This is a genomic window from Alistipes sp. CAG:29, from assembly GCF_000435435.1.
Lineage (GTDB): Bacteria > Bacteroidota > Bacteroidia > Bacteroidales > Rikenellaceae > Alistipes > Alistipes onderdonkii.
In genome coordinates this window covers 66,246-123,916 of the sequence record NZ_FR893459.1, presented here as the reverse complement: position 1 = coordinate 123,916, position 57,671 = coordinate 66,246, and the positions used below count along the sequence as shown (strand labels likewise).

The following is a 57,671-nucleotide window of genomic DNA, read 5'->3' as shown; positions in this document are numbered from 1 at the left end:
ATCACCGACGCCCGCAGCCGCGAGGGACGCTATTACCTCGGTTCGATGGTCGCCTATTTCCCGGCCGACAATCCCCGCTATACGGTGCTGACGACCATCGAAACCCGGGCGCAACCGGGCAAAGCCTACTACGGCGGGCCGCTGGCGGGCCCCGTGGTCAAACGGATGGTCGATTACATTTACAACCGCAACCGCGACTGGTACGGCCGCGTGGAACGGCACGGCGGCCGCTGCTACCCGGGGCACGTCAAGGGCGGCGACATCGCCCAGATCCGCCGCGTGGCCGACAAGTTCTCGCCCCGCGCCTCGTTCGACCAGCGTACGGGCTGGGGGCGCGCCCGGGTCGACAGCCTCTCGAACGTAATCATCACGAGCCTCCCGCCCGAAACAGGAACGATGCCCGACGTGCGCGGCATGGGGCTCAAGGATGCACTGTTCGTACTCGAAAGTCGCGGGCTGAAAGTCCGTTTTTCGGGCGCGGGCGCCGTAACACAGCAAAGTATCCCCGCCGGAGCCCGCATCACGCCTGGCTCGACGGTCGGCATAACACTGAAATAAGATGAAAACACTGAAAGACCTACTCAAAGATACGCCCGTCACGGCGCTGCACGGCGACGGTTCCACGACGGTGGCCGCCCTGGCCTACGATTCGCGGGCCGTGACGCGGAGCGACTGTTTTTTCGCCACCCGCGGCACGCAGTCCGACGGGCACGACTTCATCCCCGACGCCGTCGCAAAAGGCGCCTCGGCCGTCGTCTGCGAGCAGTTGCCTGCAGAGACGGCCGACGGGGTGGCCTACGTCGTCGTCCCCGACGCCGCGGGAGCGCTGGCCGACATGGCCGCAGCCTTCTACGGCCATCCGAGCCGCGAACTGAAACTCGTGGGCATCACCGGCACCAACGGCAAGACCACGACCGCGACATTGCTCTACGACCTGGTGCGGGCACTGGGCTACAAGGCCGGGCTGATCTCGACGGTCGTCTACAAGGTCGGCGAACGCATCGTCGAGGCAACCCATACCACGCCCGACCCCGTGCGGCTGAACGCCATGATGCGCGAGATGGCCGACGAAGGGTGCGAATACTGCTTCATGGAGTGTTCGTCGCATGCCATCGTGCAGCAACGCACGCGGGGACTGCATTTCGCGGGCGGCATCTTCTCGAACATCACCCACGACCACCTCGACTACCACAAGACCTTCGCCGAATACATCCGCGCCAAAAAACTCTTCTTCGACTCCCTCGCCAAGGATGCCTTCGCCCTGACGAACGCCGACGACAAGAACGGCCGCGTCATGGTGCAAAACACCGCAGCCGGGGTACACACCTATTCGCTGCGCACGATGGCCGATTTCCGCTGCAAGATCGTCGAGATGCACGTCGACGGCATGCTGCTGCGCATCGACGGGCAGGAAGTATGGGTTGGGCTCGTAGGACGCTTCAACGCCTATAACCTGCTGGCCGTCTACGGCGCCGCGGTGCTGCTGGGACTCGACCGCGCCGAAGTGCTGCGCGCGATGAGCATGCTCCATGCCGTGAGCGGGCGCTTCGAATTCGTGCGGGCGGAGAATGGAACCACGGCCATCGTCGACTATGCGCATACGCCCGACGCACTGGAAAACGTCATCCAGACCATCCAGGAGATCCGCACCCCGGCGCAACAATTGATCGTCGTCTGCGGCTGCGGCGGCGACCGCGACCGCACCAAACGGCCCGAGATGGCGCAGATCGCGGTGAAATACGCCGATACGGCCATCTTCACCTCGGACAACCCGCGCCACGAGTCGCCCGGGGCGATCCTCGACGAGATGGCCGCCGGCCTCGACCCCGGCGCCCGGTTCCTGCGCATCGTCGACCGTGCCGAGGCCATCCGCACCGCCGCAATGCTCTCCCGGCCGGGCGACATCCTGCTCATCGCGGGCAAAGGGCACGAAACCTATCAGATCATCGGCGACGTAAAACACCACTTCGACGACAAGGAGGAGGTCGGCAAGGCCTTCGGCACACTCAGAAACTAAAAACCCGACATACGACATGTTCTATCACATTTTCAAGTATTTAGGCGAATATTACGACATCCCGGGCTCGGGTATGTTCCAGTATATTTCGTTCCGCGCGGCGGCGGCCATCATCCTCGCGCTGCTGATCGTCATCATCTTCGGCCGCAAGATCATCGACTTCCTGCGCCGCAAGCAGATCGGCGAGGACATCCGCGACCTCGGGCTCGAGGGACAGCTCCAGAAACGCGGCACCCCCACGATGGGCGGCGTCATCATCCTGCTGGCGATCCTCGTCCCGATCCTGCTCTTCGGACGGCTCGACAACATTTACATCCAGCTGATGATCGTCTCGACCGTCTGGCTGGGGCTGATCGGCGGGCTGGACGACTACATCAAGGTCTTCCGCCACAACAAGGAGGGGCTCAAGGGCCGCTTCAAGATCGTGGGCCAGGTCGGGCTGGGCATCATCGTCGGCACGACGATGTGGCTTTCGCCCCAGATCATCGTCCGCGAGAAGGTCACGCAGCCCGTGCAGACCGTCTATCTGAACCCCGACGGATCGGTGATCGAAAGCGTGCAGCGGAACGTCGTCCTGAGCTCGGAAAGCACCAAGACCACCAAAACCACCATCCCCTTCGTCAAGAACAACGAATTCGACTACGGATGGCTCACGGGCGAGGACAGCGCCACGACCTGGCTGCTCTACGTGCTGGTAGCGATCTTCGTCGTCACGGCCGTCTCGAACGGCGCCAACCTCACCGACGGCCTCGACGGGCTGGCCACGGGCGTCTCCGTCCCGATCGTGGCCGTACTCGGCGTGCTGGCTTACCTCTCGGGACATATCGTCTACGCCGACTACCTCAACATCATGTATATCCCCGACAGCGGAGAGCTGGTCGTCTTCGCGGCGGCCTTCGCGGGCGCGCTGGTCGGCTTCCTGTGGTACAACTCCTTCCCGGCGCAGATCTTCATGGGGGACACCGGCTCCCTGTCGATCGGCGGCATCATCGCCGTCTTCGCCCTCTGCATCCGCAAGGAACTGCTGCTGCCGCTGCTGTGCGGCGTGTTCCTGGTCGAGAGTTTCTCGGTGATGATGCAGGTCGGCTACTTCAAATACACCAAACGCAAATACGGCGAAGGGCAGCGCCTGTTGCTGATGGCCCCCGTACACCATCATTTCCAGAAAAAAGGGCAGTTCGAAACCAAGATCGTGCTCCGCTTCTGGATCATCTCGCTGCTGCTGGCCGCCATCACCCTGGTAACGTTAAAGATCCGGTAATCATGAAAAAGATAGCAGTCCTGGGCGGAGGCATCAGCGGTTACGGCTCCGCGATCCTCGCCAAAAAGAAAGAGTTCGACGTATTCCTCTCCGATATGGGGAAGATCGCCGACCGCTACAAAGCCAAGCTCGACGAGTGGCAGGTTCCCTACGAGGAAGGCGGCCACACCGAGGAACGCATCCTTGCGGCACACGAGGTCGTCAAGTCGCCAGGGATCCCCGAAACGGCCCCCATAGTGCGGAAAATCCGTGCGGCAGGCATTCCCGTCATTTCGGAAATGGAGTTCGCGGGCCGTTACCTGGGCCGGTCGAAATGCATCTGCATCACCGGCTCGAACGGCAAAACCACCACCACGTCGCTCATCTACAAGATCATGCGCGACGCCGGGATGAACGCCGCCCTGGGCGGCAACATCGGCGAGAGTTTCGCCTACTCCGTGGCCACGGGCAACTACGACTGGTACGTGCTGGAGCTCAGCTCTTTCCAGTTGGACGGCATGTATAAATTCCGCGCCCATATCGGCGTGCTGATGAACATCACGCCCGACCACCTCGACCGCTACGGACACTGTTTCCAAAACTACGTCGATTCGAAGATGCGCATCACGCAGAACCAGAACTCGCGCGATTATTTCGTCTATTCGGGCGACGACGAGGTGATCTGGCAGCAGCTTCCCAGGTACGACCTGCGCATGAAGCAACTTCCCTTCGCCGCAAAGAATGCCGTGGCGAGCGGTGCCGGCGACGCCTTCCTCTGCGACGGCAAATTCACGGCGGCCGTCGGGAAGGCCTCGGTCGAGATCGACACGGCCAAGATGCAGCTCAAAGGGCTGCACAATGCCTATAACGCCATGGCCGCGGCTCTTGCGACCCTTGCGGCAGGCGTCGCGCCGGCCTCGATCCGCCGCTCGATCTACGGCTTCGCCCCCGTCTGCCACCGCCTCGAACCCGTCCGGGAAGCCAACGGCGTACTGTGGATCAACGATTCCAAGGCCACCAATGTCGACTCGGTATACTATGCGCTCGAAAGCATGACACGCCCCGTGGTATGGATCGCCGGGGGCACGGACAAAGGCAACGACTACGAACCGCTGAAGGCTTTCGCCCGTGCGAAGGTACATACGCTCGTCTGCATGGGCGCGGACAACACCAAGCTGATCGAAGAGTTCACGGGTGTGGTGCCCGAAGTGGTCTCCACCGGCTCGCTCGACGCCGCGATGGAGGCCGCCAAAGCCGCCGCACAGCCCGGTGACGCAGTGCTGCTCTCGCCCGCCTGCGCGAGTTTCGACCTCTTCAAAAACTACGAAAACCGCGGCGAGCTGTTCAAGGCGTGGGTAAACGAAAAGGCATAGCACGATGAAGCTCGGCGAACGGAAATACACGCAGGACGAAGGGCCGACGCAGGAGCCCTGGACGGAAGCGCCCGGAAAATCCCCCCGCGCAGCGGACGGGAAGACCGGGGCGCAGGACGCGCCCCGACGCCGCGGCGTGCGCGGCACCGATACCGGGGAGAGCGCCTGCGAAACCCCCGAAGCCCCCGAAAAACACAAGTTCCGGCTCTTTACCGGCGACCGCGTCCTGTGGATCATCGTCGCGGCGCTGGCGGTGATTTCCGTGCTGGTGGTCTACTCGTCGACGGCCAAGATGGCCTACGACGCCCACACGGCGCGTACCACATCCCATTTCCTGCGCCAGCAACTCATCATCCTCGTCGTCAGCCTCATCATCATGGTCGCCGTGCAGAAGATCAACTGCCGGATTTACAACCTGTTCTCCCGCCCCGTCTATTTCCTTTCGGTAGCACTCACCGTCGCCGTCTATTTCATCGGCGCCACGACCAACGGCGCCGCCCGCTGGATACCCCTCGGGCCGTTCCAGGTCCAGCCCTCCGAGGCGCTGAAGGTCGCCACGGTACTGTTCCTGGCCCGGCAACTGGCCGGACGGCAGTCGAAGATCGACAAAATACGCATCGTCCCGTCGCTCAAATTCTGGACGTGGCGTTCGTCGCGCGAACAGCGCCGCATCTGGCGCGAGGGGACATGGCCGATCCTGATGCCCGTCGTGGTCTCGTGCGCGGTGATCTTCCCGGCCCACACCTCCTCGGCCGTACTGGTTTTCATGGCCTCGTGGGTCATGATGCTCATCGGGCGCGTCCGGCTGGGCGAACTGGTGAAACTCATCGGGCTGGCCTGCATCGGCATCGTCTTCATCATGACCCTCAACCTGGGGCGCAGCGAGACTGCCGAAGGGCGCGTCTCGACATGGATCCATCTCTGGACACGCTCGCAGACCGAAAAACCGATCGAGCACCTCACCGACACCGAGCGGTCGATGATCGCCATTCACAACGGCGGGGTCTTCGGCGAAGGCGCCGGACAGAGCGCCATGCGCGTCGAGATGATCCATCCCGAAAGCGACTATGCCTACGCCTTCTTCGTCGAGGAATACGGCATCGTACTGGCACTGGCCTTGCTGATGCTCTACCTGTGGATATTCTTCCGGGGCATCGAGATATTCCGCCGCTGCGGGACGGCATTCCCGGGGCTGCTGGTACTGGGGCTCGCCCTGCTGATAACCTGCCAGGCGCTGCTGCATATCATGGTGACCGTCAACCTGATCCCCGAAACGGGACAGACGCTGCCGCTGATCTCGCGCGGCGGCTCGTCGACCATCTTCACCACCATCGCGCTGGGCATGATCCTCAGCGTCAGCCGCCAGAACGACGAACAGTCGCACGATACGCCCCGCAGCGAATCCATTTACGAAAAATAACACGGCCATGGACGACATAAGACTCGACAAATACCTTTGGGCGGTGCGGGTGTTCAAAACCCGCAGCGACGCCGCGGATGCCATCCGCAACAACAAAGTCACGGTAAACGGCTCCGCCGCCAAACCCTCGCGCGAAGTGAAGGTCGGCGACGTGATCGCCGTGCGCAAGATGCAGGTGACCTACTCCTACCGGGTGCTCGACTTCGTGTCGAGCCGCCAGCCGGCCAAGAACGTCCCCCTGTACTGCCTCAACATCACCCCGCAGGAGGAGCTGGACAAGCTCAGCAGCCCGCGCGAAACTATCTTCGTCTTCCGCGACCGCGGTACGGGGCGCCCGACCAAAAAGGAGCGCCGCGAACTGGACGGGCTGATGGACGGAATCTACTACGACGGGGACGAGTAGGCCAGTATGTCCTGCGCCTCCCCATACGAACTCCCGACCTTCGCGGCGGCGTCCGCAGCAGCCTCGTTCTCGGGGCCTTGCGTAGGCACGAAGCCCCGAACCGTCCGGTCGGAATTACGCCTTCGCTACGCCCATGGCACGGGGCGTGATTTCTGCGGCGGAACTGACGAACACTTGAGAATCCCTGCGGGAGATAAAACGCCAAAACGGACGGATCATCATGCAAGCACGATTTCCGTCCGTTTTTTATTTCGAGCCCATCGGCTCTTTTTCAACCGTTTATTTACTTCTTGTTGAAGAAATTCATCGTCCGTTCCAACCCGATCGTCGTGAACGAAAGGATCGCGTCGCCGAACACCTTGAGCCGCTCGGGCAGCGCCTTGCGCTCCTCGTCCGACCACTCCCCCAGCACATAGTCGACCTGGTGGCCCCTGGGGAAATCCCCGCCCACGCCGAAGCGCATCCGGGCGTAGTCCTCCGTTCCCAGCAGCTCGGCGATATTCTTCAGCCCGTTGTGCCCCCCGGCACTCCCCCGGGGACGCATACGCAGCGTGCCGAACGGCAGCGCAATGTCGTCCGAAACCACCAGCAGGTTTTCCGGGGCGATCTTCTCAGCCTCCATCCAGTAACGGACGGCTTTGCCCGAAAGGTTCATGTAGGTCGAGGGTTTCAGCAGGATCAGCGTACGCCCCTTATGCTTCAACTCGGCCACATCGCCGTAACGCGCCGTCGTAAAAACAGCGTTGGACGCCTCGGCGAGGGCGTCCAACACTTTGAATCCGATGTTGTGCCGGGTTCCGGCATATTCGGCGCCGATATTTCCCAACCCAACAATAAGGTATTTCATACGCTACCGATTAGGCTTGTGCCGCCGCACCGCGCGATGCACGGGTCACGCGCACTGCGCAGACGGCCGTCGAAGCCGGAGTGACGAATTTCAGGTTCTCGAATGCAAGGTCGCCTACGAAGATGGTCTTGCCGACACCCAGTTCGGTTACGTCCACGACCAGTTCGTCGGGCAGGTTCTCGACCAGCGCGCTCACGACGAGCTTACGGGCCGACAGCGTCAGCTTACCGCCGACCTTCACACCTTCGGCGTTACCCGTCAGGCGTACCGGAATGGCGATGGATACGGGTTTACCCTCGGCAATGCGGTAGAAATCGAGGTGGAGGATCTGCTCGCGGACGGGGTGGAACTGCGCCTCACGCAGCACGGCCTGCTCTTTCTTGCCGTCGAAATCGAACTCGACGATGTAAGAGTTGGGGGTGTAGATCAGGGCCTTGATCTCGCGGGGGTCTACCGAGAAGGAAACCGACTCGCCGTTGCCCGACAGTACGCAGGGTACCATGCCCTCGCGGCGTACGGCCTTGGCCGCTTTCTTGCCGTACTCATCACGCTTAACGGCCTTTACAGAGATAGTTTTCATAATACGTTTGTTTTTTAATGTGTTACCACCGGCGGTTCTCAGCCCGGCCACGCAAGCCGCGCCCCAATTCCGCCTGTTTCGGATCGCAAAGATAAGGTAAAATATTAAGAATCAAAAATCAACCGTAAAAAATTCGTTTCCGGGCAAAAAAAATTTCGGTTTGGGATTTAACTTTTGCAACTTTAACGCGTCTTACAGACAAACCCTCATGGAAGAGACCCGCGACATACCCGCAGAAGAACTCTCGGCGCTACGCAATCCCGCCACCCGGCGCGGGGCGTTCGACCGTCTGGTCGGGGCATACCTGCGGCCGCTTTACTGGCACGCACGACGGCTGGTCGTCGTCCACGAGGATGCCGAAGACGTGGTACAGGAAACCTTCATCCGCGCCTACGACAAGATCGGCACCTTCCGGGGCGGAACCGGGGAACTGGGGGCATGGCTCTATCGCATCGCCACAAATACGGCACTGACGATGCTGCGGCGGCGCAGGCCGGGGCTCTTCTCCTCGCTCGACGACGTGAGCCGCATCCTGGCAAGCCGCGTGGCGGAGGAGTGCGGCGAGGATGCCGACCGGACGCTGGTACGTTTCCAGCAGGCGATCCTGGAGCTGCCGCTCAAGCAACGGCTGGTTTTCAACCTCCGCTACTACGACCAAATGCCCTACGGACAGATCGCCCGCGTGCTGGGGCAGCGCGAAGAGACGCTCAAGGTCAATTACCACCATGCGGTACAGAAACTGAAAGAGAAACTAACACGGGAATTATGAACCACGAATTCGGAAATATCGGCAGGCGGCTGCCTTACGGCCTGCCAGAGCATCGCCTCGAAGCGCTGCACGAACGTATCCTCCGCAATACGGCGGCACGGCCCGCACCCGCTGCCCGTACCCGCCGGCTTTACCTGGCGGCGGGGATAGGTGTCGCGGCAGCCCTCCTGGCAACGGGCATCCTCCTCTCCGGACACCTCGGCCACCGCGCCGAGGCCCCGCTGCCGGACATCGAGCAGATGCTCGCCACGGCCCCGACCGAAACCCTGCAACAGGCTGCGGCGGAGAACTACGACGACATACTCTACAACCAGCAACTTTAAAACTCCATGCGCTATGAAACAACTCCTCACTTTTCTTTGCGCGCTCCTCTTCGCCCTCGCAGGCAAGGCCGCGCCCGCCGGTGACGAACTGAAGCAGCTTCTGGCCGAAGCCCGGGCTATCGTCAACACGGCCGGCAACGCGGCCGACCGGGAGGTTTCCCGTGCCTTGTCCGAAGCGCACCGCGCCGTAAACGCCACTGACCGCCAGATCGACCGTGCCATGGCCGAGGCCCGCAGGGCCGTCGGCGCCTCCGACCGCGAGATCGACCGCGCCGTCGCCGAAGCACGCGCCGCCATCGACGCCGCCGAAACGGCCGCCGTCGCCAACCAGTCGATCGAAGAGCTGAACAAGGCCGCCCGCGAGCAGGTCGTGCGCGAACTGGGGCTTACCTCGCGCCAGCGCAAGGAGTACGAACCGCTCTACAAAGCCTACCGCGAGGCGCTCGACAAGGCCGTCAACACCCCGGCGGCGGGAACGGACGAGGCCGCTCAACGGCAGGGACTCAAAACCAAGCTCTCGAACATCGCCGCCACGGCGCAGGTCAAACGCGACTACGTGGACAAATTCGCCGCTGTGCTCACTGCCGAGCAGATCCGCCGCCTCTACAACACGGAGGGCGAAATCGGCACCAACATCAAACGTGCCGCCGTCGACCGCCGCCGCAACCAGAACACGCGGCTGAAAGGCAGCGGGCGCATGGTGACGCAGGACTGGGGCAAGGCGGGCGACTACACGGGCATTTCGGCCGCGGCGTTCTTCGACGTCACGGTCAGCCCCACGGCCCGAACCATCAGCGTGACGGCCGACGACAATGTGATCGACTACCTGGTGCTCGAGCGCGACGGCGGGACGCTGAAATTCCGTGTCAACGCCAACAATACGGAGAACATTTCGGTCTCGGTCGTCGTTCCCGCGTCGGCCACCCTGCGCCAGATATCGGCCGGCTCCTACGGCAAGGTGACCTGCAAGCTGCCGCTGAAAGGGCCCTCGGTCGCGGTTTCCGTTTCGAGCTACGGATCGGTCATCGCCGACATCGACACCCCGGGTACCGCCCAGCTCAGCGTGTCGAGCTACGGCAAATTCTCGGGCTCGGTACGCTGCAACGACTGCGAGCTGCGGGTTTCGAGCTACGGGTCGGCACAGGCGCCCGTCGACTGCCGCAACAACTGCGACGTCACGGTCGGGAGCTACGCCAAGTTCTCGAACGACATCAAAGCTTCCGTCCTGACGCTCAAGATCAGCAGCGGCGCCAGTGTCAGCAGTACGCTGATCTCGGATGCACTGACGCTGAGCGTCGACAGCTACGCCAAGTTCTCCGGCGCAGTGACGGTGAACAGCCGGCAGGCGAAACTGACCGTCAGCAGCGGCGGCTCGTTCAGCGGCACGTTCAGCGGGAATTCGCTCGAGGCGGAAGTCGGCAGTTACGGCAAGATCAACCTGAAAGGGTCGGCACAGGTCGCCAGCGCCGCGGTCAGGGTATCGTCCGGCGGTGAGTTCAGCGCCCCCGAGCTGCGGGTCGCCGACTACGACCTGACCGTATCGAACTATGCCAAGGCCGACGTGTGGTGCTCGGGCACCCTGCGGATAAACGCCTCGACAGCCGCCCGGATAACGTACGACGGCCCTTGCAGGGTCGAATCGCTCACCGACAACATACGGCGCAGAAAGTAAATACAAACACCATAAGCGTATTTACGGGAAAGGGACGGAATCCGGTGCGGATCCGTCCCTTTCGGGTTTGCAGCAGTGCATTGCGCTATTCGATGCCGCGGATATGCTTCTCCCATTTCCAGGCTGCCGCGAGCGTCTCGTCGAGCGAGCGCTCGGCCCGCCAGCCCAGTTCGTTGTTGGCATACGACGGATCGGCCCAGATGGCCACGATGTCGCCCGCACGGCGGCCGACGATCTTATAGTTGAGTTTGAGGCGGTTGACCTGCTCGAACCGGTGCACCAGCTCCAGCACCGAAACCCCGCGCCCCGTGCCGATGTTGAATACCTCGTACCGGGCCTTGTTCCTGTCCTCGATCATGCGCCGGATCGCCGCCACATGCGCCTTCGCCAGATCTACCACGTCGATATAGTCGCGGATGTTCGAGCCGTCGGGCGTCGGGTAGTCGTCCCCGAACACCGACAGGCATTCGCGGATGCCTGCGGCGGTCTGCGTAATGTAGGGCACCAGGTTCTGCGGCACGCCGCGCGGCAGCTCGCCGATCAGCGCCGACGGGTGCGCCCCGATCGGGTTGAAATAACGCAGCGCAATGCCTTTCAGCCCCTCGTAGGCGGCCAGCGAGTCGCGCAGGATATCCTCGCACATCTGCTTCGTGTTGCCGTAGGGCGACGTGGCGGGCTTGCGGGGCGTCTGCTCCGTGACGGGCAGCACGTCGGCCTCGCCGTAGACGGTGCACGACGACGAGAAGACGATGTTCTGCCGCCCGTACTCGCGCATCAGGCCGATGACGTTCATGAACGACATGAGGTTGTTGCGGTAATATTCCAACGGTTTGCTCACCGATTCGCCCACGGCCTTCGACGCTGCGAAGTGGATTACCGAATCGAAGTCGTATTTTTCGAACACCCTGGCAAAGGCGTCGCGGTCGCAGCAGTCGGCTTTTTCGAACGGGACGTCGACGCCCGTGATCCTGCGCACACCCTCGACTGCATCAATGTCGCTGTTCGAGAGATTGTCGACGATCACCACGTCGTACCCCGCACTGATCAATTCCACGGCGGTATGCGAACCGATATAACCGGCGCCGCCGCTGACCAAAACACACGATTTTTTCATAAGTTGACGGTTTTTATTCGAACTACAAATATATCAAAAAAATACGCTCGTCCGCCAATTAGCCCCGAAAACCTCGGCCGCCGCCGGAAAATCCTTTCCCGGAGGGCTTCCGGCCTGTCCCGCGGCCGCGGCCGGGACATGCGGCGGGACGCCGAACCCGGGGATCGTCCGAAGGCCAGCCGGGGGCGGGGGAAAGTCCGTCCCGGCCACGGAGCTAACAAATTGTAACCGCGACATGGAAAAAAGCACGGGAGCAGTGGCTATTTTCAAAAATTAATCGTATATTTGCTAACAGATTGACACCTCACACACCGGAAATTCATCAAAACATTAACGGATATGTACGGAAAAATCAAAGAACACCTGCAGCAAGAACTTGCTGAAATCAAGGCTGCAGGGCTCTACAAGAGCGAACGGGTCATTACTTCGCCGCAACGTGCGGAGATCGAAGTTGCAGGTCGTAAGGTGCTAAACTTCTGCGCCAACAACTACCTCGGGCTTTCGGACAACCCGCGCCTGATCGAGGCGGCGAAAAAAGCCATGGACAGCCGCGGCTACGGCATGTCGTCGGTGCGCTTCATCTGCGGCTGCCAGGACATCCACAAGGAGCTCGAAAAGGCCATTGCCGACTATTTCGGCACGGAGGACACGATTCTCTACGCCGCCTGTTTCGATGCCAACGGGGGTGTCTTCGAACCGCTCTTCGGCGAGCAGGACGCCATCATCTCCGACGCCCTGAACCACGCCTCGATCATCGACGGCGTGCGTCTCTGCAAAGCCGTACGTTACCGTTACGCCAATGCCGACATGGCCGACCTGGAGGAGTGTCTCAAGAAGGCGCAGGCACAGCGTTTCCGCATCATCTGCACCGACGGCGTATTCTCGATGGACGGCAATGCCGCCCCGCTCGACAAAATATGCGCCCTGGCCGAGAAATACGACGCTCTGGTCATGGTCGACGAGTGCCACTCGGCAGGCGTGCTGGGCAAAACCGGCCGCGGCATCACGGAACTCTACGACCGGCGCGGCCAGGTCGACATCCTGACCGGCACGCTGGGCAAGGCCTTCGGCGGTGCCGTAGGCGGCTTCACCACCGGCCGCAGGGAGATCATCGACATGCTGCGCCAGCGTTCGCGCCCCTACCTCTTCTCCAACTCGCTGCCCCCCGCTGTCGTAGGTGCCGGGATCGAGATGTTCCGGATGCTCGCCGAGAGCAATGAACTGCACGACCTGCTGGTCGCCAACGTCGAGCACTTCCGCGAGGGGATGATGGCCGCAGGCTTCGACATCAAACCCACCCAGTCGGCCATCTGCGCCGTGATGCTCTACGACGCCAAGCTGTCGCAGGACTTCGCCGCCAGGCTGCAGGACGAGGGCGTATTCGTCACGGGATTCTACTATCCCGTCGTGCCGAAAGGCCAGGCCCGCATCCGCGTACAGGTATCGGCAGGCCATACCACCGACCAGCTGGATCGTTGCATCGCAGCCTTCACCAAGGTCGGCAAAGAATTGAATGTCATTAAATAACCAATCCTCATATGCCTAAGACCTCATTAGACGCAATCGACCGCAAGATCCTCAAATACCTGATCAAGAATGCGCGCATGCCTTTTCTCGAGATCGCCCGCGAATGCGGTATTTCGGGTGCTGCGATCCACCAGCGCATCCGCAAGCTCGACGATTCGGGCGTGATCCTGGGCAGCCGCCTGATCGTAGACCCCAAGATGATGGGCTTCGACGTCTGCGCCCACATCAGCATCACGCTCAAAGACCCGCAGCTGCTCAAGCAGACCGTGGAACAGCTCAAGGAGATCCCCGAAATCGTGGAGGCACATTTCATCACCGGATCGGGCAACATCCTCGTGAAACTCTACTGCGTGGACAACGAGCACCTCATGCGTACGATTTTCGACGGTATCCTGCGTATCCAGGGCGTCGCCTCGACCGAGACGCAGATCTCGTTGCAGGAGGCGTTCCAGCGCCAGGTGAACATCGACTTTATCGAGGAGTAGTCCGCACGACGCCCCTTTCGCAAAGGCGGAGGCCGGGAATCCCGGCTTCCGCCTTTGTGTCCGTACATGCCGGGGCACAGGCCGCTGTTCCCCCGGCCCCGGCGGCACAAAGAAAGTACCCCGCCCATACAGGCGGGGTACCCGGCAAACAATCGTTTAACTGATGATTATCCCGGAAGCTTACTTAGAGGTAGCCGAAGCTTCCGATGCGGAGGAGGAGTTGCCCTCACTTGTGCTTGTACTCTCAACCTTGTTCTCCTCCTTGGCTGATTCTCCGGCAGTCGAATCAGTCTTATCCGCATCGCCGGACTCCGATTTCTCCTGTCCATCGGTAGCCGGGGACTCAGTTGCGGGAGCCGCAGCTTCGGTCGCCGCGGAGGCGTCCTTCTTCTCGGGTTGCTGTGCGCATGCGAATGCGCTCCCAGCCATCAGCATCAAAGCTGCCATCGTTACAATTGTCTTTTTCATAGCTCTTAATGATTTAAGGTTCCACTTCATTTCTTCAGGTTCGTAATTTGTCCCGTCGACCTTTCTGACTTTGGAAAGTCCAAGAGGCGTGCCATGCGGACAGAAAACGGAAAACCGCTGAATTACAGCGGTTAACAAAACGTGCCACAATCGGCGGTATGTGGAAAAGTGTGGAATCGCGCCACAGGTATGTGGAAAAATTCCACACGCAGGCGCATTACTCGATCCCGTAGAGGTGCAATTTGTTGTAAAGGGTCTTGCGGTCGATGCCGAGCAGTTTGGCGGCCTGCGACTTATTCCCCCCGGCCAGGGCCAGGGCACGGCGTATCTGCTCCTCCTCGCCGGCCGGGTTGCGCAGCGGCACCGCGGCCGCACCGGAAACCCCGGCGATCTCGGCCGGCAGTTCGCGGCAGGAGATATAATCGCCCCGGCAGAGCAGCGTCGCCGACATCACCGTGTTTTTCATCTGCCGCAGGTTTCCCGGCCAGTCGTAACGCACCATGGCCGCAGCGGCTTCGCCGTCGAACCCGACGATATGCTTGTCCAGCTGGCGGTTGGCCTGGTCGAGGAAAAAATCGGCATACAGCATGATATCCTCGCGCATTTGCCTCACTTCGGGCATACGGAGCGTAAATTCGTTGATCCGGTGGTAGAGGTCGGCCCGGAACGTCCCGCGCGCGATCGCCGCTTCGAGGTCTTCGTTGGTCGCAGCGACCAGCCGGATGTCGACCGCAACTTCACGGTTACTGCCCACGGGACGGATGCGGCGCTCCTGCAAGGCCCGCAACAACTGCACCTGGGTTTCATAAGTAAGGTTCCCCACCTCGTCCAGAAAGAGCGTGCCGCCGCTGGCCGCTTCGAAGGCGCCCGTCTTATCGCCGACAGCCCCCGTGAACGACCCCTTGACATGGCCGAAAAACTCCGAAGCAGCCAGGTCGCGCGGAATGGCGCCGCAATCGACCGCTACGAACGGCTTTCCGGCACGCTTGCTCTGGCGGTGGATCAGCTGCGCCACATGCTCCTTGCCCGTGCCGCTGGCACCGTTCACCAATACCGACATGTTCGTCGGCGCGACGAGCCGCACATATTCGTAGAGCTGCCGCGCGGCATCGCTCTGCCCCTCGATATAGTTGGGCATATCCCCGCCCGCAGCCCGGGAAGTCTCCGGCGCCTTTTCCGGCGTTACCGGGGGGACATCGCCTACGGGCGCCGGGGCATCAAGCGCCTCGCGGATCTTTTTCAGCAATTCGTCGGGATTGACGGGCTTGGCGACGTAGTCGCGGGCGCCGAGTTTCATGCAGCGCACGGCGTTCTGGATCTCGGCATAGCTCGTCATCACGATCACGGGCACTTCGATCCGCTGCCCCGACATCCACTGCAAAAGGGCGATTCCGTCCTCGTCGGGCAACCGCATATCGCTCAGCACGAGCGAGTAGCCTCCTTCCGCAAGAGCCGTCCGGGCTGCCGCCGCACTGGCTGCGGTCTGTGTCCCGAACCCTTTTTTCGAGAGCCAGGTCTTGAGCATCAGGCCGAAGGTGATGTCGTCGTCTACGATCAGAATCCGTTCCATATTCACGACAAAGATACCTTTTTTTGCGCTTCCGCGATAATCGCGCGGATATTTTCTGCCGCCGTGCGTACCTCCCGGCCTAACGTGTCGGTCAGGGGGCCTTCCCAGTTTTCCGCCGTCCGCAGCGCCGCCGCCACCTGCACGGCCCCGAGCATCGTGAAGATCGGCGCCATCTTGTGCGCCACGGCTTTCAGTGCCGCCGCATCGCCGTCGTCCAACGCCCGCTCCAGCAGGGCACAGTTGGTCGCGCCCTGCTCCGCGAAGGATTCCAGAATTCCCCGTGCCGCCGCCGTGTCGTCACCCGCATAGGCAGTCAGGGCGCTGAAATCCACTCCGTCCGCCTGTTCCGCCCCGGCCGCGGAAACCCCGCCCCCGGCGGGCGGCACCGCGGCATCCGCGCCGCAGACGGTGTTCAGCACGGCAACCAGTTCATTCGCCGTAAACGGCTTGCGCAGGCATCCCGCGAACCCGCGTGCCGAGAAATCCCCGGCATCCATCTCCCCGCGCGCCGAAACGGCCACCACGGGAATTGCAGAGTCGACCCCGCGCACCGCGGCCAATACGCTAAACCCGTCAGCCGACGGCATCTGTATATCGGTAAAAACAGCGTCGAACACCCCTTCGGCCACCAGTTTGGCGGCATATTCGGGATACTGGCAGCACTCGGCAGCCACCCCGGCCTGGCGGCACATCCCGGCAGTCATCTCCAGTTGCAGCGGGTCGTCGTCGATCAGCAGTACCTTCAAGTCCGGGCGGGCGGCCGTGCGGGCAGGCTGCTGCGGGCCGTCGGGTTTCTTCCCGCTGCTGCGGCCTACCGGTACCGAGACGATGAACTTACTGCCCTCGCCCAGGCGGCTTTCGAGCGAAATGCTGCCGCCGAGCAGTTTTACCAGACGGTCGACGATCGAAAGCCCCAGCCCGAACCCGTCGACGCCCTGCGCCGAACGCAGGCGCACGAACTCCTGGAAAATGCGTTCTTTCTCCTCGCGGCCGATGCCCCGCCCGGTGTCGCGCACGGAGAATACCAGCCGTCCGTCCACGACGTCGGCCCGGATCGTCACACTGCCCTCGTCCGTAAATTTCAGCGCATTGGATATCAGGTTGTCTGCAATCTGGCGGATCCGGAAAGGATCGCCCGTCACCTCGTCCCCGGCCCCCGGCCCGGCTTCGAGCACAAGGGCGATGCCCTTTGCATCGGCCATGGCCGCAAACCCCTCGCGGATCGTCTCGAACAGTTGTGCCGGGCAGAACGCCACGTTGTCGACGTCGACCTTGTTGATATCGAGCCGGTAGAAGTCCAGCAGGCTGTTGACCAGCGCCAGCAGGTGCTCCGACGACTCCTTCATATTGTGCAGGTAAAGTCCCTCGCGTTTGCCCGTGGTGAGGCGCGAAAGCAGGTCGATATACCCCATCACCGATCCCAGCGGCGCCTTGATGTCGTGCGTGATGGCCAGCATCAGCTTCTCACGCGCTGCCAGCAGCGCCTCGTTGTCGCGGTTGGCCCGCTCGAGCGCCCTCCGGTAGCGGGTGCTGCGGTTGATATCACGCAGCAGGATACCCACGAACAGCAGCATCAGCACGACGGCGACGATGGCGATACCGCCCAGCACGTACGACGACCGGCGGCGGATAGCCTCCGTCTGGTCGATCTTGCCCAGCAGGAACGCCGTATCCTCGGCTTCGAAATCCATGATGAGGCGGTAGATCTTCGTATTCACCAGTTCGTTGCTGTAGCGGAGGCGCATCCCTTCATCCCACGCCCGGTCGTAAATGCCGATGCGGTCGCTGGTCACCCGATCCTGCAACGTCCTGAGGACGATGGCGATCGTATCCTTCACGGCCGTCGCGGGGAGCGAATCGACGACCCGCTCACGGTGAGAGATCACGATGCTCGAATCCTCTTTGGGAGGACTGAACAGGTCGGCGAAACGGCGGAAGAAATTGCGCTTGCGCCGCGGCACCGCCACGGACAGCGTATCCTGCACCACCGTACGCACCGACACGCTGTCGCGCAAAACCGCCACGCTGTCCACACTGTCCGCCGGGCCGATCAGCTCGCGGATATTCTTGTCCAGCAGACTGGCCGTAGCCGCCGAACGGATCGTCCGCCGCAGGTTCATCGTCCGCCGTTCCTTGTCGCCCAACAGCCTCACGATGCTGTCCAGGCGCATCGTCTGGAGCGAATCCTGCTCCCCGGTCAGGATGCGCAACGAGTCGATATAGCCGCGCACGGTGCGCAATTCGCGTTTGTACCGCGCCTCGTAAGACTTGTATCCGGCGATCATCAGCTGGCCGTAACTCTCGGCCTGGTAGAGGTGGTAGAGGGTTTGTCCCACGACATTGCGCTTGGTGTGCAGCAGCGAATAACTGCCGTCGGAGGTCGAAAAACGCACCACCGCACGGTAAACATACCCGACTGAAAGGACGCAGACGGCAATCAGGATGACATAGCCCGCGACGATCTTGGTTTTGACGAATTTCGACTCTTTCATACCCCCAAAGATAGTAAAAACCGGGAAAATCCCGGCACCTGCCGATTTCGCTCCCGCACGCCCGGGCGGCACGGTGCGGCCGCCCATCCGCTCCGCGACGTCCCGCGCACAACACCGATCCCGGACAAGCCGCTCCCGCATAAGGCCGGACAGTCCGGATCCATAAAAACAAAACCGGGCCGCACGACATCGTACGGCCCGGTCATTCCACGTTTCGCGGTGCGGACTAATACTTATACCGCATCCACTTGTAAAGTTCCTTGAACGTCGGCTTTTTACCGTACATGAAGATACCCACACGGTAGATCTTCGCCGCAAACCACACCATCGCCGTGAACGAGGCGTAGAGGATCACCAGCGAGAGTATTATCTCCCACAGGGGAATGCCGTAAGGGATACGCGCCATCATCACCACGGGCGACGTGAAGGGGATCATCGAGAACCAGAAGGCCATCTGCGAGTTGGGATCGTTCACGACCGATATCATCACCAGCAGGGCGAGGATGATCGGGATCGTGATCGGTGTCTGCAACTGCTGCGCGTCCTGGATGCTGTCCACGGCCGATCCCACCGCGGCGAACATCGCCGAGTAGAACAGGTAACCGCCGAAGACGAACAGCAGCAGGTAGGCGAAGATGCGGAGGATAAAGCCGAAGTCCGTAATGGCCGCTATCACCTGCAACATCTCCGGGTTCACGTCGATCGCAGCCGCTGCGCCGGGAACCCCCTGTTGCATGGCCTGCACGCCCTCCATCATTTCGGGCGGCATCATCTGCGCCACCGCAAGCGCCCCTACGACGCACAGCGCGCCCCAGATCAGCACCTGCACGACGGCAACCGACGCCACGCCGAGTATCTTGCCCAGCATCAGGTCGAAGGGCCTCACCGACGAAACCATCACCTCCAGCACGCGGCTGTTCTTCTCCTCGATCACAGACTGCATGACCATCGCACCACAGACGGCATGACCATCGAACCGTAGAGCAGCAGGAACATGTAGAGGATCATGCCCAGCACGAAGCCCGTCCCCGTGGCTACCACCGACGATTTGGCGTGCGCCTCCTCTTCCTGCGACTCGTCGTTGCGGAAAGTCTGCATACCGACGCGGGTCTTCACCTCCTGAAGTATCTGCGACAGGTTTTCGATGTTATACGATTTGAGTTTCTCGGCCTCTATGATATCCTCGATCTGCCCCGTGATGTTGCTTTCGACCGACAGCGACGACGACGAATTGGCATACAGTTTCACGTTGTTGGGGTTGGTGAGGATGTCCGAACCGATGTAGAGCACGCCGAACTTGTCGGTCAATTCCTTACGCGCGGCCTCGGTCGAAAGGTCGGTGGGCTCGAATATCAGCTCCTTGCCGCTTTGCAGCCTGGGGGCTATCAGCCCGCTCTCGTCGATCACGGCGATATGTTTCTCGTCGCCGCCCGAATACTTCATGATGAGCATCGGGGCGAACATCAGGCCGACCATCAGCAGCGGCATCAGCAGCGTGGTGATGATGAAGGATTTTTTACGGACGCGCTCGTTGAATTCGCGTCCTATGATGATACCTACTTGTGACATGGTTTTACTTGTTTTTATGAGTTTTGTTCCCGAAGAGATTGATTAGCTGCGCCGCGACGAGCAGCCCCACGCAGATGTAGGCCCGCGGCGCAACCCGCTCCCCGGCACAGACGTCGTAAAAGAGGATGCCCAGTGCCGCGACGACGAAGACGGAGCTGACGATCTTGCTGTTCATGGCCGGCTAAAGGTTCCCGCTGACGGCGCGGATGAATATGTCGTTCATCGACGGGATGATCTCCTGGAACGAGCGCAGCTCGACGGCGTCGTTCACGGCGGCGATCACTGCGCGCACCTCCTCGTCGCGCCCGACATGGAGTTTGAGCGTAGCGTATACCGACTTGTCCTGCGAACCTTCGAGTATCTCGCAGCGGCCTTCGACGGCACGGCGCAGCGCCGCCTCATCGCCCCGGTAGGCCACTTCGAAGATGTTTGCCCCGTGCCTGCGGCGTATGTCGTCGACACACCCCGAGAGGATGTTGCGCGACTTGTTGATCAGCGTGATGTGGTCGCAGATCTCCTCCACGGACGACATGTTGTGCGTCGAGAAGATGATCGTGGAGCCCTTGTCGCGCAGGGCGAGGATCTCCTCCTTCAGGAGGTTGGCATTGATCGGGTCGAAGCCCGAGAAAGGCTCGTCGAAGATCAGCAGTTCGGGTTCATGCAGCACCGTGACGATGAACTGCACCTTCTGGGCCATACCCTTCGAGAGCTCCTCGATCTTCTTGTCCCACCAGTCCTGGATACCGAACTTCACGAACCACTGCTTGAGCCGCACGACGGCTTCGCGGCGCGAAAGCCCTTTCAGGCGTGCGAAGAAAACGGCCTGTTCGCCGACCTTCATCTTCTTGTAAAGGCCGCGTTCCTCGGGCAGGTAACCGATACGGTAAACATCCGCAGGCGTGATCTCGCGGTCACCGAACAACACGCGGCCGCTGTCGGGCGCCGTGATGCGGTTGATGATGCGGATCAGCGTCGTCTTGCCGGCCCCGTTGGGGCCGAGCAACCCGTAAACCGAACCTCGGGGGATTGCGAGCGATACGTCGTCGAGGGCCTTGTGCCCGGCGTATTGCTTGGTGACATGTTCTACTGTGAGTAAATCCATGGTCGCTGAGAGTTATTTTTAAGGTTTGTTCGGCGACAAATATAACAACAATTTTTGAATATCAAAAAATATTTATCGTTTTTCGATATACTCGACATTACAACCCGCCCGGCAGGCAAACAAAAAGGCGGCCGGGATCACCCGGCCGCCGGCATATCGATCGGAACGGAACCCGCCTACCAGATAACCACGCGTTCCTCCTCCGGCATGAACATCTCCCCGTCGGTCATACTGAACGCATCGTAGAAATCCTGCAGATTACGCAGCGTGGCGTTCACACGCCATTTGCCCAGCGAGTGTACGTCGAGCTTCGTAAGACGTGCGATCTCCTCGTCGCGGATATTCTGCGCCCACAGCGTAGCGTAAGCCAGGTAGAACCGCTGGTCGGCGGTGAATCCGTCGATCGGCGCGGGCTCGGTGCCGTTCAGCGAGTTACGGAACGCCGTATGGGAAACGCGCAGGCCGCCCTGGTCGGCGATGTTCTCGCCCAGGCTGAGGGAGCCGTTGGCCATAATCGCAGGCTGGCCGTCCTTGGCGGGCAGCACCTCGATCGCGTCGAACTGCTTTACGAGGATGTCGGTCTTGGCCTTGAACGCAGCAGCGTCCTCCTCCGTCCACCAGTTGTTCATGTTGCCGTCCTTGTCGAAGTTGCGGCCCTGGTCGTCGAACCCGTGGGTCATCTCGTGGCCGATCACCACGCCGATGGCACCGTAGTTCACGGCGTCGTCAGCCTCGGGGTTGTAGAACGGCGGCTGGAGGATGGCTGCCGGGAAGCAGATCTCGTTGGTCGTCGGGTTGTAGTAGGCGTTCACCGTCTGGGGCGACATGTGCCACTCGTCCTTATCGACAGGCTTGCCGAGCTTCGAAATATTGTCGGCCGTATACCAGAGGCTGGCATTCACGATGTTCTCGAAATAGCTCTTCGAGGGGTCGATCGCCAGCGTCGAATAGTCCTTCCACTTGTCCGGGTAACCGATCTTCACCGTGAAGGCCACCAGTTTTTCCTGAGCCTTGGCCTTCGTGGCGTCCGACATCCAGTCCAGCGCCGCGATATGCTGCCCGAGCGCCGTCTGCAGGTTCTTCACCAGCCCGAGCATACGCTCCTTGTCCTTTGCGGGGAAATATTTGGCGACATACATCTCGCCCACAGCCTCGGAAAGGATGCCGTTGGGCACCGACATGGCTCGCTTCCAGCGTGGTTTCATCTCCTGCTGGCCGGCCATCGCCTTGCCGTAGAAATCGAACGATGCCTGCTGGAAATCGTCGCTCAGGTACGACGCGGCATCGTCCAGGTACTGCGCCGCGAGGTAGTAACGGATATCCTCCAGCGGAGCGTTCTTCATCAGGTCGTTGGCGTTGGCGATCGACGATTTCGTCGTCACGATGATCGTGTCGAAGTCGCCGATGCCCATGGCTTTATAGTAAGCGGGCCAGTCTATGGCATCGTAGGTCTTCTCGAACTCGGCCTTCGCCGTGGGGTTGTACTGTGCCGGTATGTCGCGCAGCTCGGTGTTCGACCACGACTTCTCGGCCAGTTTCGTCTCGATGTTCATCACACCGGCCACGGCTTTCTCGATGTCGGCCTCAGGAATGCCTGCAAGACGGAAAAGCTTGCCCAGATACTCCTTGTAGGCCGTCCGGATATTCTCGTTCTCGGGGTCGAGGTAGTAATCGCGGTCGCCCATCGTGAGGCCCGACTGCGAGATATAAAGGGCATTGATATCGCTGTTCATCAAGTCAGCCTGCACACCCACGGAAAAGAAGGGGTTGGCGATCGCCGTGTGGAGTCCGGCAATGGCACCGGTCAGCTGTGCACGGTCGCCGATAGCGAGGATCTCCCCGACGGCGTCCTTCACCGGAGCTGCGCCCTCGGCGTTCAGGCGTACCGAATCGAGCCCCATCTTATAGAGGTCGGAGATCTTCTGCTCGATGCTGCCGGGCTCGGCCTTCATCTTGGTCATCTCCGAGAAAAGCTCGTTGATACGCTTCTCGTTGTTGTCACGCAGGATATCGAACGAACCGTAGCGCGAATATTCCGGTTTGAGGGGGTTGTTTTTCTGCCAGCCGCCCGTGGCGTACTCGTAGAAGTCGGCGTTCGGGGCTACCGAAAGGTCGAAGTTGGCCAGGTCGATGGCCGGGGTTTTGGATGTATTCTGACAACTTGCCATACAAGCTATTGTTGCAGCGAAAAGAATGATTTTTTTCATTGTGTTCGGGTTTTTTAGTGACGACAGGGGTGTCCGACCATGCCGGAACACCCCTTGTCTTTATTTCGGATCTGGATCGGAATGTCGGCTTATTTGCGGATCGCCGCCACACCCGGAAGCACCTTGCCTTCCATGTATTCGAGCAGGGCGCCGCCGCCGGTCGAAACATACGAAACCTTGTCCGCCAGGCCGAACTTGTTGATGCACGCCACCGAATCGCCGCCGCCGATGAGCGAGTAGGCACCCTTCGAGGTAGCCTCGGCGATAGCCTCGGCCACGGCGCGCGAACCGGTTGCGAACTTGTCAATCTCGAACACGCCCACGGGGCCGTTCCAGAGGATCGTCTTGCACTTGAGGATCTCCTCGCGGAACACCTTCTTGCCTTCCTCGGCGATGTCGACGCCTTCCCAGCCGTCGGGAATATTGTTGGCGGGAGCCACATCGGTGTTGGCATCGGCCGAGAATGCGTCGGCGATCAGCGCGTCGGGCGACATCACGACCTTCACACCCTTCTGCTTGGCTTTGGCCAGGATATCGAGTGCCGTCTGGAACTGGTCGGGCTCACAAATCGAATTGCCGACCTTACCGCCCTCCGCAGCCGCGAAGGTATAGGTCATACCGCCGCCCAGGATGAGGACGTCCACCTTCTCCAGGAGATTCTCGATGACGGTGATCTTGGTCGAGACCTTCGAACCGCCCAGGATGGCGCAGAACGGGCGCTGCGGGTTGAGCATGATGCCGTCGATGGCCTTCAGCTCGTTCTCCATCACATAGCCGAACATCTTGTCGTTGGGGAAATAATCGGCGATCAGCGCCGTCGAAGCGTGTGCGCGGTGCGCCGTACCGAACGCATCGTTGATGTAGCAATCGGCATACGAAGCGAGCCGCTTGACGAACTCTTTCTGCGGGCCCTCTTTCAATGCCTTCTTGGCAGCCTTCTTCTCCTCGTCGGTAGCGTCTTCGGCCAGGCCGCGGGGCTTGCCCTCCTCCTCGGCATAGAAACGCAGGTTTTCGAGCAGCATCACCTCGCCGGGCTTGAGGTTTGCAGCCATCTCGGCGGCCTTCTCGCCCATGCAGTCGCCGGCAAACATCACCTTCACGCCCAGGCGTTTCTCGATGGCGGGGACGATCTGCTCCAGCGAGAACTTGGGATCGGGATTCTTCTTGGGACGCCCCAGGTGCGACATCAGGATGACCGAGCCGCCCTTTTCGAGCACCTTCTTGATGGTGGGGATCGCCGCACGGATGCGGGTATCGTCCGTTACCTCGCCCTTCTCGTTGAGGGGCACGTTGAAATCCACGCGGATGATCGCGCGCTTGCCTTTGAAATCGTAATTGTCGATTGCGAACATAGCTCTTTGATTTTGAATTATTTTGTTGAATTGATCTTTCAAATACGCATTACCGGGGCAAATTTATGAAAATAATTTAAAAAAGTGTTATTCCGATAACAGAAAAAATAATGCGCCCGGCGCCACGGCACGCTAATAGAACGTCCCCTTGGGCGCGAAGATCGCGTACCCGAAATTGAACGTCAGGTACATGTTCTTCCAGTTGCGCAGGTCGTATTTGGTCAGGGCCAGGCTGACCGGGCCGATCGGCGTATGGTAGACCAGCGATGCCTCGGCGATATAGTGCCAGCGCTTATCTTCCACCGGGCCCGACACCCCGGGCCCGAAACTGCGTTTCTCGCGGAACATGGCGTAGAAACCCGTGCGCAGGAAGAAGTTGTGCATCAGGTCGAAGGTGGGCATGATACCGCCCGCCGCGAACCGCCTGCCACGGAAGTCGGGCATGTAAATCATCTGCGCGTGAGGCACCGGCTCGTAAGCCGGCATCGACATCACCGTGGCCCCCTCGGTCGTGAACTCGGGATGGTTCGTGATCACGCCGTCGACGTTCAGCCCCAGCGAAAACCAGCTGCAGCCCGGCATGTCGAAATACTTGTCCCACGTAAGCCGTGCCCCGAACCACTGGCGGGGCGTCCGCGACAGGAACTTTTTCGCATCGAACGGCTCGTATTTATCGCGTCCCGTGACGAAGATGCCCGACAGTTTCAGGTCGGAACCCCGGCGGGGATAGAGGAACTTGTCGAGCGTATTACGCGCCAGCTCGGCCTTGATCCCGAAGAACGAATAGCGCGAATGGTCGGTATCGTCGGCGAAAAGCTCGTCGGAATCGTACCGGTAATTGACATGCCCGCCGTTGGCGCGGATCAGGAAGACGCCGCGGTGGGCGAGGGGCATTCCGGCGGCCACCGAGAAGAAACTTTCGCTGTTCTTGACCTGCCACGTGTTGTCGATTTTGGTGATGTTGCCGAATGAACCGTGGCGGAAATTCCGCACGGCGAAATTGTAGGAGTAATCCAGGAACACGGGTTTCCACATGTAGAAATCCGTGCGCCCTCCGATCGTACCCCACGTATAGATCGGCCCGAGGTAGAGGTCGGCGCCCAACTGCTGCCCCACACGGCCGATCGTCTGGTAATTGACGCCGATGTAGGCCTGGTTGAAGGCCGTCGAGGAGACGTTGCCGCCGATCGTGATCTTGAAGTTGGGTTTGGTATGGAACTTTGCCCGGAACGAATAGCGCTCCGTCACGGTGTCGTATGTCACGTGCGGGAAATCCATCGTGAAATCGCCGTCCGCAAGCACCGCGTAGAGGTTGTCGCGCAATTCGGAAAAACCCATCGGGCGCTGGCGCCCGGGGGTTCGGCGGTCTACCTTCACGAAGTCGCGGATATAGGCCTCGGGCGCCGAGGAGAGCCCTTCGAGCTTATAGTCGTTGAAGACCAGCGGCGGGCATTTGGCGCGGAACTCCTCGCGCCGCTCGGCATAGCGCCGGGGTGACCAGCGTTCGGAAACCCGCTCCAGGATCTGCGGCATGACGGCCATCGCATCTTCATAACCGGCATCCATCACGGCCACGGCGCTGTCGAAATCGAGCATGTTGACATCCACGGCACGGCGAACCGTGACGCTGCGCCCTTTGGGCAGGTCGTAATCCGTATCGTGCATCGCCAGCATGAAAGCCTGGTCGAGGATGTTGATGTCCTCGCCCGGCGGGGTATTGCCCGCCGTGCAGATACTGCCCACGATCAGGTCGGGACGGAACCCCACGTCGAGCGGACGCCACGGGAAGTTGTCGTAAATACCGCCGTCGTAGAGCAGCATCGAATCGACTTTCATCGGTTTGAACACCAGCGGGATGGACATCGACGAGCGCACGGCTTCGCACAGGTCGCCGTTGCGCATCACCACCGGCTCGCGGGCGTTCATATCGCTCGACACGCAGAGGAAAGGCACCATCAGACGGTCGAAGTCGCCGCCGGCAGCCGCCGAGGCCGGCGCGAACAGCTCCGTAAGCGCCATCTCGATCGGCGTCGAAGAAATCAGGTTCGTCACACGGAAACGCTTGCCCGAATTACCCAGGTTCAGGCGCACGCTGATAAACGACGGGTTGTGGCCGATCTGCTGGTAGTAGGGGGTATAGCGGGGGTCGATACGCCCCGACACCCACTCCTTGACCACGCCCGAAGCGACAATCTCCCGCATCTGGGCAGGGGAGTAGCCCGCGGCATACATGGCCGCGATGATCGAGCCCATCGAGGTGCCCGCCACGTAATCGATCGGCACGCCGTTCTCCTCGAGGGCTTCGAGCACGCCTATATGGTAGAGTCCCTTTGCGCCGCCGCCGCTCATCACGACGCCCACCGAGCGGGGACGTGCAGTCCCGTCGTCGGGGTTCTGCGCCCCGGCAGCCGTCGCAGCGAGCAACAGCACCGAGATAAATGAGAGGGTTTTACGCAACATATCTCAATTTTTTTATAACTTTGCACGTTATATATACCGTAATAAGACGGGTAAAAATACGGAAAAAAGCGTAAACAATCAAAATATGACCGACAAAATCAATGAACTTCTCCGACGTGTCGAAGAGTTCAAACCGAAGGCAGCGGCCGAGATCGAGGAGTTCCGCATCAAAGTGCTCGGCAAGAAGGGCGAACTGAACGCCCTGATGGAAGAGTTCAAGACGGTGGCCCCGGAGCTCAAGCGCGAAATGGGGCAGCAGCTCAACAAGCTCAAGGCCACCGCCCTCGACCGCATAAACGCCCTGCGCGAGCAACTGCAGGACGCGATCTCCGCCGACGGCGCCGCGACCGAAGACATGACCCGCCCCGGTTCGGCCGAGCAGTTGGGGTCGCGCCACCCGATCTCGATCGTCAAGAACCAGATCGTCGAGGTGTTCTCGCGGCTGGGCTACACCGTCGCCGACGGCCCCGAAATCGAGGATGACTGGCATGTCTTCTCGGCGCTCAATTTCCCGCCCGAACATCCGGCACGCGACATGCAGGACACGTTCTTCATCGAAAAGGATCCCGACATCCTGCTGCGCACGCATACCTCGTCGATCCAGGTACGCACCATGGAGCACCAGAAACCGCCCATCCGTGTCATCTGCCCCGGCCGCGTGTTCCGCAACGAAGCCATTTCGTACCGCGCGCACTGCATCTTCCACCAGATCGAGGGCCTCTACATCGACGAAGGGGTGTCGTTCGCCGACATGAAACAGTCGCTGCTCTACTTCGCCAAGGAGGTCTTCGGCGAGCAGGCCGTCATCCGCATGCGCCCGTCGTATTTCCCCTTTACCGAACCTTCGGCCGAGGTCGACGTATCGTGCAACCTCTGCGGGGGCAAGGGCTGCCCGGTGTGCAAGGGTACCGGCTGGCTCGAAATCATGGGCTGCGGCATGGTAGACCCCAACGTACTCCAGGCAAACGGCATAGACCCCGAAAAATACTCGGGCTTCGCCTTCGGCATGGGTATTGAACGCATCGCAATGCTCAAATACGGCGTGAAAGACCTGCGCCTCTATTTCGAGAACGACGTGCGTTTCCTCCACCAGTTCGACACGGCACTCTAAAACCACCGGGCCCATGAAACGTCTGACAGCGATCACGGTACTCTGCGTGCTCTTCCTTTCGGCATTCGCCGCCGGGAAAGGCCCCGCCGGCGCGCCCGGCTATCCCGATTCGCTGCGCAGCGTATGGCTGTATACGGAAGGCATCAAACAGAATGCCATTGCCCGTGACACCGTCCGGGCGCGGGAATTCTTCGTCGAGGCCATCCGCAACGACTCGACCTTCGCACCGGCCTATTACGAAATGGCCGCCAACGGCATGTATTCCACGCCCGACGAGGCGGTGGATCTGGCACGCACGGCCTTCCGGCTCGACACCGCCAACAAGTGGTACCACCAGTTCCTCGGGCAGGCACTCATCTATGCCCGCCGTTACGACGAGGCGCTGGCCGTCTACCGCCGCCTGCGCAACGACGAGCCGCAGAACCCCGACAACTACCGGATTCTGGCCGCCCTCTACGAGCAGGCGCAGCAGCCCTTCTCGGCCATCGCCACGCTCGACTCGGCCGAAGTGCGCTTCGGCCGCATCCCGGTGCTGAGCACCATGAAACGGCAGCTGCTGGTCGCTACGCGCCAGATGGACAAGGCCGTCGAAGAGGCCGAGGCCATGATCGAAGCGGTGCCTTACGAGGCCGAACACCACGTCGTGCTGGCCGACCTCTACGGCATTCTGGGCAAGGATTCGCTGGCCAAGGCCGAATACGACCGGGCATTGCAGATCGACTCGACCGACGTGGGGACGCTCATGTCGCTGGCCGATTTCTACAACGGCCGACACGATTACCGGGCGGTGCTGGACGTTACGCAGCGGCTTTTCGAGTCGGACAAGATGCCGCTCGACACGAAGATCAAGCGTTTCGGGATCTTCACCTCCGACATGCGTTTCTACCGCGAATATTACCCCCAGCTCAATACGCTGGCCTCGACGCTTGCCGTCCGCTACCCGCAGGACAGGCGCGTCGTGGAACTTTATGCCAAACACCTGATCGCCTCGGGCGAGCTGGAACAGGCGCTGGCGCTCTACAAGCTCCACCTCGACGACCAGCCGCCCGTCGAGGAGTATTTCCGTTCGGTGATCGACATCGAGAGCTATCTTCAGCATCCCGATTCGGTGAACCGCTATATCGGGCGCGCCCTGGAGCTCTTTCCCGGGCAGGTCGATTTCCACCTCTCGAAAGGGCATACGCTGAATTATTCCAAACAATACCCCCAGGCGATCAAAGCCTACAAACAATCGCTGGGCTATGCCCGGACAGATTCGCTGCGCAGCGTGATCTGGGGATTTATCGGCGACACCTGGCACCAGAAAGCCACCGCCGGCGAACAGGACATCGACGACGATTTCGCCCGGGCTGTCCGAAAAGGTTCGTTCCGGGCGGATATGAAGCAGTGCTACAAAGCCTACGACCACAGCCTGCGCTACGATCCGGATAACGCCATGGTACTCAACAACTACGCCTATTTCCTCTCGCTCGAAGGGCGTGAACTCGAAAAGGCGCTCACGATGTCGAGCCGCGCCATCGCCCTCACGGACAACAACCCCACATACCTGGACACCCATGCCTGGGTGCTCTTCAAGCTGGGACGCACGGCCGAGGCCAAGAAGGTGATGCAGCAGGCCATCGCCCTCGACGGGCAGGAGAGTGCGGCGCTGCTGGTTCATTACGGGGATATCCTGCATGCCATGGGCGAACAGTTCATGGCCGAAATATACTGGCGCAAGGGACTCGAAAAGGGCTACGACGCCGACCAGATCACCCGCCGCATGGAACAGGGCAAAGCCGAAAAAGAGTGACCGTGATGAAGCCCGCCCGCATACTGACCCTCCTTTTCCTGTTCGCCGCCTTTACCGCTGCGGCGCAGGGGGGCCGCGATGCCATCGAAGAGCAGAAACGGGTCATCGCCGCCCTGGAAAAGAGGATTGCCGACGAGGAACGCGCGATCTCGAAGATACAGGAAGGCCGCGCCGCCACCGAGGAACGGGTTCGCCGCCTGGCGCGCCAGCTCGACTCCCGCAACCAACTGCTCGAAGAGACCGAGAAGCAGGCGCGCCTGCTTCGCAAGGAGATATCCCGTACGGACAGCGTCGCCGGCGATCTCAGCTCGGCCCTGGAGCGCAACCGCACGCAGTATGCCGAGATGGTACGCGAGGCCTACCGCAACTATAAGCACAACAACTACCTGACCTACATTTTTTCGTCGCGCGACTTCACCGACGTCGCGAAAAAGATCACCAACCTGCGTGAAGTGGCTTCGATGCGCGAACGCAAACTGCACGACATCGCCGCACTTTCGGAACAGGTCGCCCACGAGAAGGCGCAGCTCGACCGCCGCAAACGCTCGTTGGACTCGGTGACGCAGAACCTCACCGCCCAGAAACAGAAGCTCCAGCGCGATTCGCGCAACGCCCGGGCCAATATTCGCCAGATGTCGCAAAAGGAGAAACAGGCCCTGCAACGCAAACTGTCGCAGGAACAGCAGCTCGACGTGGCCATCAGCGAGCTGCGCAAACTCACCAAAGGCAATACCGAGGGTGCGTCGTTCTCGACCAAGACCACGGGGCTGAGGCTTCCCGTCACGGCCGGTTCCGTAAAACGCTACAAGGAAAACATGGCCGAGATCTCCGGCCCCAAGGGTGCGCACGTCATTTCGATCTACGACGGAAAGGTCGTCGAAATCAAGCGCAACCGCATCACGAACAAATACGACGTTTTCGTGGCTCACGGCGAATATATAACCTCCTATGCCAACATGGGGTCGATATGCGTTGAAAAGGGCCAGAAAGTGGCAAGAAACGAACAGTTGGGCACCATCGGCTCGTCGGTCAACATCATGACGATGGAAACCGAGTACAAACTGGTATTCGGCATCTACCCGCCGAACCCCGGCGAGAAGCTCCGCGCCGAAAACTGTTTCAAACGGTAAACCCCGGCGATAAACACCGAACCGGGAACCCTTCCGAACGATAAACACCGACAATAAATACCGGATCGGGAATCCTTCCGAACGGTAACCCCGGACACGCCACGCCGAAAAACCGTTTCGGGCGAAGGATAAATCCCATCAAATATTTTTGGCAACGGCGGGCAGAAATCCCGCTCTAAACCTGGCCAGCTCTCCCGTCGACCTTTTCCGGATCAAAAAAACCTTTTCCGCAGCCCTGTATCTGGCCAGAACGGAATACAACAGCGGGATCCCGCAAAAACAGGATCCCGCTTACCAATTATTCCGGAAAGTCGTCAGACCTCCGGCGAATCGAGGATAATCACCGGGTCGCCTATGTTGGCGGGGATTTCGACCCAAAACCAGTTCAGGTCGCCCGGTTTATCGGCCGCATCCACGCCCACGACATAGTAGAAGAGCTTGTCCCCGGCCTTGAACCCGGCGCCGTTGTTATTGAACTTGTGCCCGGCCGTGTCCATATAAACGCCCGGCACACCGTCCTCGTAATCCATCAGGATATAACCGATCAGCGTCTTTTCGTCATCATACCCGTCGCCGATGACATTCACCGTCTCGGTACTCGAATAAAAATGCGCACACTTGACATTGGCTTTGTTGGCGACACGCAACGTCCCCTTTCCGCCGACCGTCTCGTAAGAAAACTCGACATCGACCCACGGCGACGTCACGACGACCGGTTCGTCGGCTGTCGTCGTCGAAGCCTTTGCCGGATCCGAATCGGTATATCCGGGGGCGTCTCCGGCCAGCGCAACGACTTCGAGCGTATATTCCGTAGCGGGTTTTAGCCCCGAAAAAGAGACTTCCACGGCATCATACGAAGCGATCTCAGCCACGACGACCTCCTGTCCTCCTTCAGTCGTCAGCAGTTTATAACCGAAAGCCGCAGCATGCTCCACGGCCGTCCACGAGGCCGCGAACGACGTGGGTTTGACGTCCTTGAAGACAATCCCGGGCGAAGCGAGTTTCACAGGCTGCGGATCGGGTTCGGATCCTTTGTCGTCATCACATCCCGAAAACAACGCCACGGCAAAAAAAGCCGCAAGCGCGGTAAGCATTTTGAAGATTTTCATTTTGAGAGATTTTTGGGTTAATACTTCGTGACGAGGCAAATATAACGGTTTTTCCGTATCGTTATTCGCCCCGATATATCAATAAGAAATTGTATATCAGAACAATATGAAACAAAAAACCAGGACATGGCGGCAATGTATCCCCGGGTCGGAAATAAAAGTTACGATCCGTAACTAAAACCGCTCCCTTTCTGAAAAAATATTTTTTTTAATTTTCCGGAATTTCCCTGCGGGGAAGGCAGATGCAGCTTCGGAATGCCACCCGGACACGGACAACGAGAAAAAGCCCGCCGGGACGTTTTCATCTGTATTATTTTTGTACTTTTGCAAAGATTTACAGACTGATTACGGCCTCGGGCCGTCCTTCAAACATGGCAATACGATACTATAACGAAGATTGTACCTTCCGGCTGCCGCAGAAACGCCTGACGGCGGCATGGCTGCGCGAAGTGGCCGAAGCGGAAGGGTATACGCTGGGCGATGTGAGCTACATTTTTTGCTCGGCGCAACGGCTCCTGGAGATGAACCGCCAGTGGCTCGGGCACGACTATTTCACCGACGTCATTACGTTCGATTACAGCGACCGCAAAGGCGAACGCATCGTTTCGGGCGACATTTTCATCGACGTCGAGACCGTAGCCGACAATGCCCGGCAATACGGCTGCACGACGCTCCAGGAAATGCGCAGGGTCGTCGTACACGGCGTGCTGCACCTCTGCGGCCAGGGCGACAAGACGCCCCGCACCAACGCGCAGATGCATCGCAAGGAGGATAAATACCTTAAATTCTGGGAGAACCCGGAGAATAATACCTGAATCCATGAAAACACGACTGTTGATTCTTCTTATCGGATTACTGTCCGCCGGCTGCCTGGGACGCAGGACAGCGAATGACAACACGGATAACAACGTTACGGCAGCCTTGCCTGCCGCCGATTCCGCCGTCGCCGAAACGGCCGTCGCCCCTGTGTGCGATTCCATCCCCGAAGCAAACCCGGAAGCCCGGAATTTCGAACGGCACGGGCCTTTCGTGGAGAACGACACGACGTTCCTTTACCAATCATCGGTTTACGATCCCGAACACGACCGCACCTCGCATTGCAGGGCATATATCGAAATGAACCGGGAATCGGAGTCCTACCGCCTGCTCGCCTCGTGCACGACACCCGGTTACAACGATTGGAACAGGGATAGTTTCGCGCAATACCTTGAATTACTCAAGGAGCAGCATCCCGAACCGCTCCCGGTCTATTCGCTGCAGGAGTGTCCCCGGGCATGGATTCCGATATGTTCCTACCGGGGCAAGTATTACGTGGACATGCTCTACTGGTATCCGATATGGATCACCGAATCGCTGTTCGTCCGGCAAATGATGGACGGCCCTTTTCCTTCGATCATCGACGCTTTCGAGCGCATCGACCCCACGCACTACTGCTTCCGGACAACGGCGGGTTATCTGGATATACAGCAGGTAGACGTCTACATCGTGGATCCCGTGCGCAAAATCGCCGTTTTCGCGTTCAGCGGAGAGGAGCCGGAAAATCCCCGGTACCTCGGTCTTTATGCCCCGCCTGAAACAGTCCGCGAAATGGATCTTATCGAATGGGATTTCACGGAGTCGCCCGACGGAGACGAAATCGATTGGGACGAGCCTGATTACAAGGCCCTGATCGCCGGGAGGAACAGCGGCAGCGTCGATCTGCAGACAGAAAACAAACCAGAAGAATGACACTCGACTACGATATAATCGTCATCGGAGGCGGACATGCCGGCTGTGAAGCGGCCTCGGCTGCCGCACGCCTGGGGTCGCGCACGCTGCTGCTCACGATGGACATGTCCAAAATGGCCTCCATGTCGTGCAACCCGGCTGTCGGTGGAGTAGCCAAGGGACAGATAGTCAGAGAGATAGATGCTTTGGGAGGACAGATGGGACGCATTACCGACCTCACCGCTATCCAATTTCGGATGCTCAACCGTTCGAAGGGTGCGGCCATGTGGAGTCCCCGTGCACAATGCGACAAAACCCGTTTCTCGGAGGAGTGGCGCCATACGCTCGAAAACACGCTGAACCTTTACATCTGGCAGGACGCCGCCACCGAACTGCTGTTCGATACCTCTGCACCTAAACCACGCGTGACGGGCGTACGGACACGCATGGGCATCGAATTCGCTTGTAAAGCCGTCATACTTACCGCCGGCACGTTCCTCGACGGGCTGATGCACTGCGGCACATCGCACGCCGAGGGCGGCAGGGCAGGGGACGCCGCTTCGCACGGGATCACGGAATCCCTGCGCGCAATCGGATTCGAAACCGGGCGTATGAAAACCGGGACACCCGCACGCCTCGATGCCCGCACGATCGACTTCGAAATACTCGAACCGCAATACGGAGACGAAAACCCGGCCAAATTCTCCTTTTCACCTGACACACAACCGGTTAAAAACCAACTCCCTTGTTTTTTGGTCTACACGTCGGCCGAGGTGCACGACATCCTGCGCACAGGGTTCGACCGCTCGCCGCTGTTCAACGGGACGATAACGGGAATCGGGCCGCGCTACTGCCCGAGCATCGAAGACAAACTGCGTACATTCGCCGACAAAGACCAGCACCAGCTCTTCCTCGAACCCGAAGGACGCAGCACCAACGAATACTACCTCAACGGCTTTTCTTCGTCGCTGCCCTGGGAAATACAGTTGGAAGCACTGCATAAAATCCGGGGATTCGAAGACCTGCACATCTATCGCCCGGGCTATGCCATCGAATACGACTATTTCCCACCCACGCAACTGCACCATTCGCTCGAAACAAAACTCGTTTCCGCCCTTTATTTCGCCGGGCAGGTCAACGGGACGACCGGATACGAAGAGGCCGCAGCCCAGGGGTTGATGGCAGGGATCAATGCACACCGGATGCTGAAAGGGGAGGAGGCCGTCGTATTGCAGCGCGACGAAGCCTATATCGGAGTGTTGATAGACGACCTTGTGACCAAAGGGGTGGACGAGCCCTACCGCATGTTCACCTCGCGTGCAGAATACCGCATCCTGCTCCGGCAGGACAATGCGGACATCCGGCTTACTCCTATCGGATATAAAATCGGGCTTATTACCCAAAAAAAATATGACTATTTCGTCAAAAAAAATACGCTCGTAGAATCGCTTATTTCTTTCACTCGCCAACAGAGCATCAAAGCAGCCGAAATTAACGACTATTTAAAAGCAATAAATTCCGAACCTTTATCACAGGGAAGGAAGCTTTACGACATACTAATGCGGAATAATGTTTCGTTCGATTCGCTGCAAGCCGTCCTGCCGAAGCTCCGAAAATTCATCGAAACGAACCGGATGGAGGAAGAGGTGATCGAAGAGGCAGAAATCCAAATCAAATATAAAGGGTATATTGAGCGCGAAAAATTCATTGCAGAAAAGCTACATCGGCTCGAAAACATACGAATTCCCGCGGATTTCGACTTTCACTCGATGAATTCCCTGACTATCGAGGCCCGGCAAAAACTATCCCGAATTCGGCCTGAAAACATCGGGCAAGCCTCTCGCATACCCGGAGTTTCTCCCGCAGACGTAAATGTTCTTTTAGTAAAATTCGGAAGATAGGGTAGTGTTCCACGTGGAACATATATACAAAACCCTTAACACAAAAAAACAAAAGAGGCCGCTATAAAGCGGCCTCTTAACAATATGTTCGTATTCTACAAGACAATCGTACACCAATTGTATTTATCCTCAGCCCGTCCGTACTGAATATCCTGCAATCGGGTGTATAATTCCATAGAAACTTTACCAACCTTATCACCATATGAGTAGGTTTTTTCCGTCTGCATGTCATAGATAGTGCCGATAGGGGAGATCACGGCAGCCGTTCCGCAGCCTCCGCACTCCTCGAAAGAAGCAAGTTCTTCGACCGGGATTTTTCGGTCTTCGACCTCAAGCCCCATATCGCGGGCCAACTGGCGGAGACTCATATTGGTAATCGACGGAAGCACCGAAGGGGATTTCGGAGTGATGTATTTGCCATCCTTGATGCCGAAGAAATTGCATGCTCCGCACTCTTCGATGTATTTATGCTCCGCCGCATCGAGGTACATGATATTCGAATAACCCATTTTATGACCCTTTTCACCCGACAAAAGGCTGGCCGCATAATTTCCGCCGACCTTCACATCGCCTGTTCCACGTGGAGCAGCACGATCCTGTTCACGGTCGATGGCAACCAGGATCGGCTTGATTCCCTCCTTGAAATAAGCACCCACAGGCGAACAGTAAACAATCAGCAAGGCGTCTTTTGCAGGTTTGACCCCCAGGCCGGCCGTCGTTCCGAACATCACCGGACGCAGATAGAGCGAGGCCCCTGTACCGTAGGGGGGAATATAAGCTTCATTCCGCCGAACGACCTCGACGCAGGCATTGACGACCATTTCGACGGTCGGCAGCGGAAGGCAAAGACGTTCGGCCGAAGACCGGAGGCGGCGGGCATTGTCCTCGACACGGAACAGGCGGACTTTCCCATCGACCCCGCGAAAGGCCTTGAGCCCTTCGAAAAGTTCGATGCCATAATGCAGGCACGAAGCCGACATGTGCATCTTGATGTACTCGTCGCTCGTAACCTCCATATCACTCCATTTACCATCCGTAAAATAATAACGGACGTTGACGTCGGTCTTGTGATAGTCGAAACCCAAGGCACTCCAATCAATATTTTCCATTATAGTAAAATTTAAAGGTTTTTCTAAATTATCCCCATACAGCAAAGGAAAACGGATAAAAGCAAACCGCCAATTGATCCATAGACCGTATTATCCTACGATAGCACCGTTATTCGTATTTCCGTCGGGGCCCAGCAGCAGCAATTTTCCCGAAGCATCTTCGGCCATGAGGATCATGCCCTGCGACAAGATCCCTTTCAGTTCACGGGGAGCAAGGTTCACAAGAACCAGCACCCTGCGCCCTATCAGCTCTTCGGGCGTAAAATATTCCGCAATTCCAGAAACAATCGTCCGCTGGTCGATCCCCGTGTCCACCGTCAATTTCAGCAATTTCTTCGTCTTGGCGACCTTTTCCGCCGCAAGGATCGTAGAAACCCGGATATCCATTTTCTGGAAATCGTCAAACAGTATCGTATCTTTCTGAGGTTCAATATTTTGCGAATTTTCAGCAGCCAGGTTGGCCTCTTTCGTCGCCGCAAGCTTGTCCAACTGGCGCTGGATCACGTCGTCCTCGATCTTCTCGAAGAGCAACGACGCCTCGCCGATCTTATGCCCGGCAGCGATCAGATCCATCGCCCCGAGGCGCTCCCATCCGAATTTCTCCACGGCGAGCATCTTCAGGATCTTCGACGCCGAGAAAGGCATGAAAGGCTCGATGGCAATCGCCGTATTGGCCGTAATCTGCAACGCGATGTTGAGAATCGTTTTCACGCGCCCGGGATCGGTCTTGATGACTTTCCACGGCTCGGTGTCCGCCAGATACTTGTTGCCGATACGTGCAATGTTCATGGCATCCTTCAGGGCTTCGCGGAAACGGTAGTTCTCGATATTGGCCTCGAGCGAACCCTTCACGGCAGCTACTTCCGCAACTGTCTGACGGTCATAATCATTCATCTCTCCGCAGGCAGGAACCTCGCCGCCGTAATATTTCTGCGTAAGCACCAGCGCACGGTTGACGAAATTTCCCAGCACAGCGACCAGCTCGTTGTTGTTGCGGGCCTGGAAATCCTTCCATGTAAAGTCGTTATCCTTGGTTTCGGGGGCATTGGCACACAGCACATAGCGCAATACATCCTCCTTTCCGGGGAACTCCTCCAGGTATTCATGCAGCCACACCGCCCAGTTGCGCGAGGTCGAAATCTTATCGCCCTCGAGGTTCAGGAACTCGTTGGCCGGCACGTTCTCAGGCAGTATATAACCCCCGTGCGCCTTGAGCATCGAGGGGAAGACGATGCAGTGGAACACGATATTATCCTTGCCGATGAAATGCACCATCTTGGTGTCTTCCGATTTCCAGTACTTTTCCCAATCGGGCGTAAGGTCTTTCGTGGCGGATATGTAACCGATCGGAGCGTCGAACCACACATAGAGCACCTTCCCTTCGGCACCCTCCACGGGCACGGGGATGCCCCAGTCGAGGTCACGGCTCACGGCACGGGGCTGCAATCCGCCGTCGAGCCAGCTCTTGCACTGTCCGTAAACATTCGTCTTCCACTCCTTATGCCCATCGAGTATCCACTCGCGGAGGAAGCCTTCGTATTGATCCAGCGGGAGATACCAGTGCTTCGTCTCCCTTTTGACCGGAACCGAACCCGACACGGCGCTATGCGGGTCGATCAGCTCGTCGGGCGAGAGGGTAGACCCGCATTTCTCGCACTGGTCGCCGTAGGCACGCTCGTTCCCGCATTTGGGACAAGTGCCGACGATATAACGGTCGGCAAGGAACGTCTGCGCCTCCTCGTCGTAATACTGCATGGAGGTTTTCTCGATGAATTTCCCTTCGTCGTAGAGTTTGCGGAAAAATTCCGATGCGGTCGCGGCATGGGTCGCCGACGATGTCCGCGAATAGATATCGAACGACATTCCCAACCCCTCGAACGACTTTTTGATCAGGTTATGGTAACGATCCACGATCTGCTGCGGGGTCACACCCTCCTTGCGGGCCTTGATGGTGATGGGTACGCCGTGCTCGTCCGATCCGCAGACCGAAATCACGTCGCAGCCCTTCAGCCGCAGGTAACGCGTGTAAATATCCGAAGGTATATAAACTCCCGCCAGATGGCCGATATGCACCGGGCCGTTGGCATAGGGGAGAGCCGATGTAACGAGGTAACGCTTGAACTCTTTTGCCATATTGAGATATACAGTATTACTAATTTCTGTCAAAATTAGTAATTTTTAGGGAAAGAAAAAGCAAAGCCCCATTATTTGTTTACAAACTACAAGGGGGCCCCGCCATAAGAAAACAAAACGGAAACCGCGGGAATGAATCGGCCCGCATTAAGCAGCGGGTAAAAATATGCCCCGGCATAGTCCGGGGCATATTTCTTAATTATCGGCGGTCGGAATCGTTATTCGAACACCAACTCGTCGAGCAGCCATCCTGCGCCCGCGTACTTGTCGATGATGAACAGCACGTAGCGGATGTCGACCGATATCGTGCGCTGCAGATCGGGCTCGAAAGCCACATCGCCCGACATGGCTTCCCAGTTACCGTCGAAAGCCAGCCCGAGCAGTGCGCCCCTGGCATTCATCACCGGTGAACCCGAATTGCCGCCCGTAATATCGCAGTCGGCAAGGAACGCCACCGGAAGCTCGCCCCGGGCATTGGCATAACGGCCGAAATCGCGTGCCGCATAAAGCTCCTTGAGTTTTTCGGGCACGGTGAACTCCGTGGGGTTCTGCGGGTTTTCCTTCTCCATCACGCCCTTGAGCGTCGTATAGTAGTTGTATTCGATGCCGTCGGCAGGCGAATAGGGCAGCACGCGGCCATAGGTGAGCCGCAGCGTGAAGTTGGCATCCGAAGCCCACGCCTTTTTCGGGTTTTGGAGCATTAGCCCCGCCACGTATTTACGGCTTCCCTCGTAATATTTTTCCACGACCGGCTTGCGTGCCTGGGAAAGCGCGTTATACTTCTCCCACACCGATTTTACAAACGGGGCAATGGGGTCGGCAGCATACTTATCGGCCGAAAAAGCACCGATCAGCTCATCGACCTTTTCCTGCGATGTAAATAACGAATTATCGAAAATATAATCCACATAGGCATCCGTATCGCCGTTGAATTCCTTGTCGACGATCTCCGTATAGAACGACGGCAGGTCGGTCATATGCTCGCGGGCGATCTTCAGCATACGCTTGGCCACCTTCCGATCCGTCGGGGCGTTGTAATCCTTATACCAACCGGCCATCGCCTTTCGGGCCGCTTCGGGATCCTTTATCTCCGTCCGCCCGTCGAACATCCTTGCCGGGGTCAGTATCTCCACCGCACGCAGGAAAGCCTCTTCCAGATACTGGCGGTTATCGTCGATGCCGGCCAGCCCCTCGATCGCTTCGCGGATTTTCGGCAGCGCGTCGATATACCCTTCCTCGGGCAGCGTATTTTTCTCGGCCCATGCCTGGAAGGCAGCCTCCTGCTGCTGCTTGCGCTCCTTCACACCCAGTTTGAGGATGCCGCGCGACTTGCCGATCGAATTCTTCCAGTAGTTCGACGACGTGGCGTATTTCGAAGCATACTGAATACGTACCTTGTCGCTGGCAGCCATATCCTCCTTGAGGATGGCCTGGCGCTCGCCGCGGATAAAGATCCGGTTGGGGTTCGAAACGTTCAGCATGTCGTCGATCTCGTACGAAGTCATATAACGCTGCGTGGAACCCGGGAACCCCATGATCATGGCGAAATCACCCTCCTCTTAGCCGTCGAGCGAAATCTTCAGGAACTTCTCGGCCTTGTAAGGGCGGTTTTCGGGCGAATAATCCGCCGGCCTGTTATCCTGTCCGGCATAGACGCGAAACACCGAGAAATCGCCTGTATGGCGCGGCCACATCCAATTATCGGTGTCACCGCCAAACTTGCCGATCGAAGTCGGGGGCGCTCCCACCAGACGCACGTCGGTATAGACCTCGATCACGAAGGCGAAATACTGGTTCCCTTCGAAGAAGGGCTTGACCTCCACCGTCATGCCGGGGTTGGCCTCCTGCAGCGAAGCGGTCAGGCCGGCGATATTCTCCGAGGTGATCCGTTCGTATTCCCGCTGCCCGGCCGTGGAAGGCACGTTGCCCAGAATATCCGCAGTCACGTCGCTGATCGAACGGATGAAACGCACCTTGAGCCCCGGGGCAGGAATCTCCTCCTGGCGCGACATGGCCCAAAAGCCGTTCTTCAGGTAGTCGTGTTCGACCGACGACAGGGATTGTATCGACCCGTAGCCGCAGTGGTGGTTGGTGAACAGCAGGCCGTCGGGCGAAACGATCTCGCCCGTGCAGCCGCCGCCGAAAATGACGATCGCATCCTTGAGCGAAGATTTGTTGATGCTGTAAATATCCTCGGCCGAAAGTTTGCATCCGCGCGCCTTCATGTCCCGGATATTCATTTTCTGCAGGTAAGGCAGCATCCACATGCCTTCGTCTGCCGCCGCGGTCAGCGACACGCACGCCGCTGCAATCAGTAAAAACAGTTTCTTCATATATAAACGATTATTTGATGTTGATCATGTTCAGGATCGAACGCTCGGCCTTGCGGCGCACCTCTTCATCGAGTACGATCTCCGGGGCCTCCCGCTCGAGGCATTCGCAGATGTTTTCCAGCGTCACCATCTTCATGTACTTGCAGTTGTTGCAGCCGCATGTCTCGTCGTCCGGGGGCGCCGGGATAAATGTCTTGCCGGGATAGCGCCTCTTCATCTCGGCGAGGATGCCCGATTCGGTGACGACGATGAACTCATCGGCCCCGTTGCGGCCGCAATAGTCGAGGATCGCAGCCGTCGACCCCACGAAATCGGCCACCTCGATGATATAGGCCCGGCATTCGGGATGCACGACGATGCGGGCTGCGGGGTGCTCCTTTTTGAGCCGGAGCAGTTTTTCGAGCGAAAACTCCTCGTGGACATGGCACGCCCCGTCCCAGATCACCATATTCTCGCGGCCGGTCAGCTTCCTGATGTAAGCGCCCAGGTTGCGGTCGGGCGCGAAGATGACGGGGCGGTCGGCCGGGATCGACTCCACGACCTTCAGGGCATTCGACGAAGTGCAGCAGATATCGGTCAGCGCCTTGACCCCGACGGTGGTGTTGACATACGAAACCACCGTATGCCCCGGGTACCTGGCCTTGAAGGCCGCAAAGTCGCGGGCGTCGCACGATTCGGCCAGCGAGCATCCCGCCTCGGGACAGGGTATGAGCACCTTTTTGCCGGGGCATAGCACCTTGGCGGTCTCGGCCATGAAATGCACGCCGGCGAACAGGATGATTTCCGCATCGACCGACTGCGCCTTGACCGACAGCGCAAGCGAATCGCCCAGGAAGTCGGCCACCTCCTGTACTTCGGGCAGCGTATAGTAATGGGCCAGTATGACGGCGTGTTTCTCGCGTTTCAGTTCTTCGATCCGATTCCGGATTTGCGCGGAGTTATCAACCTTCATTTTTTATTTTTACTTTTTAATTTAATTTTAATAAAGAAATAAGAATAGAAATAATAGCTGTTGATACTGTTCACAAGTTATTGCGGAAAATATCTTTCAACATTTTACTCCCGAACTGTTTCCTATTTCTCGTTACAACCGGTTCGTATTCAAAGGTATGAAATTATAATCAACAATTGTCAAAAAACGTTGTCAACATTTCGACAGCCGTTTGTTGTGAACAATCTGTTCCGTTTTCCGGGGTTCGGGGCTGACTATAATTTCCCATAACTTTTTTTGGTTTCCGGAAAATCTTGTATATGCCCGCCCTTTCCGGAATTTGCAACTCTTCCGACCGGAAAGTTATCATTAGTTATCGCCGTTTATCAACACGTTTCCTAACACGATTTCATCACCTTTTCGACAATCTTTTCCGCGATTCCGCGGTACCATTTTTCGACGCGCGGATCTATCCCCATAGCAGGCTTTCCTTCGTCGGATCCTTCCATAATCGACTGTACGATAGGTATTTCACCGAGGAAATCCACACCTTTTTCTTCGGCGAACCGGCGTGCACCGCCTTTGCCGAAGAGGTAGTAGCGGTTTTCGGGCAGTTCCTCGGGGGTGAACCAGGCCATGTTTTCGATGATTCCCGCCACGGGGATGTTGACGTTTTCGTTGCAGAACATCTCCACGCCGCGCACGACGTCGGCTACGGCGACCTGCTGGGGCGTCGAGACGATCACCGCGGAATCGATCTTCAGCTCCCCGATGATCGAGAGGTGTACGTCGCCCGTACCGGGGGGCAGGTCGGCCAGCAGGAAGTCGAGCGTCCCCCATTTGGTCTGGTGGATCATCTGTTTCAGGGCGCTGACGGCCATGGCTCCGCGCCACAGCAGGGCGTCGGTAGGTTTGATGAAGAACCCGATCGACATCAGCCGGATGTCCATCGGCTCCGCAGGGACGATGTGGTCTGCGCCCTCTTCCTGCACGGCGTCGGGCAGGTAGCCTTCCACTCCGAACATCTTGGGCTGCGAAGGCCCGTATATGTCGGCGTCGAGGATGCCTACGCGGAATCCCATGTTTCGCAGGGCGACCGCGAGGTTGGCCGTGACGGTCGATTTGCCTACCCCGCCCTTTCCCGATGCTACGGCAATGACCTTGGCGATGCCGCCCGTAGTCGTCTTCAGCTTGGGTTCGGGACGCGGGGCGGCGCCGCCCTCCTTGATGACTACCAGTACCGTTTCCCCGGGGAATTCGCGTTTGAGCAGTTCCTCGGCCTGGTTTTTGATTTTCACTGCGAACGGGTCGCGGGCCTTGGCGAAGCGGAGTACGACGGTGATTTTTCCGGCTGCCGAGGCGATATGCTCGATAAAACCGCTGCTGACGATATCCTGCCCCGTTTCGGGATGAACGAGCGACGCGAGCAGATGTCTGATTTTTTCTTCCATATTTGTGTAGTGACTTTCCTTGCAAAGATAACGTATATTTTACAGAATAAATATAGGTTACCCTTCTTTTTTATCGAAAAACGATAAATTTTATTTGTTTTTCATATAATTTCTGTATATTTGCGAAAGAAAACCGGAATCGGAACAAAATTAGGACAAACAAAAAATAACTTCGTTATGAATTTTATCAAAACTTTCCTGGCTGCCATCCTCGCGTTTGTCGTGGGATCGGTACTGGTAGTCTTCCTTTGGATTTTCATCCTGCTCGGCATTGCCGGTTCGATGGAGAAAAGCGTGGCCGTACACCCCGAGTCGATCCTCAAGCTCGATTTTTCGGAGGTGTTGACCGATGCCCCGTCGAGCGATCCTTTCGCCGGCTTCGATTTCGCGACGCTCCAGTCTACGCGCATGCTTCCGCTGATGAAGGCGCTGCGTGCGCTCGAGGCGGCGAAGGACGATCCGCGGATCAAGGGTATTTACCTGCGTATGAACGGCAACGGAGGCGTGGCGGGTTCAGCCCTGCTTGAAGAGCTGCGCGAGGCGATCGTCGATTTCAAGCAGAGCGGCAAGTTCGTCGTCGCCTATAACGAAACCTACTCGCAGGGGCAGTATTACCTCGCTTCGGCGGCCGACAAGATTTACATGCAGCCCGAAGGAGGGATGGACTGGTCGGGCCTTTCGTTCAATTTGGCGTTCTACAAGGGGTTGCTCGACAAGCTCGATGTCAAAGCCGAGGTTTTCCGCCCCACGGCCTGCAAGTACAAGAGCGCCGTCGAGCCTTATATACTTCCCAAAATGTCGGACGCTAACCGCGAACAGATGCAGGAACTGGTCAATTCGATGTGGAATACCATCGCGGGTTCGGTGGCCGAGGCACGCGGCATCGACTTGGAAACCCTGAACCGGATCACCGACAAACTGGAGGTCTCGTTGCCCGAGGATGCCCTCGAACACGGGTTCGTGGATAGCCTGCTCTACGAAGACCAGATGAACGACGTCTTTGCCGAACTGGGCGTGCAGTCCGATTCCGACGGCCAATACAATTTCGTCACCCTGGGCGAATATGCGTCGCAGGTCAGTGCCGACCTCAAGAATATTTCGGCCGACCAGGTTGCTATCGTATATGCCGACGGTGCGATCGTCGACGGCGAGGGCTTCGGCCGCGAGATTTACGGCAATACGCTGGCTGCGACGCTGGCCGGCGTGCGTGCCGACGAAAAGGTCAAAGCCGTGGTGCTGCGCGTGAATTCCCCGGGCGGCAGCGCATTGGCTTCGGATGTCATCTGGCGCGAAATGGAGCTGCTCAAGGCCGAGAAACCCGTCATCGTCTCGATGGGTTCCTATGCGGCCAGCGGCGGATACTACATTTCATGCCCGGCCGATGTCATTGTGGCCGACAAACTGACCCTGACGGGTTCCATCGGCGTCTTCGGCATGTACCTCAATACCATCGACGCCCTGAAGAACAAGCTGGGCATCACGTTCGACGCCGTGAAGAGCAATACCTCGGCAGGCATGGGCATGACTTCGGCCCTTACGCCAGCCGAAAGGGCTTCGATCATGCGCGGCGTGGATAAGGTTTACACGACGTTCACCAACAACGTGGCGCAGGGGCGCAACCTGCCTCTCGAGAAGGTGCTCGACATTGCCGGCGGCCGTGTATGGTCGGGCGACAACGCCCTCGGCATCGGCCTGATAGACACGTACGGTGGCCTGAAGACGGCCATTGCCGTCGCTGCGGACAAGGCCGGGTTGGGCGACAATTTCCGGGTGACGGAGGTGATCGAGCAGCCGACGGGTTTCGCGGCGTTCATCTCGTCGCTCAACGTCAGCATCCGCGAGGCCATGACCCGCTCGGAACTGGGAGTCATGATGAAGGAATACAAACAGGTGCAGGAAGCTGCTTCGCAGCAGGGGATCGTCATGTATTATCCCTTCAAACTCGAACTGCGCTAATCCCGGCCGGATGCCGGAACGATAAAAAGCGGCCTCTCGAAAAGGGGCCGCTTTTTATCGTTGCAGGGTTTCAAGGCCGGTGTGTCCGCGAAGCTGTCATTCGTGCCTGAAAAGGGGTTTGTCAGCCCTTGGCCGGGACTTTGGCCGCCGGATTTCCCCCCCCCGCCGAATCCTGCCCGCAGCGCATTTCATCCAGCTTGCGGCCTATCTCCTCGACCTGTTTCGCGTCGGGCGAAATGACCGTCGACCCGAACTGGCGCCGGTAGTCGCCCGGCGGGGAGCCGATGCGTTCGCGGAAGGCGCGGTTGAAATTCGAGATGTTGTAGAACCCGCAGCGCATACCGATCTCGGCGATCGGGTCGTCGGTCTCGACGATCATCTGTGCGGCGCGCACGATGCGGAAGCCGTTGAGGTAGTTCCACAGGTTCTGGTGGGTGTACTTTTTGAAAAAACGGCAGACCGAAGTCGCGGACATGCCTACCTCTTCGCCGATGTCTTCGAGCGAGATCTTACGTTGGTAATTGCCCTCCACGAACTGTACGATCTTGTTGATCCGGGCATTGCCGTCGGGTTGCATTTCGTAGTACGGGGCACCTATCGGCCCCGTTTCGTCCGGCCCAGCCGTGGCCAGGTCGTTGAGTATGTTCAGGAAAAGCGACGCCGATGCGAATCCCCGCAGCCCGGGCAGTTGCAGTAACCTGTCGCGGACGCGGTCTACGACGCTTTCGGCGAACCAGAGCCCGGCGACCGGCTGGCTCAGCATTTTCCGGATGGGGAGCATGGATTCCGTTTCGAATATCTGCCAGTTGGGCATGTCGCGGCTGAACTGCACGGCGACGGCCTCGCAATTGGTCTCCGCAAAGGCTTCGTCGCGTTTGTAACAGTGCGGTACGCGCGGGAAAATGATGATAAGGTCTTTTTCCGTGAAATTGTCGACCGATTGTCCGGTGACACGTGTCCCCTTTACGTTCAGGGTCAGGCTGAGCATGTAATCCTCATGGAAATGAAGGGGCGGATCGGTCTGTTTGTCAAACCAATACTGTGTGATGAACAGATCGTTGCCTGGCAACGGAGTGAGATCATTCAGGACACGTTTCATCGGGTAATGAGGCTTATTGTAACAAATATACAAATTAATAAGGACAAATCAAAACCGGGGCGGGTTTTGTGGGAAGGATACGCGGCCGGGGTTTCCCGCACCTCCGTTTTCCGATTCGGGACGGGGCGTAAAGGCATCCTGCAGGTGAAAAGTGCGGAAAACCTTTTCTCCTTTCGCATTTAATGAATATCTTTGCGGATATGGCAGTGATCAGATTGACAAAGGAGTTTTCGTTCGAGGCCGCGCATGCCCTCGACGGATACGACGGGCCGTGCCGTGAGATCCACGGGCATTCCTACCGGTTGTTCGTGACCGTGAAAGGGTGCCCTGCGGACGACGACACGAACCCCAAGTGTGGGATGGTGATGGACTTCGGTGTCCTGAAAAGCATTGTCAACGAGGAGGTCGTTTCCCGTTTCGACCATGCGCTCGTGTTGCGGGCGACACGCCGCGACGCTCCCCTGCGGGCGGTGCTGGCCGAACGCTTCGGCAACATCGTCACGGTGGACTACCAGCCGACGTGCGAAAACATGCTCGGCGATTTCGCTGCACGCATCGCACGCCGCCTGCCCCTGGGGGTGGAGCTGCATTCGCTCCGCCTGCATGAGACCGCAACCTCGTTCGCCGAGTGGTTCGCCGAGGACAACCGCTGATTTCCGCCCGGCGGTTCCGCCGGAACGACATACCCCGACATTTCTACCGGACAGGCCCCGGGCGCAAGGGATAGGCGCACGGCAAACATCGAAAGGGAACTATTATTGACGCAAATCGAATATATGAAAAAACTGTTTCTCGTCGACGCCTATGCGTTGATCTTCAAGTATTACTATGCCTTTCTGGGGCGTCCCATGCGCAACCGGGCCGGCATGAATACCTCCGTGGTATTCGGCTTCGTAAAGTTCCTGCGCGACATCCAGAAGCGTGAGCGACCCGACCTGCTGGGCGTGGCGTTCGACCCCAAGGGCGGCAGCTTCCGCCGGGAGATATTTCCCGAGTACAAGGCCAACCGTGCCGAGACGCCCGAGGACATCCTCCTCTCCGTCCCCTATGTCAAGCGTGTGCTGGAAGCCATGTGCATCCCGATCCTCGAAGTCGAGGGTTACGAGGCCGACGACGTGATCGGCACGCTGTCGCAAAAAGGCGTCGAGGCGGGTTACGAGGTCTTCATGGTGACGCCCGACAAGGACTACGGCCAGCTGGTACGTGACAATTGCAAGATATACAAGCAGAAGGGCGCCGAAGGGAGCATCGAGATCGTCGACCGGGAGGCGATCCGCGGGAAATACGGCATCGACGACCCCAGCCTCGTGCGCGACATCCTCGCACTGTGGGGCGATGCTTCGGACAATATCCCGGGTGTGCCGGGAATCGGCGAGAAGAGCGCCTGCAAACTCGTGCAGGAGTGGGGAACGGTGGAAAATATCCTCGACAACGTCTCGAAGATCAAGGGCAAGCAGGGCGAGAAGATCGCCGAGTGGGGCGACAAACTGCGCCTTGCCAAGACACTGACCACCATTTGCCTCGACGTGCCCATCCCGTTCCGCGAAGAAGACCTCACGGTCTGCGAACCCCATATCGACGAACTCAAGGCCCTTTTTGCCGAATTGGATTTCAAGGCCTTTATGAACGACCTTACGAACCTTGCGCCCCCCGAGGAGCAACCCGAAGGCCCCCGCCAGGAGGCGCAGACCCAGCTTGCGGAGATGGCTCGGGCCAAGTCCGCCGCCGCCAAACGCGCGGCGCTGGTCGGACAGGGCAACCTCTTCGGCGACCCGGTGGTCGACATGCCCGCCGCCGAGGTTCCCGTCGCAGAACTGCAGGCCGAAGCCGATGCCATGCAGTTCAAGACGGCGCAGACCACGCCCCACGATTACCGCCTCGTGGAGAATGCCTCCCAGTTGCGCGAAGTGGTCGCCGAGGTCGGGAAATACGACGAATTCTGTTTCGACACCGAGACCACGGGGTTCGACATCTTCAACGACCGCATCGTCGGCATGTCGCTGGCCGTAAAGCCGTTCGAAGCGTGGTACATTCCCTTCAAGGAGGAAAATACGGCGGAATATACGCAGATCGTGCGGCCGCTGTTCGAAGACGAAGGGATTGCCAAGATCGGCCAGAACATCAAGTTCGACCTGATGGTGCTCCGGCGCCTGGGGCTCGATATCCGGGGCCGCAAGTACGACACGATGATCCTGCATTACCTGCTCGATCCCGAGTCGCGCCACAACATGAACGCCCTGTCGGAAAAATACCTCAACTACAAGCCTATCGAGATCGAAACGCTGATCGGCAAGGGTTCCAAGCAGCTGACGATGGATCTGGTGAACGTCGAGCGCGTCAAGGAGTACGCCGCCGAAGATGCCGACGTCACCCTGCAACTCAAACACGTGCTCTACCCTCAGGTCGAGAAGATCGGGTTGCAACACCTCTATTTCGAGGTCGAGGAGCCGATGATCGCCGTGCTGGCCGACATCGAGATGGCGGGCGTGCGGATCGACTCCGGGGCGCTGGCCGAATACTCCGTCGAACTGAGCCGCAGGCTGGCCGAACTGGAAGCCGCGATCCGTGCCGAAGCCGGCGAGTCGACGCTCAACATCAACTCGGCACGCCAGCTGGGCGAGGTGCTTTTCGCCAAGATGCGCATCGCCGAAAAGCCCAAGATGACCAAGACCAAGCAGTTCTGCACCGACGAGGATTATTTGCAGACCTTCGCCCGCAAACACCGCATCGTCGACCTGATCCTCGAATACCGGGGTGTCAAAAAATTGCTTTCGACCTATGTCGAGGCGCTTCCCCAGCTGGTCAACCGGACGACGGGGCGTATCCATACCTCCTTCAACCAGGCGGTCACGGCTACCGGGCGCCTTTCGTCCACCAATCCAAACCTGCAGAACATCCCCGTGCGCGAAGAGATGGGGCGCCGCATCCGCCGGGCGTTCATCCCCTCCGATTCCGACCACCTGCTGCTCTCGGCCGATTACAGCCAGGTCGAGCTGCGCCTGATGGCGCACCTTTCGGGCGACGAATCGTTGATCGCGGCCTTCGCCCACGGCGAGGATATCCATGCCGCGACGGCCGCCAAACTTTTCAACAAAACCCTCGACGAAGTGACCTCCGAGGAGCGCCGCCGTGCCAAGACGGCCAATTTCGGCATCATCTACGGCATTTCGGCCTTCGGCCTGAGCCAGCGGCTCGAAATCCCGCGTAAGGAGGCCAAGGACATTATCGACGGTTATTTCGAATCTTACCCCAAGGTCAAGGAGTATATGGACAATGTGGTCGCCAGGGCCAAGGAGGAGGGATTCGTCTCGACGATCTTCGGCCGCCGCCGCTATCTCAACGACATCTCCTCGCACAACGCCGTGGCGCGCGGCCTGGCGGAGAGGAATGCCGTGAACGCCCCGATCCAGGGGTCTGCGGCCGACATCATGAAGATCGCCATGATCAATGTCCACCGCCGTTTCGCGGCCGAAGGCATCCGGTCGAAGGTGATCCTTCAGGTACACGACGAATTGGTCGTCGACATGCTCCGTTCCGAACAGGAGCGCGTCGCGGCCATCGTCACCGAATGCATGGAATCCGCCGCCGCCCTCAAGGTGCGCCTGGTGGTCGACTACGGCGTGGGCGACAACTGGCTCGAAGCGCATTGATCGCATCCTGAGTCCTTTTGCAAGATATAGTAACGGACGGCATCGGATATGCAGGCTCCCTGTTAATGCCTTGTATCCGTTATATCCGATGCCACTACCGCCTTTTTCGGTGCTGCGCCGGCGACTATGCGGACGGTTGTCCCGCTTGGGCATCCCCCGGGGAGGCAGGCGGAAAAATATAATGTTCCCGGATATTTTTGTTTTGATACTGAAATAAACTGACAGCTATGATCGAACCTATTTACCAGCCGGCCGCGTCGCGTTACGAAGATGGCATGACCTACCGGCGTGCGGGACGCAGCGGTGTGCTGCTGCCCGCCTTTTCGCTCGGCATGTGGCACAATTTCGGCAGCGGGCAGACCTTCTCCAAAGTGCGTCAGATGGCCCATTACGCGTTCGACCGGGGAATCGTCCATTTCGATTTGGCGAACAACTACGGCCCCGCCTATGGTACGGCCGAGGAGAACTTCGGCCGTCTGATGGAGCAGTCGTTCCGACCCTACCGCGACGAACTCTTCATTTCGACCAAGGCGGGTTACGACATGTGGCCGGGGCCCTACGGCAACTGGGGCTCTCGCAAATACCTCATGGCAAGCCTCGACCAGAGCCTGCGGCGCATGAAGCTCGATTATGTGGACATCTTCTACTCGCACCGCTACGATCCCGAGACCCCGCTCGAAGAGACCCTCCAGGCTTTGGTCGACATCGTCCGCGCAGGCAAGGCGCTCTATGTCGGGCTGTCGCGCTACCCGCTGGCCGCGGCACGTTTCGCTTTCCGTTACCTGGCCCAACGCGACGTGCCCTGCCTGCTTTTCCAGGATCGCTACAACCTGTTCGACCGCGAACCCGACACGTCGGGCATCCTGACGCTCAATGCCGAGGCCGGGGCCGGGTTCGTGGCCTTTTCGCCGCTGGCACAGGGGCTGCTGACCGACCGTTACCTGAACGGTATTCCGGAAGGCTCGCGCATGGCGACGGAGGGCTCGCTGCGGCGCGATGTGCTGACGGGCAGGATGTCGGAACGGATCCGGGGCCTGCATGAAATCGCCCGGCAGCGCGGCCAGACCCTTGCCGAGATGGCTTTGGCATGGCTGCTGCGCGACAAACGTGTCACGTCGGTCATTATCGGGGCAAGCTCCGTCGCCCAGATCGAAGATAACCTCCGGGCGCTGGAGCATGCATCCTTCTCCGACGACGAATTGTCGCGCCTCGACGCCCTGTCACGGCCATAGCGCCCTGCTCGGATGAAAAGAGCCGCAGTCCCGAAGGACTGCGGCTCTTCGTGTTTTTAGCTTTCTGTTATTGTCGCAACCGGTAGGTTCCGTCTGAGAAGTCGATTCGGTCGAGTGTCAGCGTGCGCGGATCGTCGTAGATATGCCGCACCGCGGCGACGGAATCCAACTTGCCGCTTTTCTGGCTGTTGATGAAATACCCCCAGACCATGAACCACGTCCAGTCGGGCTGGTTGTGGTAACTCTCCGGATCGGGCAGCTGCCCCACTTCGCCAAGGGCGATCGGTTTTCCGCCGGCCAGGGCTTTCAGGTCGTCGTGGTGCGACTGTTTGTAGTCGCGGTGATAGACGTCTGCCGCCAATATGTCGACATATTCCGAACCGGGATAGTAGTCGGCATAGGGGCCGGCTTCGTCACCCTGCTTGTCCCGCGGGGCATTCGTGTTCCATACCCAGAGCAGGTTGTCGAGCCCGTGCACCCGGGTCAGGTAGTCGTAGGTCATGATCCACAGCTTTTTGAATCCGTTTTCGCCGGGTTTGGCGCACCACCAGAACCAGACGCCGTTCATCTCGTGGTAGGGTCGCCAGAGGATCGGAATCCGGGCGTCGCGCAGTTGCCTGAGATAGGGAATGACCGTGTTCATCTGTGCCTTCCATTGCAGGTTGAGGCGCGTGCCTTCTGTGGTCAGTTCCTCCCATACCAGTTGCGGGGGACGGTTCTTCCATGTCCAAATCGACGAACCGTTGCAGTCGTTGCATTCCGCAGGGAAGCAGCAGTGCCACATCAGGGTGATGATCCTGCCTTCGGCGTGCCGGGCCTTGATCTCTTCGACGAGCCCCTGCCGCAGTTCTTCGGTCGATTTATTGTTCGGAAGGCACTCACCCCAGGGCGAGGTGAGGTTCATCGGGCCGCAGTGGTGGTAGTCGCGGACGTTGTCGCCTTGTGCATTGAAACTGAAATCGCTTCCCCAGACCACGGGGTGTTTGCCCGTCATTGCGAAAACGACACTGTCGTAACGCCCGGGGTCGCTGATGAAATTATGCTGCCCGGCGAGGGTATACCGGCCGCGGATGGAATATAGGAATTCGAGCAGCTGGCGTGCTTCCTGCGACGCGTCGGGGTTGACCGGGGAGATTTTCAGATTGTCCGAAGCGCATCCGCCCAGCAGGGACGCGGCCATAAGGGACATGAGTAATCGCAGCATGGGTCGTTATTTTACGGTTACGCCCTTGGGCATGCGGTACATGTCGGGCAGGTCGTTTTCAAAAATAGTCTGCGCATCGTCAAAGAATAGCTTGAAGTCGGCCGCCGTCGAATCGGAAGGATAAGGCCCGTAGGCGTGGCGGGGATTGTCGTTGCGCCATGCCACGACCATGCAACAGGGACGGTTGCGGAGCGCAGGCAATACATCGTGCGTCCAATAGTCGGCGTTGTGGTCGTTTTCCAGCCCGGTTTCGGTCACACCGACGGGCTTGTGCACGCGCTCCGACACCTCGGCGAGTGCCTTTACGTTCGACTCGAATGCCTTGCGGTTACGGCCGTGGTAGCAGTCGATGCCCACCAAGTCGACCCATTCGTCCCCCGGCCAGCGGAAAAGTATACGCCCCACGGGATCGTCGTATACTTCGTCCATTTGCGGGGAAATGGCGTATATTACGTTGTGGATCCCTTTCGTGTCGCGCAGGTAACTGACGATGAAGCGCCAGAAGGCGATGAATTCGGAGTCGGTCGTGGCCGAGCGGCCCCACCAGTTCCAGGTCTGGGTGTGTTCGTGCAGCGGACGGAAGATCACCGGGATGGGGCGGCCATCGTCGTCGACCATCTTCTTCAATGCTTCGGCGACATCGTCCAGACGGGCTTTGTACTTGACGTTCATCGCCGAGCCTTCGGTGAGTATCTGATCCACGACCTTGGTGTTGTCCCAGGCCGTGCCGTCGGGGTATTTTTTCCCGGGGCCTTCGGTCAGGGGATTGTTCTGGTGCCACACCAGCATACTGATGCCGCCGCGTTTATGGGCTTCGCGGAGGAGTTCGATCTTTCGCTCGTCGACACCTGCCATGTCGAGGCTGTAGACGGCCGGATGCGAGCCTACTATGTCTTTCACGTCCGAGCGATCCGGGTCGCCCCGCCAGCCGATGCCGTAGGAGGGATAATCGTGGTGGCCGAACATTACGCCGCGGAATCCGATGCACCAGAGGTTGGCGTAAAGCGCTTTGGTTTCCGGTGTCGCCTGGGGGTCGACCATTTGCAGAACGGTTTTTTCCGGCGCTTTCAGGCGTTTGCCGCCTGCGAAGGCCGTCCCGCAGAGCGGGAGCAGGAGAAGGCAAATAAGCAGTCGTTTCATTTCAGTGGTTTTAAGTTGTCTTTATTTGAAGATGCGCTGTGCGAAATCATGCAGCTGAAGTCGCCAGAACTGCCATTCGTGGCCCCAGGGGCCTTCGTGGAATTCGTAGTGTACGCCACGGCGGCGAAGGTCGTCCACGGTGTCGAGGTGTCCCTGGTATCGCGGGTCTTTCGTACCGCATGAAATCCACAGCAGTTCCAGTTTACGGTTGATGCGTTGCGGCTCGCCGATTACGCCGGGCACATAGCGTTCGTAATCGAACTGTCCGTCGCTGAGTATGCCGGCACTGAACTGCCCGATGGCGCAAAAGCGGTCGAGGTTGCGCAGCCCGATCACATAGGCCTGGCCGCCGCCCATCGACAGTCCGGCGATAGCGCGGTGCCGTTTGTCGGTATGTACCCGGTAGCGCCTTTCGACCAGGGGAATGACATCTTCCAGCAGCTCTTTTTCTAATGTGGCGATGCCCTCGGGGGTGCTGCCTCCGGCCCATGAACCGTCGGTCAGGCCGTTGGTCATCACGACGTACATCGGGACGGCTTTGTTTTCGGCAATCAGGTTGTCGAGTATCGTTGCGGCCCGTCCGTCCGTAACCCAACTGTTTTCGTTGTCCCCGCCCCCGTGGCGCAGGTAGAGTACCGGGAATTTTTGCCGGGGATGCCTGACGGCAGCTTCGGGGACGTAAACCCGCAATGTCCGCATACGACCCAGAGGGGTTGATCGGTAATTCAGGGTGTGTATTTCCCCTCCGGGGCGGTATGCTTCGTCGAAACGGCGGTTTTCAGCACCGGGGATCTCCACGACGCTGCCGTAGACCGTGGTTCCGGCCTTGACAGCGGGGTTCTCGGGGTCGATGGTTTCGAAGCCGTCGATACGGAATATATATTGGTAGACGCATGGCTCCAGGGGGCCGACCGTGACGCTCCAGACTCCGTTGCCGTTGCGCTGCATGGGGATTTCGGATACCTCCCACTCTCCCAGAAGCAGTGTGACCTCGTGTGCGCGGGGCGCCCGCAACCGGAAGGTAATTGAGGCGTCGTCGTGAACGGCGGGGGAGAAGGGCGGTTCGGCCGGTTTCCACCAGCCTTCGGTCGAGAAAGGGTTTTTTTCCTGCGCCTGGCCCGGAAGGCCGGCCAGCAGCAGCGCCGCTGCTGCGAGCCATTTCGCTATTCGTCCCATACGAAAGTACCGGCTGCTCCCGGTTCGAGTTCGAGTTCCGCGAAACGTCCGTTGTATTGGATACGAATACTGCGCCGCGACCAGGAGTCATTGGCTGCAACGAGCACGATTCGCCCGTCGGGGGTGCGGAACGCCACGTTGGCAGCCACGCCGGCATGCTCGGTGACGTTCGTGCGGAATACATTGGGCCGCTGCTCGTCTTCGCAGATGGAAACGCTCCTGTCGCCGGGAGCGGTCGAGGCGATGCGCACGGAGCCCGGGCGCACGAATTTCGATGCGTGGGCAATGACGTAATAGGCCAGGTTGCGCGATACCGAATCCTTGTCGATGGTCAGCGCGCCCTGGCACATCGAGCAGCCGCCGTTGTCCGTGTGCGGGTCATTGAGGGGATCGGCCGCGAGGTTCCACAGCACCACGTTGCGGCTCCAGTTGCGCATGATGCCGACTATGAGCCGCTCGACGGCCGGGGCGATTGCGATTTGCCGTTGTCCGGGACGTTCGGTGGTCATCTGTTCGGTGAAATAAATCTCCTTGTCCGGACGCGCTTCGTGGACGTAGCTCATGGCGCTCAGGTCGCCGCGGTAGTGATGGAAAGCAGCTCCCGTGACATATTTTGCGGCCTCCGGGTCGTTGTAAACAGCCAGTGCGTAGTCCGGCCGGTCGCAGTTGTGGTCGAAGACTACGATGCCGGTAGACAACCCTGCTTCCCGGAATTTGGGGCCCAGATAATTTTTGATGAAATCGGCCTGTTCAAAGGCAAACCAGTACATACTGGGGGTGTTGCGCGAGTTGAGGGGTTCGTTCTGCACGGTAACGGCGTCGATGTCGATCCCGTGATCGCGCATCGCTTCCACATAACGTACGAAATAGTCGGCATAGACTCCGTAACACTCCTTGCGAAGCTGCCCGCCGCGCACGTCGGCATTGGTTTTCATCCATGCCGGCGCCGACCAGGGCGAGGAAAGTATCTGGATGTCGGGGTTGATGGCCAGGATCTCCCGCATGACCGGAACCACGTCGTGGAGGTCTTGTGCCAGTGAGAATTGTTTGAGTTCGAAATCTTCCTTGCCGGCGGGCATGTCGTCGTAGGAAAAGACGAAGCTGTTGAGGTCGGAGGCGCCGAGCGTCAGCCGGATGCAGCTTATGCCGATGCCTTGCTGTGGGTCGAAGAGCTCCTTCAGCAACGACTTGCGGGCCTCGGGCGACATCTTCATCAGGTGTTCGGCACTGCCGCCCGTGAGGGCGTAGCCGAAGCCGTCGATTCGCTGGTAGCTCTGCCGGGGGTCGATTATGATGTAGTTTCTGTTTTCCTGCCGTTGGGTCGAAAATTCGGCGGCATGCTTCTGCTGGGCGAAAAGTTCCGACCGGTCAGGGCATGTGATGTAAGAGCGGATGGTCTGTGCCGCGGCCGGGACGGCAAGTCCGGCGGCGAGGGACAGGGCCAGGAGTTTTTTTAGCATGATACGCATGGTTTTAGTCGTTGAAGGTGTTGCGAGCTGAGCGGTCGGGGTCTTCGGCTGCCCTGCATTTCGAGTCGAGGATTATCAATTCACCCCGTTGGGGCGTGTAGCGCGGCCAGCGGGGCAGGGCGCGGCAGTTGGGGTTACCCGTGCGCATGAATTGCAGCAGGGCGTCGGCCATTTTGCGGGAGAGCTTGCGGGGGGCGCTGCCGCCGCCCGTATGTGTGACCATGCGGTCGGTGTTGAGCAGCCAGAACCCGATGTCTATGCAATGGAAAGCCCGGTGGCGTCCGTTGAAAAGCGGCGATTCCCAGCCGAACCACGCCATGTAGACCGGCGACTGCTGATTGCATTTGGCGTTGGCCGTCTGTATTATTCCCTGCCGGTTCGAGGCAATCATCGCCCAGATTTCGATGGGACGGCAGGCCGGGAAGGCTTCGGCATATGCACGGACGATTCTGGCGGTACGCGCTCCGTATTGGGGCGTGAGCCGCTCTATGACCCCTTCGAAAGAGATGCTTTCCAGTTCCGGGTTGTCCCGGTCGGGGTTCCATTCGTGGAACGTCGAGCAGAGCAGCAGCGGGACGTCCGAGCCCGTCGTGCGGTTTTCCCCCTCGAAGAAGATACCCTTCGGGATGTCTATGCCGTCGGCCACGGGAGCGAATCCGCTTCGGGAGCCCGGGTCTTCGGCCGCCATCCGCTGCCGCGCCCGGTTCGCCAGTTCCAGGTATTGTTCCCAGGGAACCGACTGGAGCGAGTCGACCTGCGAGGTATCCAGCCCGGCTTCGTGCAGGATGGCATTGCCCAGCCGTTCGGCATAGTCGGCATTGTTGGCTTTTACGGTATTGCCGCTTAAGGCTACTGCTTTGTGGAACAGTCCTTTGGCTGCGGGCATTGCGCACAGCAGGCAGACCTTCGAACCGCCGCCGGACTGGCCCATGACGGTGACGTTCGAAGGGTCGCCGCCGAAGTTCGCGATATTGGCCTGTATCCATTTCAAAGCCGCCACGATGTCCAGCATCCCGGCGTTGCCCGAGTGGCGGGGGGTGTTTGCTCC

The 57,671-nt window shown here is 59.1% G+C and carries 43 protein-coding genes and 3 pseudogenes (1 of these 46 only partly in view); 21 read left to right on the top strand and 25 right to left on the bottom strand.

The annotated features are described in order from the left end of the window. The 6 genes in view from QVP03_RS06750 to QVP03_RS06725 are tightly spaced (at most 16 nt apart) and all read left to right on the top strand, a layout consistent with a single transcriptional unit that may run on beyond the window. A protein-coding gene (locus tag QVP03_RS06750) for a penicillin-binding protein (RefSeq protein WP_022332763.1) crosses the window boundary here: on the top strand, positions 1-558 show its final stretch. The gene continues 1,710 nt to the left of window position 1, outside the view; the window shows 558 of its 2,268 coding nt (coding positions 1,711-2,268); the start codon falls outside the window, past its left edge; the stop codon is at positions 556-558. 1 nt (position 559) lies between these two features. Then, a complete protein-coding gene (locus QVP03_RS06745; protein WP_022332762.1) occupies positions 560-2,017 on the top strand; it encodes a UDP-N-acetylmuramoyl-L-alanyl-D-glutamate--2,6-diaminopimelate ligase in 1,458 nt (485 codons plus the stop codon). Positions 2,018-2,033: 16 nt separating this feature from the next. Beyond that, positions 2,034-3,278 carry a phospho-N-acetylmuramoyl-pentapeptide-transferase gene (gene mraY, locus QVP03_RS06740; protein WP_022332761.1) on the top strand — a complete coding sequence of 415 codons (1,245 nt, stop codon included), beginning with the start codon at positions 2,034-2,036 and terminating at the stop codon, positions 3,276-3,278. Positions 3,279-3,280: 2 nt separating this feature from the next. Beyond that, positions 3,281-4,630, top strand: a complete 1,350-nt coding sequence (murD, locus tag QVP03_RS06735) for a UDP-N-acetylmuramoyl-L-alanine--D-glutamate ligase (protein WP_022332760.1) — start codon at positions 3,281-3,283, stop codon at positions 4,628-4,630. A 4-nt stretch (positions 4,631-4,634) separates the two neighbouring features. After that, on the top strand, positions 4,635-6,050 hold the full coding sequence (locus QVP03_RS06730; protein ID WP_022332759.1) for an FtsW/RodA/SpoVE family cell cycle protein: 1,416 nt from the start codon (positions 4,635-4,637) through the stop codon (positions 6,048-6,050). A 7-nt stretch (positions 6,051-6,057) separates the two neighbouring features. Then, the gene (locus tag QVP03_RS06725; RefSeq protein WP_022332758.1) at positions 6,058-6,453 is read left to right on the top strand and encodes an RNA-binding S4 domain-containing protein; all 396 of its coding nucleotides are present in this window, start codon (positions 6,058-6,060) and stop codon (positions 6,451-6,453) included. Between the two features lie 283 nt (positions 6,454-6,736). On the opposite strand, the gene pth is transcribed toward QVP03_RS06725, so the two are convergent. Both pth and QVP03_RS06715 read right to left on the bottom strand, forming a co-directional pair. Further along, on the bottom strand, positions 6,737-7,300 hold the full coding sequence (gene pth / locus QVP03_RS06720) for an aminoacyl-tRNA hydrolase (RefSeq protein WP_022332757.1): 564 nt from the start codon (positions 7,298-7,300) through the stop codon (positions 6,737-6,739). Between the two features lie 10 nt (positions 7,301-7,310). Then, positions 7,311-7,880 carry a 50S ribosomal protein L25/general stress protein Ctc gene (locus QVP03_RS06715; protein ID WP_022332756.1) on the bottom strand — a complete coding sequence of 190 codons (570 nt, stop codon included), beginning with the start codon at positions 7,878-7,880 and terminating at the stop codon, positions 7,311-7,313. A 208-nt stretch (positions 7,881-8,088) separates the two neighbouring features. Here QVP03_RS06715 and QVP03_RS06710 point away from each other — a divergent pair, with 208 nt between their 5' ends. From QVP03_RS06710 to QVP03_RS06700, 3 genes are read left to right on the top strand one after another with little or no spacing between them, the layout of a single operon-like run. Next, complete coding sequence (locus QVP03_RS06710) at positions 8,089-8,649, top strand: RNA polymerase sigma factor (protein ID WP_022332755.1); 561 nt, start codon at positions 8,089-8,091, stop codon at positions 8,647-8,649. Further along, the gene (locus QVP03_RS06705) at positions 8,646-8,972 is read left to right on the top strand and encodes a hypothetical protein (RefSeq protein ID WP_022332754.1); all 327 of its coding nucleotides are present in this window, start codon (positions 8,646-8,648) and stop codon (positions 8,970-8,972) included. The genes QVP03_RS06710 and QVP03_RS06705 overlap by 4 nt, the downstream gene beginning before the upstream one ends. A 13-nt stretch (positions 8,973-8,985) precedes the next feature. Beyond that, on the top strand, positions 8,986-10,644 hold the full coding sequence (locus QVP03_RS06700; protein ID WP_022332753.1) for a GIN domain-containing protein: 1,659 nt from the start codon (positions 8,986-8,988) through the stop codon (positions 10,642-10,644). An 85-nt stretch (positions 10,645-10,729) separates the two neighbouring features. Here QVP03_RS06700 and galE read toward each other — a convergent pair whose 3' ends face one another. Continuing rightward, entirely contained in the window at positions 10,730-11,758 is a 1,029-nt protein-coding gene (galE, locus tag QVP03_RS06695; RefSeq protein ID WP_022332752.1) for a UDP-glucose 4-epimerase GalE, read from the bottom strand. Between the two features lie 339 nt (positions 11,759-12,097). Here galE and kbl point away from each other — a divergent pair, with 339 nt between their 5' ends. Together kbl and QVP03_RS06685 are read left to right on the top strand one after the other, a co-directional pair. After that, positions 12,098-13,285 (top strand): glycine C-acetyltransferase, encoded by a 1,188-nt coding sequence (kbl, locus tag QVP03_RS06690; protein WP_022332751.1) that lies wholly within the window; start codon positions 12,098-12,100, stop codon positions 13,283-13,285. An 11-nt stretch (positions 13,286-13,296) separates the two neighbouring features. After that, a complete protein-coding gene (locus tag QVP03_RS06685; RefSeq protein ID WP_018695546.1) occupies positions 13,297-13,770 on the top strand; it encodes an Lrp/AsnC family transcriptional regulator in 474 nt (157 codons plus the stop codon). A 180-nt stretch (positions 13,771-13,950) separates the two neighbouring features. Here the strand turns inward: QVP03_RS06685 and QVP03_RS06680 are convergent, their stop codons facing one another. From QVP03_RS06680 to QVP03_RS06635, 9 genes and pseudogenes are all read right to left on the bottom strand, one after another. After that, a complete protein-coding gene (locus tag QVP03_RS06680; RefSeq protein WP_022332750.1) occupies positions 13,951-14,238 on the bottom strand; it encodes a hypothetical protein in 288 nt (95 codons plus the stop codon). 217 nt (positions 14,239-14,455) lie between these two features. After that, positions 14,456-15,808: a sigma-54-dependent transcriptional regulator gene (locus QVP03_RS06675; RefSeq protein WP_256166161.1), complete on the bottom strand. Its 1,353-nt coding sequence runs from the start codon at positions 15,806-15,808 to the stop codon at positions 14,456-14,458. A gap of 2 nt (positions 15,809-15,810) precedes the next feature. Next, entirely contained in the window at positions 15,811-18,300 is a 2,490-nt protein-coding gene (locus QVP03_RS06670; RefSeq protein WP_022332748.1) for a hybrid sensor histidine kinase/response regulator, read from the bottom strand. A gap of 226 nt (positions 18,301-18,526) precedes the next feature. Beyond that, positions 18,527-19,869, bottom strand: a pseudogene (locus tag QVP03_RS13765) (ABC transporter permease). 4 nt (positions 19,870-19,873) lie between these two features. Then, a complete protein-coding gene (locus QVP03_RS06655; RefSeq protein ID WP_022332745.1) occupies positions 19,874-20,044 on the bottom strand; it encodes a hypothetical protein in 171 nt (56 codons plus the stop codon). Positions 20,045-20,050: 6 nt separating this feature from the next. Further along, positions 20,051-20,971, bottom strand: a complete 921-nt coding sequence (locus QVP03_RS06650) for an ABC transporter ATP-binding protein (RefSeq protein ID WP_022332744.1) — start codon at positions 20,969-20,971, stop codon at positions 20,051-20,053. A gap of 176 nt (positions 20,972-21,147) precedes the next feature. After that, a complete protein-coding gene (locus QVP03_RS06645) occupies positions 21,148-23,139 on the bottom strand; it encodes a M13 family metallopeptidase (RefSeq protein ID WP_022332743.1) in 1,992 nt (663 codons plus the stop codon). Positions 23,140-23,267: 128 nt separating this feature from the next. Further along, positions 23,268-24,530, bottom strand: a complete 1,263-nt coding sequence (locus QVP03_RS06640; protein WP_022332742.1) for a phosphoglycerate kinase — start codon at positions 24,528-24,530, stop codon at positions 23,268-23,270. 132 nt (positions 24,531-24,662) lie between these two features. Continuing rightward, positions 24,663-26,990 (bottom strand): patatin-like phospholipase family protein, encoded by a 2,328-nt coding sequence (locus tag QVP03_RS06635; protein WP_022332741.1) that lies wholly within the window; start codon positions 26,988-26,990, stop codon positions 24,663-24,665. Between the two features lie 85 nt (positions 26,991-27,075). Here QVP03_RS06635 and pheS point away from each other — a divergent pair, with 85 nt between their 5' ends. The 3 genes from pheS to QVP03_RS06620 are packed head-to-tail and all read left to right on the top strand — an operon-like array spanning position 27,076 to position 31,023. Continuing rightward, complete coding sequence (gene pheS / locus QVP03_RS06630; RefSeq protein WP_022332740.1) at positions 27,076-28,101, top strand: phenylalanine--tRNA ligase subunit alpha; 1,026 nt, start codon at positions 27,076-27,078, stop codon at positions 28,099-28,101. A gap of 13 nt (positions 28,102-28,114) precedes the next feature. Continuing rightward, on the top strand, positions 28,115-29,893 hold the full coding sequence (locus QVP03_RS06625) for a tetratricopeptide repeat protein (protein WP_022332739.1): 1,779 nt from the start codon (positions 28,115-28,117) through the stop codon (positions 29,891-29,893). Positions 29,894-29,898: 5 nt separating this feature from the next. Continuing rightward, on the top strand, positions 29,899-31,023 hold the full coding sequence (locus QVP03_RS06620) for a murein hydrolase activator EnvC family protein (RefSeq protein WP_022332738.1): 1,125 nt from the start codon (positions 29,899-29,901) through the stop codon (positions 31,021-31,023). 314 nt (positions 31,024-31,337) lie between these two features. Here QVP03_RS06620 and QVP03_RS06615 read toward each other — a convergent pair whose 3' ends face one another. Next, complete coding sequence (locus tag QVP03_RS06615) at positions 31,338-32,132, bottom strand: fibronectin type III domain-containing protein (RefSeq protein WP_022332737.1); 795 nt, start codon at positions 32,130-32,132, stop codon at positions 31,338-31,340. A gap of 371 nt (positions 32,133-32,503) precedes the next feature. Between QVP03_RS06615 and ybeY the strand changes: the two genes are divergently transcribed. From ybeY to mnmG, 3 genes are read left to right on the top strand one after another with little or no spacing between them, the layout of a single operon-like run. Then, positions 32,504-32,947, top strand: a complete 444-nt coding sequence (gene ybeY, locus QVP03_RS06610) for an rRNA maturation RNase YbeY (protein ID WP_022332736.1) — start codon at positions 32,504-32,506, stop codon at positions 32,945-32,947. Between the two features lie 4 nt (positions 32,948-32,951). Next, positions 32,952-33,860 (top strand): hypothetical protein, encoded by a 909-nt coding sequence (locus tag QVP03_RS06605; protein WP_022332735.1) that lies wholly within the window; start codon positions 32,952-32,954, stop codon positions 33,858-33,860. Beyond that, on the top strand, positions 33,857-35,740 hold the full coding sequence (gene mnmG / locus QVP03_RS06600; protein WP_022332734.1) for a tRNA uridine-5-carboxymethylaminomethyl(34) synthesis enzyme MnmG: 1,884 nt from the start codon (positions 33,857-33,859) through the stop codon (positions 35,738-35,740). Before QVP03_RS06605 ends, mnmG begins: the two co-directional genes overlap by 4 nt. Before the next feature lie 95 nt (positions 35,741-35,835). Here the strand turns inward: mnmG and QVP03_RS06595 are convergent, their stop codons facing one another. From QVP03_RS06595 to QVP03_RS06575, 5 genes and pseudogenes are all read right to left on the bottom strand, one after another. Continuing rightward, positions 35,836-36,849 carry a branched-chain amino acid aminotransferase gene (locus QVP03_RS06595; RefSeq protein ID WP_022332733.1) on the bottom strand — a complete coding sequence of 338 codons (1,014 nt, stop codon included), beginning with the start codon at positions 36,847-36,849 and terminating at the stop codon, positions 35,836-35,838. Positions 36,850-36,939: 90 nt separating this feature from the next. Continuing rightward, complete coding sequence (metG, locus tag QVP03_RS06590) at positions 36,940-38,982, bottom strand: methionine--tRNA ligase (RefSeq protein ID WP_022332732.1); 2,043 nt, start codon at positions 38,980-38,982, stop codon at positions 36,940-36,942. Between the two features lie 218 nt (positions 38,983-39,200). Then, positions 39,201-41,315 (bottom strand): annotated as a pseudogene (locus tag QVP03_RS06585) (S46 family peptidase). Positions 41,316-41,325: 10 nt separating this feature from the next. Then, positions 41,326-42,267, bottom strand: coding sequence for a quinolinate synthase NadA (gene nadA / locus QVP03_RS06580; protein WP_022332729.1), 942 nt, complete (start codon positions 42,265-42,267; stop codon positions 41,326-41,328). Positions 42,268-42,644: 377 nt separating this feature from the next. Further along, complete coding sequence (locus tag QVP03_RS06575; protein ID WP_022332728.1) at positions 42,645-43,697, bottom strand: Mrp/NBP35 family ATP-binding protein; 1,053 nt, start codon at positions 43,695-43,697, stop codon at positions 42,645-42,647. 177 nt (positions 43,698-43,874) lie between these two features. Between QVP03_RS06575 and sppA the strand changes: the two genes are divergently transcribed. Further along, positions 43,875-45,653 (top strand): signal peptide peptidase SppA, encoded by a 1,779-nt coding sequence (sppA, locus tag QVP03_RS06570; RefSeq protein WP_022332727.1) that lies wholly within the window; start codon positions 43,875-43,877, stop codon positions 45,651-45,653. A gap of 121 nt (positions 45,654-45,774) precedes the next feature. Here sppA and QVP03_RS06565 read toward each other — a convergent pair whose 3' ends face one another. Beyond that, entirely contained in the window at positions 45,775-46,752 is a 978-nt protein-coding gene (locus QVP03_RS06565) for an AraC family transcriptional regulator (protein WP_022332726.1), read from the bottom strand. 200 nt (positions 46,753-46,952) lie between these two features. Here QVP03_RS06565 and QVP03_RS06560 point away from each other — a divergent pair, with 200 nt between their 5' ends. From QVP03_RS06560 to QVP03_RS06550, 3 genes are all read left to right on the top strand, one after another. Next, positions 46,953-47,405 carry a 6-pyruvoyl trahydropterin synthase family protein gene (locus tag QVP03_RS06560; RefSeq protein WP_022332725.1) on the top strand — a complete coding sequence of 151 codons (453 nt, stop codon included), beginning with the start codon at positions 46,953-46,955 and terminating at the stop codon, positions 47,403-47,405. A gap of 123 nt (positions 47,406-47,528) precedes the next feature. Further along, positions 47,529-50,402 (top strand): DNA polymerase I, encoded by a 2,874-nt coding sequence (polA, locus tag QVP03_RS06555; RefSeq protein ID WP_022332724.1) that lies wholly within the window; start codon positions 47,529-47,531, stop codon positions 50,400-50,402. Positions 50,403-50,629: 227 nt separating this feature from the next. After that, the gene (locus QVP03_RS06550) at positions 50,630-51,634 is read left to right on the top strand and encodes an aldo/keto reductase (protein WP_022332723.1); all 1,005 of its coding nucleotides are present in this window, start codon (positions 50,630-50,632) and stop codon (positions 51,632-51,634) included. A 67-nt stretch (positions 51,635-51,701) separates the two neighbouring features. On the opposite strand, the gene QVP03_RS06545 is transcribed toward QVP03_RS06550, so the two are convergent. The 6 genes and pseudogenes from QVP03_RS06545 to QVP03_RS13820 all read right to left on the bottom strand — a co-directional run. After that, a complete protein-coding gene (locus tag QVP03_RS06545) occupies positions 51,702-52,838 on the bottom strand; it encodes a glycosyl hydrolase (protein WP_022332722.1) in 1,137 nt (378 codons plus the stop codon). Between the two features lie 6 nt (positions 52,839-52,844). Further along, on the bottom strand, positions 52,845-53,978 hold the full coding sequence (locus QVP03_RS06540; RefSeq protein ID WP_022332721.1) for a glycoside hydrolase family 26 protein: 1,134 nt from the start codon (positions 53,976-53,978) through the stop codon (positions 52,845-52,847). A 21-nt stretch (positions 53,979-53,999) separates the two neighbouring features. Further along, positions 54,000-55,154, bottom strand: a complete 1,155-nt coding sequence (locus tag QVP03_RS06535) for an esterase (protein WP_022332720.1) — start codon at positions 55,152-55,154, stop codon at positions 54,000-54,002. After that, positions 55,142-56,614: a glycoside hydrolase family 30 protein gene (locus QVP03_RS06530; protein WP_022332719.1), complete on the bottom strand. Its 1,473-nt coding sequence runs from the start codon at positions 56,612-56,614 to the stop codon at positions 55,142-55,144. Before QVP03_RS06530 ends, QVP03_RS06535 begins: the two co-directional genes overlap by 13 nt. A gap of 13 nt (positions 56,615-56,627) precedes the next feature. Continuing rightward, positions 56,628-57,014: a carboxylesterase family protein gene (locus tag QVP03_RS13825; RefSeq protein WP_390128125.1), complete on the bottom strand. Its 387-nt coding sequence runs from the start codon at positions 57,012-57,014 to the stop codon at positions 56,628-56,630. 165 nt (positions 57,015-57,179) lie between these two features. Continuing rightward, positions 57,180-57,671 (bottom strand): annotated as a pseudogene (locus QVP03_RS13820) (carboxylesterase family protein); the annotation flags it as partial.

What these genes read in the sequence shown, in the direction of transcription:
- QVP03_RS06655 (WP_022332745.1), bottom strand. Translation starts at nt 20,044, where the DNA reads ATGAACAGCAAGATCGTCAGCTCCGTCTTCGTCGTCGCGGCACTGGGC.
- QVP03_RS06645 (WP_022332743.1), bottom strand. Translation starts at nt 23,139, where the DNA reads ATGGCAAGTTGTCAGAATACATCCAAAACCCCGGCCATCGACCTGGCC.
- QVP03_RS06675 (WP_256166161.1), bottom strand. Translation starts at nt 15,808, where the DNA reads ATGGAACGGATTCTGATCGTAGACGACGACATCACCTTCGGCCTGATG.
- QVP03_RS06560 (WP_022332725.1), top strand. Translation starts at nt 46,953, where the DNA reads ATGGCAGTGATCAGATTGACAAAGGAGTTTTCGTTCGAGGCCGCGCAT.
- QVP03_RS06545 (WP_022332722.1), bottom strand. Translation starts at nt 52,838, where the DNA reads ATGCTGCGATTACTCATGTCCCTTATGGCCGCGTCCCTGCTGGGCGGA.
- QVP03_RS13825 (WP_390128125.1), bottom strand. Translation starts at nt 57,014, where the DNA reads ATGATTGCCTCGAACCGGCAGGGAATAATACAGACGGCCAACGCCAAA.
- mraY (WP_022332761.1), top strand. Translation starts at nt 2,034, where the DNA reads ATGTTCTATCACATTTTCAAGTATTTAGGCGAATATTACGACATCCCG.
- QVP03_RS06565 (WP_022332726.1), bottom strand. Translation starts at nt 46,752, where the DNA reads ATGAAACGTGTCCTGAATGATCTCACTCCGTTGCCAGGCAACGATCTG.
- pth (WP_022332757.1), bottom strand. Translation starts at nt 7,300, where the DNA reads ATGAAATACCTTATTGTTGGGTTGGGAAATATCGGCGCCGAATATGCC.
- QVP03_RS06670 (WP_022332748.1), bottom strand. Translation starts at nt 18,300, where the DNA reads ATGAAAGAGTCGAAATTCGTCAAAACCAAGATCGTCGCGGGCTATGTC.
- QVP03_RS06635 (WP_022332741.1), bottom strand. Translation starts at nt 26,990, where the DNA reads ATGTTGCGTAAAACCCTCTCATTTATCTCGGTGCTGTTGCTCGCTGCG.
- QVP03_RS06575 (WP_022332728.1), bottom strand. Translation starts at nt 43,697, where the DNA reads ATGGAAGAAAAAATCAGACATCTGCTCGCGTCGCTCGTTCATCCCGAA.
- pheS (WP_022332740.1), top strand. Translation starts at nt 27,076, where the DNA reads ATGACCGACAAAATCAATGAACTTCTCCGACGTGTCGAAGAGTTCAAA.
- QVP03_RS06725 (WP_022332758.1), top strand. Translation starts at nt 6,058, where the DNA reads ATGGACGACATAAGACTCGACAAATACCTTTGGGCGGTGCGGGTGTTC.
- QVP03_RS06680 (WP_022332750.1), bottom strand. Translation starts at nt 14,238, where the DNA reads ATGAAAAAGACAATTGTAACGATGGCAGCTTTGATGCTGATGGCTGGG.
- QVP03_RS06715 (WP_022332756.1), bottom strand. Translation starts at nt 7,880, where the DNA reads ATGAAAACTATCTCTGTAAAGGCCGTTAAGCGTGATGAGTACGGCAAG.
- QVP03_RS06530 (WP_022332719.1), bottom strand. Translation starts at nt 56,614, where the DNA reads ATGCTAAAAAAACTCCTGGCCCTGTCCCTCGCCGCCGGACTTGCCGTC.
- sppA (WP_022332727.1), top strand. Translation starts at nt 43,875, where the DNA reads ATGAATTTTATCAAAACTTTCCTGGCTGCCATCCTCGCGTTTGTCGTG.
- kbl (WP_022332751.1), top strand. Translation starts at nt 12,098, where the DNA reads ATGTACGGAAAAATCAAAGAACACCTGCAGCAAGAACTTGCTGAAATC.
- QVP03_RS06625 (WP_022332739.1), top strand. Translation starts at nt 28,115, where the DNA reads ATGAAACGTCTGACAGCGATCACGGTACTCTGCGTGCTCTTCCTTTCG.
- QVP03_RS06685 (WP_018695546.1), top strand. Translation starts at nt 13,297, where the DNA reads ATGCCTAAGACCTCATTAGACGCAATCGACCGCAAGATCCTCAAATAC.
- QVP03_RS06745 (WP_022332762.1), top strand. Translation starts at nt 560, where the DNA reads ATGAAAACACTGAAAGACCTACTCAAAGATACGCCCGTCACGGCGCTG.
- QVP03_RS06540 (WP_022332721.1), bottom strand. Translation starts at nt 53,978, where the DNA reads ATGAAACGACTGCTTATTTGCCTTCTCCTGCTCCCGCTCTGCGGGACG.
- mnmG (WP_022332734.1), top strand. Translation starts at nt 33,857, where the DNA reads ATGACACTCGACTACGATATAATCGTCATCGGAGGCGGACATGCCGGC.
- metG (WP_022332732.1), bottom strand. Translation starts at nt 38,982, where the DNA reads ATGGCAAAAGAGTTCAAGCGTTACCTCGTTACATCGGCTCTCCCCTAT.
- QVP03_RS06730 (WP_022332759.1), top strand. Translation starts at nt 4,635, where the DNA reads ATGAAGCTCGGCGAACGGAAATACACGCAGGACGAAGGGCCGACGCAG.
- QVP03_RS06595 (WP_022332733.1), bottom strand. Translation starts at nt 36,849, where the DNA reads ATGGAAAATATTGATTGGAGTGCCTTGGGTTTCGACTATCACAAGACC.
- ybeY (WP_022332736.1), top strand. Translation starts at nt 32,504, where the DNA reads ATGGCAATACGATACTATAACGAAGATTGTACCTTCCGGCTGCCGCAG.
- QVP03_RS06615 (WP_022332737.1), bottom strand. Translation starts at nt 32,132, where the DNA reads ATGAAAATCTTCAAAATGCTTACCGCGCTTGCGGCTTTTTTTGCCGTG.
- QVP03_RS06640 (WP_022332742.1), bottom strand. Translation starts at nt 24,530, where the DNA reads ATGTTCGCAATCGACAATTACGATTTCAAAGGCAAGCGCGCGATCATC.
- QVP03_RS06535 (WP_022332720.1), bottom strand. Translation starts at nt 55,154, where the DNA reads ATGGGACGAATAGCGAAATGGCTCGCAGCAGCGGCGCTGCTGCTGGCC.
- QVP03_RS06705 (WP_022332754.1), top strand. Translation starts at nt 8,646, where the DNA reads ATGAACCACGAATTCGGAAATATCGGCAGGCGGCTGCCTTACGGCCTG.
- QVP03_RS06620 (WP_022332738.1), top strand. Translation starts at nt 29,899, where the DNA reads ATGAAGCCCGCCCGCATACTGACCCTCCTTTTCCTGTTCGCCGCCTTT.
- QVP03_RS06650 (WP_022332744.1), bottom strand. Translation starts at nt 20,971, where the DNA reads ATGGATTTACTCACAGTAGAACATGTCACCAAGCAATACGCCGGGCAC.
- QVP03_RS06550 (WP_022332723.1), top strand. Translation starts at nt 50,630, where the DNA reads ATGATCGAACCTATTTACCAGCCGGCCGCGTCGCGTTACGAAGATGGC.
- polA (WP_022332724.1), top strand. Translation starts at nt 47,529, where the DNA reads ATGAAAAAACTGTTTCTCGTCGACGCCTATGCGTTGATCTTCAAGTAT.
- galE (WP_022332752.1), bottom strand. Translation starts at nt 11,758, where the DNA reads ATGAAAAAATCGTGTGTTTTGGTCAGCGGCGGCGCCGGTTATATCGGT.
- murD (WP_022332760.1), top strand. Translation starts at nt 3,281, where the DNA reads ATGAAAAAGATAGCAGTCCTGGGCGGAGGCATCAGCGGTTACGGCTCC.
- nadA (WP_022332729.1), bottom strand. Translation starts at nt 42,267, where the DNA reads ATGAAGGTTGATAACTCCGCGCAAATCCGGAATCGGATCGAAGAACTG.
- QVP03_RS06605 (WP_022332735.1), top strand. Translation starts at nt 32,952, where the DNA reads ATGAAAACACGACTGTTGATTCTTCTTATCGGATTACTGTCCGCCGGC.
- QVP03_RS06710 (WP_022332755.1), top strand. Translation starts at nt 8,089, where the DNA reads ATGGAAGAGACCCGCGACATACCCGCAGAAGAACTCTCGGCGCTACGC.
- QVP03_RS06700 (WP_022332753.1), top strand. Translation starts at nt 8,986, where the DNA reads ATGAAACAACTCCTCACTTTTCTTTGCGCGCTCCTCTTCGCCCTCGCA.